Origin of the sequence: Speluncibacter jeojiensis (assembly GCF_029589495.1) — a bacterium.
GTDB classification, from domain to species: domain Bacteria; phylum Actinomycetota; class Actinomycetes; order Mycobacteriales; family Mycobacteriaceae; genus Speluncibacter; species Speluncibacter jeojiensis.
The window spans coordinates 339,220-395,274 of the sequence record NZ_JAAIVF010000003.1 but is presented as its reverse complement, the minus strand read 5'-3'; the positions used below and the strand labels follow the sequence as shown (position 1 = coordinate 395,274).

Annotated in this window: 59 protein-coding genes (2 of these 59 cut by a window edge); 40 read left to right on the top strand and 19 right to left on the bottom strand. The window is 71.0% G+C overall.

Features of this window, described 5'->3' with window-relative positions:
- From G4X40_RS12860 to trmD, 6 genes are all read left to right on the top strand, one after another.
- Positions 1–690, top strand: the 3' portion of a protein-coding gene (locus G4X40_RS12860) for an amidohydrolase family protein (protein ID WP_277832945.1). 432 nt of this gene lie to the left of the window's left edge; 690 of the gene's 1,122 nt are visible here — the last part of the coding sequence; the start codon falls outside the window, past its left edge; the stop codon is at positions 688–690.
- A 32-nt stretch (positions 691–722) separates the two neighbouring features.
- A complete protein-coding gene (locus G4X40_RS12855) occupies positions 723–1,241 on the top strand; it encodes a DoxX family protein (protein WP_277832944.1) in 519 nt (172 codons plus the stop codon).
- 197 nt (positions 1,242–1,438) lie between these two features.
- Positions 1,439–1,873, top strand: a complete 435-nt coding sequence (gene rpsP / locus G4X40_RS12850) for a 30S ribosomal protein S16 (RefSeq protein ID WP_277832943.1) — start codon at positions 1,439–1,441, stop codon at positions 1,871–1,873.
- Positions 1,873–2,115: an RNA-binding protein gene (locus G4X40_RS12845; RefSeq protein ID WP_277832942.1), complete on the top strand. Its 243-nt coding sequence runs from the start codon at positions 1,873–1,875 to the stop codon at positions 2,113–2,115. The genes rpsP and G4X40_RS12845 overlap by 1 nt, the downstream gene beginning before the upstream one ends.
- A 6-nt stretch (positions 2,116–2,121) precedes the next feature.
- Entirely contained in the window at positions 2,122–2,649 is a 528-nt protein-coding gene (gene rimM / locus G4X40_RS12840; RefSeq protein WP_277832940.1) for a ribosome maturation factor RimM, read from the top strand.
- A 2-nt stretch (positions 2,650–2,651) separates the two neighbouring features.
- A complete protein-coding gene (gene trmD, locus G4X40_RS12835) occupies positions 2,652–3,371 on the top strand; it encodes a tRNA (guanosine(37)-N1)-methyltransferase TrmD (protein WP_277832939.1) in 720 nt (239 codons plus the stop codon).
- Positions 3,372–3,380: 9 nt separating this feature from the next.
- Here the strand turns inward: trmD and G4X40_RS12830 are convergent, their stop codons facing one another.
- Positions 3,381–4,316, bottom strand: coding sequence for an aldo/keto reductase (locus G4X40_RS12830; RefSeq protein ID WP_277832938.1), 936 nt, complete (start codon positions 4,314–4,316; stop codon positions 3,381–3,383).
- A 74-nt stretch (positions 4,317–4,390) separates the two neighbouring features.
- Between G4X40_RS12830 and G4X40_RS12825 the strand changes: the two genes are divergently transcribed.
- The 10 genes from G4X40_RS12825 (at position 4,391) to dprA (ending at position 14,343) form a co-directional block, all read left to right on the top strand.
- Positions 4,391–4,990 carry a TetR family transcriptional regulator gene (locus tag G4X40_RS12825; RefSeq protein ID WP_277832937.1) on the top strand — a complete coding sequence of 200 codons (600 nt, stop codon included), beginning with the start codon at positions 4,391–4,393 and terminating at the stop codon, positions 4,988–4,990.
- A 91-nt stretch (positions 4,991–5,081) separates the two neighbouring features.
- Positions 5,082–7,562: a Tex family protein gene (locus tag G4X40_RS12820; protein ID WP_277832935.1), complete on the top strand. Its 2,481-nt coding sequence runs from the start codon at positions 5,082–5,084 to the stop codon at positions 7,560–7,562.
- 18 nt (positions 7,563–7,580) lie between these two features.
- The gene (locus tag G4X40_RS12815) at positions 7,581–8,432 is read left to right on the top strand and encodes a hypothetical protein (protein WP_277832933.1); all 852 of its coding nucleotides are present in this window, start codon (positions 7,581–7,583) and stop codon (positions 8,430–8,432) included.
- Between the two features lie 167 nt (positions 8,433–8,599).
- Positions 8,600–8,941: a 50S ribosomal protein L19 gene (gene rplS / locus G4X40_RS12810; protein WP_277832930.1), complete on the top strand. Its 342-nt coding sequence runs from the start codon at positions 8,600–8,602 to the stop codon at positions 8,939–8,941.
- A 199-nt stretch (positions 8,942–9,140) separates the two neighbouring features.
- Complete coding sequence (lepB, locus tag G4X40_RS12805) at positions 9,141–10,016, top strand: signal peptidase I (RefSeq protein ID WP_277832929.1); 876 nt, start codon at positions 9,141–9,143, stop codon at positions 10,014–10,016.
- Positions 10,017–10,037: 21 nt separating this feature from the next.
- Positions 10,038–10,742 carry a ribonuclease HII gene (locus tag G4X40_RS12800; protein ID WP_277832928.1) on the top strand — a complete coding sequence of 235 codons (705 nt, stop codon included), beginning with the start codon at positions 10,038–10,040 and terminating at the stop codon, positions 10,740–10,742.
- 69 nt (positions 10,743–10,811) lie between these two features.
- On the top strand, positions 10,812–11,135 hold the full coding sequence (locus tag G4X40_RS12795; RefSeq protein WP_277832926.1) for a DUF2469 domain-containing protein: 324 nt from the start codon (positions 10,812–10,814) through the stop codon (positions 11,133–11,135).
- 132 nt (positions 11,136–11,267) lie between these two features.
- Positions 11,268–11,690 (top strand): YraN family protein, encoded by a 423-nt coding sequence (locus G4X40_RS12790; RefSeq protein ID WP_277832925.1) that lies wholly within the window; start codon positions 11,268–11,270, stop codon positions 11,688–11,690.
- Entirely contained in the window at positions 11,690–13,198 is a 1,509-nt protein-coding gene (locus G4X40_RS12785; protein WP_277832924.1) for a YifB family Mg chelatase-like AAA ATPase, read from the top strand. Before G4X40_RS12790 ends, G4X40_RS12785 begins: the two co-directional genes overlap by 1 nt.
- A complete protein-coding gene (dprA, locus tag G4X40_RS12780; RefSeq protein ID WP_277832923.1) occupies positions 13,195–14,343 on the top strand; it encodes a DNA-processing protein DprA in 1,149 nt (382 codons plus the stop codon). Before G4X40_RS12785 ends, dprA begins: the two co-directional genes overlap by 4 nt.
- Positions 14,344–14,372: 29 nt before the next feature.
- Here the strand turns inward: dprA and G4X40_RS12775 are convergent, their stop codons facing one another.
- Complete coding sequence (locus G4X40_RS12775) at positions 14,373–15,524, bottom strand: multidrug effflux MFS transporter (RefSeq protein ID WP_277833100.1); 1,152 nt, start codon at positions 15,522–15,524, stop codon at positions 14,373–14,375.
- 159 nt (positions 15,525–15,683) lie between these two features.
- Between G4X40_RS12775 and G4X40_RS12770 the strand changes: the two genes are divergently transcribed.
- Complete coding sequence (locus G4X40_RS12770) at positions 15,684–16,616, top strand: tyrosine recombinase XerC (RefSeq protein WP_277832922.1); 933 nt, start codon at positions 15,684–15,686, stop codon at positions 16,614–16,616.
- A gap of 43 nt (positions 16,617–16,659) precedes the next feature.
- Here the strand turns inward: G4X40_RS12770 and G4X40_RS12765 are convergent, their stop codons facing one another.
- The 3 genes from G4X40_RS12765 to G4X40_RS12755 form a co-directional block, all read right to left on the bottom strand.
- Positions 16,660–17,112: a flavodoxin domain-containing protein gene (locus tag G4X40_RS12765; protein ID WP_277832920.1), complete on the bottom strand. Its 453-nt coding sequence runs from the start codon at positions 17,110–17,112 to the stop codon at positions 16,660–16,662.
- A 35-nt stretch (positions 17,113–17,147) separates the two neighbouring features.
- Positions 17,148–18,359 carry a diflavin oxidoreductase gene (locus G4X40_RS12760; RefSeq protein WP_277832919.1) on the bottom strand — a complete coding sequence of 404 codons (1,212 nt, stop codon included), beginning with the start codon at positions 18,357–18,359 and terminating at the stop codon, positions 17,148–17,150.
- A 172-nt stretch (positions 18,360–18,531) separates the two neighbouring features.
- Positions 18,532–19,101 (bottom strand): murein hydrolase activator EnvC family protein, encoded by a 570-nt coding sequence (locus tag G4X40_RS12755; protein WP_408642191.1) that lies wholly within the window; start codon positions 19,099–19,101, stop codon positions 18,532–18,534.
- A gap of 338 nt (positions 19,102–19,439) precedes the next feature.
- Between G4X40_RS12755 and rpsB the strand changes: the two genes are divergently transcribed.
- From rpsB to G4X40_RS12730, 5 genes are all read left to right on the top strand, one after another.
- Positions 19,440–20,300, top strand: a complete 861-nt coding sequence (gene rpsB, locus G4X40_RS12750) for a 30S ribosomal protein S2 (RefSeq protein ID WP_277832917.1) — start codon at positions 19,440–19,442, stop codon at positions 20,298–20,300.
- A 67-nt stretch (positions 20,301–20,367) separates the two neighbouring features.
- On the top strand, positions 20,368–21,204 hold the full coding sequence (tsf, locus tag G4X40_RS12745) for a translation elongation factor Ts (protein ID WP_277832915.1): 837 nt from the start codon (positions 20,368–20,370) through the stop codon (positions 21,202–21,204).
- Positions 21,205–21,353: 149 nt separating this feature from the next.
- Positions 21,354–22,082, top strand: coding sequence for a UMP kinase (gene pyrH, locus G4X40_RS12740; RefSeq protein WP_277832913.1), 729 nt, complete (start codon positions 21,354–21,356; stop codon positions 22,080–22,082).
- Positions 22,083–22,183: 101 nt separating this feature from the next.
- Complete coding sequence (frr, locus tag G4X40_RS12735; RefSeq protein WP_277832911.1) at positions 22,184–22,741, top strand: ribosome recycling factor; 558 nt, start codon at positions 22,184–22,186, stop codon at positions 22,739–22,741.
- A gap of 73 nt (positions 22,742–22,814) precedes the next feature.
- Complete coding sequence (locus tag G4X40_RS12730) at positions 22,815–23,684, top strand: phosphatidate cytidylyltransferase (protein WP_277832909.1); 870 nt, start codon at positions 22,815–22,817, stop codon at positions 23,682–23,684.
- A 19-nt stretch (positions 23,685–23,703) separates the two neighbouring features.
- Here G4X40_RS12730 and G4X40_RS12725 read toward each other — a convergent pair whose 3' ends face one another.
- Positions 23,704–24,063 carry a LapA family protein gene (locus tag G4X40_RS12725; protein WP_277832907.1) on the bottom strand — a complete coding sequence of 120 codons (360 nt, stop codon included), beginning with the start codon at positions 24,061–24,063 and terminating at the stop codon, positions 23,704–23,706.
- 123 nt (positions 24,064–24,186) lie between these two features.
- On the opposite strand from G4X40_RS12725, the gene rlmN reads away from it, so the two are divergent.
- The gene (gene rlmN / locus G4X40_RS12720) at positions 24,187–25,299 is read left to right on the top strand and encodes a 23S rRNA (adenine(2503)-C(2))-methyltransferase RlmN (RefSeq protein ID WP_277832905.1); all 1,113 of its coding nucleotides are present in this window, start codon (positions 24,187–24,189) and stop codon (positions 25,297–25,299) included.
- 78 nt (positions 25,300–25,377) lie between these two features.
- Here rlmN and G4X40_RS12715 read toward each other — a convergent pair whose 3' ends face one another.
- Complete coding sequence (locus tag G4X40_RS12715; RefSeq protein ID WP_277832904.1) at positions 25,378–25,656, bottom strand: DUF2631 domain-containing protein; 279 nt, start codon at positions 25,654–25,656, stop codon at positions 25,378–25,380.
- 107 nt (positions 25,657–25,763) lie between these two features.
- Here G4X40_RS12715 and dxr point away from each other — a divergent pair, with 107 nt between their 5' ends.
- From dxr to G4X40_RS12690, 5 genes are all read left to right on the top strand, one after another.
- Positions 25,764–26,927 (top strand): 1-deoxy-D-xylulose-5-phosphate reductoisomerase, encoded by a 1,164-nt coding sequence (dxr, locus tag G4X40_RS12710; RefSeq protein ID WP_277832903.1) that lies wholly within the window; start codon positions 25,764–25,766, stop codon positions 26,925–26,927.
- A gap of 7 nt (positions 26,928–26,934) precedes the next feature.
- Positions 26,935–28,155 (top strand): M50 family metallopeptidase, encoded by a 1,221-nt coding sequence (locus tag G4X40_RS12705; protein ID WP_277832902.1) that lies wholly within the window; start codon positions 26,935–26,937, stop codon positions 28,153–28,155.
- A gap of 28 nt (positions 28,156–28,183) precedes the next feature.
- A complete protein-coding gene (gene ispG, locus G4X40_RS12700; RefSeq protein ID WP_277832900.1) occupies positions 28,184–29,356 on the top strand; it encodes a flavodoxin-dependent (E)-4-hydroxy-3-methylbut-2-enyl-diphosphate synthase in 1,173 nt (390 codons plus the stop codon).
- A 100-nt stretch (positions 29,357–29,456) separates the two neighbouring features.
- Positions 29,457–30,293 (top strand): GNAT family N-acetyltransferase, encoded by an 837-nt coding sequence (locus tag G4X40_RS12695; protein ID WP_277833097.1) that lies wholly within the window; start codon positions 29,457–29,459, stop codon positions 30,291–30,293.
- 88 nt (positions 30,294–30,381) lie between these two features.
- Positions 30,382–32,208 (top strand): penicillin-binding transpeptidase domain-containing protein, encoded by a 1,827-nt coding sequence (locus tag G4X40_RS12690; protein ID WP_277832898.1) that lies wholly within the window; start codon positions 30,382–30,384, stop codon positions 32,206–32,208.
- A 7-nt stretch (positions 32,209–32,215) separates the two neighbouring features.
- On the opposite strand, the gene G4X40_RS12685 is transcribed toward G4X40_RS12690, so the two are convergent.
- The 6 genes from G4X40_RS12685 to G4X40_RS12660 are packed head-to-tail and all read right to left on the bottom strand — an operon-like array spanning position 32,216 to position 38,070.
- The gene (locus G4X40_RS12685; protein WP_277832897.1) at positions 32,216–33,025 is read right to left on the bottom strand and encodes an ABC transporter permease; all 810 of its coding nucleotides are present in this window, start codon (positions 33,023–33,025) and stop codon (positions 32,216–32,218) included.
- The gene (locus tag G4X40_RS12680; RefSeq protein WP_277832896.1) at positions 33,000–33,923 is read right to left on the bottom strand and encodes a 2-aminoethylphosphonate ABC transporter permease subunit; all 924 of its coding nucleotides are present in this window, start codon (positions 33,921–33,923) and stop codon (positions 33,000–33,002) included. The genes G4X40_RS12685 and G4X40_RS12680 overlap by 26 nt, the downstream gene beginning before the upstream one ends.
- Positions 33,920–35,083 carry an ABC transporter ATP-binding protein gene (locus G4X40_RS12675; protein WP_277833096.1) on the bottom strand — a complete coding sequence of 388 codons (1,164 nt, stop codon included), beginning with the start codon at positions 35,081–35,083 and terminating at the stop codon, positions 33,920–33,922. The genes G4X40_RS12680 and G4X40_RS12675 overlap by 4 nt, the downstream gene beginning before the upstream one ends.
- A 19-nt stretch (positions 35,084–35,102) precedes the next feature.
- Positions 35,103–36,167 (bottom strand): 2-aminoethylphosphonate ABC transporter substrate-binding protein, encoded by a 1,065-nt coding sequence (locus G4X40_RS12670; protein WP_277832894.1) that lies wholly within the window; start codon positions 36,165–36,167, stop codon positions 35,103–35,105.
- Between the two features lie 37 nt (positions 36,168–36,204).
- The gene (locus G4X40_RS12665; protein WP_277832892.1) at positions 36,205–36,882 is read right to left on the bottom strand and encodes a phosphonatase-like hydrolase; all 678 of its coding nucleotides are present in this window, start codon (positions 36,880–36,882) and stop codon (positions 36,205–36,207) included.
- Positions 36,883–36,897: 15 nt separating this feature from the next.
- Positions 36,898–38,070: a TIGR03364 family FAD-dependent oxidoreductase gene (locus tag G4X40_RS12660; protein WP_277832890.1), complete on the bottom strand. Its 1,173-nt coding sequence runs from the start codon at positions 38,068–38,070 to the stop codon at positions 36,898–36,900.
- A 116-nt stretch (positions 38,071–38,186) separates the two neighbouring features.
- Here G4X40_RS12660 and G4X40_RS12655 point away from each other — a divergent pair, with 116 nt between their 5' ends.
- From G4X40_RS12655 to G4X40_RS12640, 4 genes are all read left to right on the top strand, one after another.
- Entirely contained in the window at positions 38,187–38,891 is a 705-nt protein-coding gene (locus tag G4X40_RS12655) for a GntR family transcriptional regulator (RefSeq protein WP_277832888.1), read from the top strand.
- Between the two features lie 94 nt (positions 38,892–38,985).
- Positions 38,986–39,177, top strand: coding sequence for a ChaB family protein (locus tag G4X40_RS12650; RefSeq protein ID WP_277832886.1), 192 nt, complete (start codon positions 38,986–38,988; stop codon positions 39,175–39,177).
- Positions 39,178–39,227: 50 nt separating this feature from the next.
- The gene (map, locus tag G4X40_RS12645) at positions 39,228–40,085 is read left to right on the top strand and encodes a type I methionyl aminopeptidase (protein ID WP_277832884.1); all 858 of its coding nucleotides are present in this window, start codon (positions 39,228–39,230) and stop codon (positions 40,083–40,085) included.
- Between the two features lie 20 nt (positions 40,086–40,105).
- On the top strand, positions 40,106–41,638 hold the full coding sequence (locus tag G4X40_RS12640; protein ID WP_277833095.1) for a cobyric acid synthase: 1,533 nt from the start codon (positions 40,106–40,108) through the stop codon (positions 41,636–41,638).
- Positions 41,639–41,647: 9 nt separating this feature from the next.
- On the opposite strand, the gene G4X40_RS12635 is transcribed toward G4X40_RS12640, so the two are convergent.
- Genes G4X40_RS12635 through G4X40_RS12625 form a run of 3 tightly spaced genes read right to left on the bottom strand, consistent with a single transcriptional unit; the run spans position 41,648 to position 43,676 of the window.
- Entirely contained in the window at positions 41,648–42,403 is a 756-nt protein-coding gene (locus tag G4X40_RS12635) for an ABC transporter permease (protein ID WP_277832883.1), read from the bottom strand.
- Positions 42,400–43,317, bottom strand: coding sequence for an ABC transporter ATP-binding protein (locus G4X40_RS12630; RefSeq protein ID WP_277832881.1), 918 nt, complete (start codon positions 43,315–43,317; stop codon positions 42,400–42,402). The genes G4X40_RS12635 and G4X40_RS12630 overlap by 4 nt, the downstream gene beginning before the upstream one ends.
- Positions 43,314–43,676 (bottom strand): GntR family transcriptional regulator, encoded by a 363-nt coding sequence (locus G4X40_RS12625; protein WP_277833094.1) that lies wholly within the window; start codon positions 43,674–43,676, stop codon positions 43,314–43,316. The genes G4X40_RS12630 and G4X40_RS12625 overlap by 4 nt, the downstream gene beginning before the upstream one ends.
- 116 nt (positions 43,677–43,792) lie before the next feature.
- Between G4X40_RS12625 and G4X40_RS12620 the strand changes: the two genes are divergently transcribed.
- Complete coding sequence (locus G4X40_RS12620) at positions 43,793–44,347, top strand: alpha/beta fold hydrolase (protein ID WP_277832880.1); 555 nt, start codon at positions 43,793–43,795, stop codon at positions 44,345–44,347.
- A gap of 4 nt (positions 44,348–44,351) precedes the next feature.
- Here the strand turns inward: G4X40_RS12620 and G4X40_RS12615 are convergent, their stop codons facing one another.
- Positions 44,352–45,728, bottom strand: a complete 1,377-nt coding sequence (locus G4X40_RS12615) for a mycothione reductase (protein ID WP_277832879.1) — start codon at positions 45,726–45,728, stop codon at positions 44,352–44,354.
- On the bottom strand, positions 45,725–46,795 hold the full coding sequence (locus tag G4X40_RS12610; protein ID WP_277832878.1) for an alpha/beta hydrolase: 1,071 nt from the start codon (positions 46,793–46,795) through the stop codon (positions 45,725–45,727). The genes G4X40_RS12615 and G4X40_RS12610 overlap by 4 nt, the downstream gene beginning before the upstream one ends.
- Positions 46,796–46,963: 168 nt before the next feature.
- Between G4X40_RS12610 and mqo the strand changes: the two genes are divergently transcribed.
- From mqo to G4X40_RS12575, 7 genes are all read left to right on the top strand, one after another.
- Positions 46,964–48,478, top strand: a complete 1,515-nt coding sequence (gene mqo / locus G4X40_RS12605; RefSeq protein WP_408642190.1) for a malate dehydrogenase (quinone) — start codon at positions 46,964–46,966, stop codon at positions 48,476–48,478.
- A 15-nt stretch (positions 48,479–48,493) separates the two neighbouring features.
- Entirely contained in the window at positions 48,494–50,554 is a 2,061-nt protein-coding gene (locus G4X40_RS12600) for a magnesium chelatase subunit D family protein (protein ID WP_277832876.1), read from the top strand.
- 46 nt (positions 50,555–50,600) lie between these two features.
- Positions 50,601–51,221: a cob(I)yrinic acid a,c-diamide adenosyltransferase gene (gene cobO / locus G4X40_RS12595; protein WP_277832875.1), complete on the top strand. Its 621-nt coding sequence runs from the start codon at positions 50,601–50,603 to the stop codon at positions 51,219–51,221.
- Positions 51,215–52,630: a cobyrinate a,c-diamide synthase gene (locus tag G4X40_RS12590; RefSeq protein ID WP_277832874.1), complete on the top strand. Its 1,416-nt coding sequence runs from the start codon at positions 51,215–51,217 to the stop codon at positions 52,628–52,630. The genes cobO and G4X40_RS12590 overlap by 7 nt, the downstream gene beginning before the upstream one ends.
- Positions 52,631–52,655: 25 nt before the next feature.
- A complete protein-coding gene (locus G4X40_RS12585) occupies positions 52,656–53,036 on the top strand; it encodes a cobalamin biosynthesis protein (RefSeq protein WP_277832873.1) in 381 nt (126 codons plus the stop codon).
- Positions 53,037–53,114: 78 nt separating this feature from the next.
- Positions 53,115–54,362, top strand: coding sequence for a uroporphyrinogen-III C-methyltransferase (cobA, locus tag G4X40_RS12580; RefSeq protein ID WP_277832872.1), 1,248 nt, complete (start codon positions 53,115–53,117; stop codon positions 54,360–54,362).
- Positions 54,363–54,414: 52 nt separating this feature from the next.
- On the top strand, positions 54,415–55,929 hold the full coding sequence (locus G4X40_RS12575) for a DHA2 family efflux MFS transporter permease subunit (protein ID WP_277832870.1): 1,515 nt from the start codon (positions 54,415–54,417) through the stop codon (positions 55,927–55,929).
- Between the two features lie 55 nt (positions 55,930–55,984).
- On the opposite strand, the gene G4X40_RS12570 is transcribed toward G4X40_RS12575, so the two are convergent.
- Positions 55,985–56,055, bottom strand: partial view of a DUF222 domain-containing protein gene (locus G4X40_RS12570; protein ID WP_277832869.1) — the 3' end only. 334 nt of this gene lie beyond the right edge of the window; 71 of the gene's 405 nt are visible here — the last part of the coding sequence; the start codon falls outside the window, past its right edge; the stop codon is at positions 55,985–55,987.

Here is a 56,055-nt window from a genome sequence, read left to right as displayed (position 1 = left end):
GGTTGGGTCAAGCTCGTCGGCGATTGGATCGACCGGTCGGTCGGCGACCTGTGCCCGCTGTGGAGCGACGACGTACTCAAGGAGGCGATCGGCGCCGCCCACCGGGAGGGCGCCCGGGTCACCGCGCACGTGTTCGGCGAGGACGCGCTGCCCGGTCTGATCGAGGCGGGCATCGACTGCATCGAGCACGGCACCGGCCTGACCGCCGAGACCGTCGAGATGATGGTGGAACGGTCGGTCGCGCTGGTCCCGACCCTCGTCAACATCGCCACGTTCCCGGAGATCGCGGACTCGGCTCACCGATTCCCGGTCTACGCGGCGCACATGCGCGACCTGCACGCCCGGCGATACGAGACGATCCGCGCCGCGCACGCGGCCGGGGTGGCGATCTACGCGGGCACCGACGCCGGCGGGTCGATCCGGCACGGCCGCATCGCCGACGAGGTCGCGGAGCTGACCACGGCGGGCTTGACCCCCACCGAGGCGCTCGGGGCGGCGTGCTGGGAGGCCCGTCGGTGGCTCGGTCATCGCGGTCTCGAGCACGGCGCACCCGCCGATCTGCTGGTGTACGACCGGGATCCGCGCGGCGGTCCGGACGTGCTCGCCCACCCGGACGTGGTGGTGCTGCGCGGTCGTGTCATCGGGGGCGCGGGGACGGCCACGGCTGCGGTCGCCTACGCTGGCATTTAATCCAATATTCAATCAATAGCTGGGAGATTCTCATGGCCACCACCTCCGGTCGGACCACCGCTCGCGACTTCGCCGTCCTGGCCCTGCGCGCCGGCGTCGGTGGCACGCTCATCGCGCACGGCGCGCAGAAGATGTTCGGTGCGTTCGGCGGCCCGGGGCTCGAACGTGCGGGCGCCGGTTTCGAGACGATGGGATTCACCAACGGCAAGCAGCACGCACGCCTGGCCGCGGCCACCGAGATCGGCGGCGGCGCGCTGATGATCGCCGGCGGTGCCACTCCGGCCGCCGCGGCGGCCACGCTCGGCACCATGGCGGTCGCGACCGCCGTGCACGCGCCCAACGGGTTCTTCGCCTCCAACGGCGGCTTCGAGTTCCCCGCGCTGCTGGCGCTGACCGGCACCGCCATCGGCATCGCCGGACCGGGTAAGTTCTCGCTGGACGCGGCTACCGGTGATCGGCTCAACCGTCCGTGGATGCGCGGGGTCGCGCTCGGTGCCGCGGCCGCCGGCGCCGCCGGTTTCGTGTCGATGCTGCGCGGCAACCGCGCCTGACCCCCGGGGTTCGTCCCCGTCCGGCCACTGCCGCCCGGATCGTCGATTTCCGCCTGTGGCGACGGTTCTGGCAGAATGGTCCGCTGTCGTCGCATCCGGGTACGCCCGCGCGACGGTCACAGGCTCGAGGCAAAACCGGGCGCACGAGAAGCGTGCGTCGCTGAATTGCACGTGACACAAGGAGAAGAACGCAGCTCATGGCTGTCAAGATCAAGCTCACCCGGCTCGGCAAGATCCGCAACCCGCAGTACCGCATCGTGATCGCCGACTCGCGTACCCGCCGCAACGGCCGCGCCATCGAGACCATCGGCAAGTACCACCCGAAGGAAGAGCCCTCGCTGATCGAGGTCGATTCGGAGCGCGCCCAGTACTGGCTCGGCGTCGGCGCCCAGCCCACCGAGCCGGTCCTGAACCTGCTCAAGATCACCGGTGACTGGCAGAAGTTCAAGGGCCTGCCGGGCGCCGAGGGCACGCTGAAGGTCAAGGAGCCCAAGGCCAGCAAGCTCGACCTGTTCAACGCCGCTCTCGCGCAGGCCGAGAACGAGCCGGTCTCCGAGGCGATCACCCCCAAGAAGAAGAAGGCCGCCAAGGAAGAGGCCGCCGAGGCCCCCGCTGCCGAGGCCGGCGAGTAATGAGTGCCGTCGTCGCCGACGCCGTCGAGCACCTGGTCCGCGGTATCGTGGCCAACCCCGACGACGTCCGGGTCGATCTGATCACCAACCGTCGCGGCCGGACCGTCGAGGTGCACGTCAACCCCGATGATCTCGGCAAGGTGATCGGCCGGGGCGGACGCACCGCGACCGCGCTGCGCACCGTCGTCACCGGCATCGGTGGCCGTGGCATCCGGGTCGACGTCGTCGACACCGACCTGTAGTCCCGCATGGAACTGGTTGTCGGGCGGGTCGTGAAGTCGCACGGGATCCGCGGCGAGCTCGTCGTCGAGGTCCGTACGGACGAGCCGGAGCAGCGGTTCGCGGTCGGCACACAGCTGCGTGGCCACAAGCCCCGCGAGAGCAAGGCATCCAGTTACACGGTCGAAGCCGCCCGGGAGCACTCCGGGCGGCTTCTGCTGCGTCTGGAAGGGATCGCCGACCGCGACACCGCCGATGCGCTGCGCGGGACGCTGTTCGTCGTCGACAGCGCCGACCTGCCGCCGTCGGACGAGGAAGACGAGTTCTACGATCACGAGCTCGAGGGTCTGGTCGCGTGGACCGTCGGGGGTGAGCAGGTCGGCACGGTCGTCGAGGTGTTGCACTCCGCGGCAGGTGAGCTGCTCTCCATCCGGCCCGCCGGTCAGGACAGCGGCGAGATCCTGGTGCCGTTCGTCGCCGCGATCGTCACCGCGGTGTCGCTCGCGGACGGCACCGTCACGATCGACCCGCCCGAGGGCCTGCTGAATCCGGAGTAGCCGTGCGCCTGGACGTCATCACCATCTTTCCCGAGTACCTCGCGCCGCTGCGAACTGCCTTGCTGGGCAAGGCAATCGACAAGGGGCTCGTCTCGGTGGGCGTGCACGACCTGCGCGAGTGGACCCATGACGTGCACAAGGCCGTCGACGATTCCCCCTACGGCGGCGGACCCGGCATGGTCATGAAGCCGTCGATCTGGGGACCCGCGCTCGACGAGGTGTGCCCCGACGACGCGCTGCTGGTCGTGCCCACCCCGGCCGGACGGCCGTTCACCCAGGCCGACGCCCACCGCTGGTCCGGCGAGCGGCACCTCGTCTTCGCCTGCGGGCGCTACGAGGGGATCGACCAGCGGGTCTTCGACGACGCCGCCCGCCGAGTGCGGGTCGAGGAGGTCTCGATCGGCGACTACGTGCTGATCGGCGGCGAGGCCGCGGTGCTGGTCATGGCCGAGGCGGTGGTCCGGTTGCTGCCCGGCGTGCTCGGCAATCAGCAATCCCACCAAGAGGATTCGTTCTCCGACGGGCTCCTGGAGGGCCCCAGTTACACCCGGCCCGCCACCTGGCGGGACCTTGATGTCCCCGACGTGCTGCTCTCCGGCGACCACGGCAAGGTCGCCGCCTGGCGGCGCGAACAGGCGTTGGCGCGCACCGCCGAACGCCGGCCCGACCTGCTCGCACACGTGGAGTTGAGCGCGGGCGAGCGGGCGATGCTCGAGCACTGAACGCCTTCGTTAGCCGCGCCCGCCGATCCCGCCGTCGGGGGCGATGCGATCGATGGCGGCCAGGTCCGCGGCGGTCAGTGTCAGATCGGCTGCCGCGAGGTTCTGCTCGACCCGCAGCGGGTTGCGCGAACCCGGGATCGGGACGATGTCGCCGCCGCGGGCCAGCAGCCACGCCAGTGACAGCTGGGCCAGGGTCGCGCCCTTGCGTGTGGCGAGGTCGGTGAGTTCACCGACGATCGCCCGGTTGCCGCCGAAGTTCTCCGGCGCCCACCACGGGACGTGCCGGCGGAAGTCGTTCGCCTCGTAGCCGTCGCGGGAGACGACCGCACCACTGAGGAAGCCCCGTGCCAGCGGCGAGTAGGCGACGAAACCGATGCCCAGGTCCTCCAGGACGGGGAGGAGGGGTTCGACCTCGCGGGCGAAGATCGAGTACTCGCTCTGCAACACCGAGATCGGATGCACCGCATGGGCGGCGCGGATCGTGGCCTCGTCGGCCTCGGACAGCCCCAGAAACCTGACCTTGCCGGACTCGACGAACTCCTTCATGGTGCCGACCACGTCCTCGATGGGCACGTTCGGATCCGGGCGGTGCTGGTAGAGCACGTCGATCGTGTCGATGCCGAGATTGCGCAGGCTCGCGTCGACGACCTCGCGGATGTGTTCGGGGCGCGAGTCGGATCCGAACGAGCGGGTCAACCCGAACTTCGTCGCGATGACGACGTCGTCGCGCAGCGGTGCCAAAGCGCGGCCGAGCAACCGCTCGCCCTTGCCCCAGCCGTACATCTCGGCGGTGTCGAACAGCGTCACGCCGAGTTCGTGTGCCCGGCGGATCGCGTCGATCGATTCGGCGTCGTCGACCGGACCGTAGCCGACCGCCGTGCCCATCGATCCATAGCCGAGGGCGGAGACGGTCAAACCCTGCGAGCCGAGCGTGCGTGATTCCATGGTCGTCCCTTCGTGGCGTCGGATGTCGACCAATATGTCAGAGGCTGACAACCTTGTCCATGTATGCTGCCGCCGTGGGAAAACCCTCGATCCCGGCCTCGGGGCTGCGCGACATCACCCGGGAGGCCGTGCGGGCGCGCATCTCCGCGGTGGCGGTCGACCTGTTCGCCGAGCACGGTTTCGACTCGGTCACGGTCGAGCAGATCGCCGCCGCGGTGGGCATCTCCGCCCGCAGTTTCCATCGCTACTTCCCGGCCAAGGAGGACGCGGTCATCGGCGACGTCGCCCGATGGGGCGCGATCGTGCGGGACGCGCTCGTCGCACGGCCGGTCGACGAGCCTGCGCTGGTGTCGTTGCGCTGCGCGTTCGAATCCCTGCTGGCCCGATCGCGCGGCGACGAGGACGTGCAGCGCAGCAAGCGGACCATGCGGGTGCTCACCAGCACCGCGTCGCTGCGTGCGCGCAACCTCGAGAAGCATCTGGGTTGGGCGGACATGCTCGTCCCCGTGGTGCGGGAACGCCTCGACGGCGACGATGCGGCACTGCGGGCGCGGACGCTCGTGCAGGTGGCACTGGCCTGCTTCGACACCGCGCTGGCCGCCTGGGCCGAGTCCGAGGATGCGGACGCGGCCGAACTCCTGCGCCGCTCCTTCGAAGCCGTCGCCGCCGGGTGAGCGGGCCACTGTGTCGGAGCCTCGGGGCAGACTCCTCGTCGGGCACAATGACTGTCCGCGAACCGTCCCCGATCAAAGGTGAGTTCTCCCTGTGACGACCAGTGATGTGACCAGTCCCGTTTCCGCTGCGCCGATTCCCGTTGGGCCGTCGGTGAATGCGCGGATCGCCGGCGAGCTGGGTGTCCGCGAGAGCCAGGTGCGCTCGGCGGTCGAATTGCTCGACGGCGGGTCGACGGTGCCGTTCATCGCCCGCTACCGCAAGGAGGTCACAGGCGCGCTCGACGACGCGCAGTTGCGCACCCTCGAGGAGCGGCTGCGGTACCTGCGCGAGTTCGACGAGCGGCGTGCGGCGATCCTCGAGTCGATCGATTCGCAGGGCAAGCTCGACGCGGCCTTGCGGGCACAGATCATGGGCGCCGACTCGAAGGCCCGGCTCGAGGACATCTACCTGCCGTACAAGCCGAAGCGGCGCACCAAGGCGCAGATCGCCCGCGAGGCGGGGCTCGAGCCGCTGGCCGAGGGGCTGCTGGCCGATCCGACAGTCAGCCCGGAGGCGGCCGCGGCCGCGTTCGTGGACGCCGACAAGGGCGTGGCCGACGCCGCCGCCGCACTGGACGGGGCCCGGTCGATCCTGGTCGAGCGGTTCGCCGAGGACGCCGACCTGGTCGGCGAACTGCGCGAGACCATGTGGACGCGCGGCCGGCTGGTCACCACCGTGCGGGCGGGCAAGGAGAGCGCCGGCGCGAAGTTCGCCGACTACTTCGACTTCTCCGAGCCGTTCACCTCGCTGCCCTCGCATCGGATCCTCGCCGCGCTGCGCGGCGAGAAGGAGGAGGCGCTGACCCTCACGCTCGATCCCGAGCCCGCCGCGGCGGCCGATCTCGAGGACGTGCCGGATCCGTTCGCGATCAGCACGTACGAGACGCGCATCGCCGCCCGGTTCGGGGTCGCCGACCGTGGCCGGCCCGCCGACCGCTGGCTGCGCGACACGGTGCGGTGGGCCTGGCGCACCAAGCTGCTGATCAGCCTGGGAATCGACACGCGCATGCGGCTGCGCCAGGCCGCCGAGGAGGACGCCGTCGCGGTGTTCGCCAGCAACCTCAAGGACCTGCTGCTGGCGGCCCCGGCCGGTACCCGTACGACCATGGGCCTTGATCCCGGTTTCCGCACCGGGGTCAAGGTCGCGGTGGTCGACGCCACCGGGAAGGTCGTCGACACCACCGCGATCTATCCGCACCAGCCCCAGCAGCAGTGGGAGCAGTCACTGGCCACGCTCGGCGCGCTGGTACAGCGACACGGGGTCGAGCTGATCGCGATCGGCAACGGAACCGCCTCGCGTGAGACCGACGCGCTGGCCACCGAACTCATCACCCGTGCGGGCCAGGGCGGGGCGAAGGCGCCGACGAAGATCGTGGTGTCCGAGGCCGGTGCGTCGGTGTACTCGGCGTCCGCCTACGCCTCGCAGGAGCTGCCGGATCTGGACGTGTCGTTGCGCGGCGCGGCGTCGATCGCACGGCGCCTGCAGGACCCGCTGGCCGAACTGGTGAAGATCGACCCGAAGTCGATCGGCGTCGGCCAGTACCAGCACGACGTGTCCGAGACGAAGCTGGCGCGCTCGCTCGACGCGGTCGTCGAGGACGCTGTCAACGCCGTCGGCGTCGACGTGAACACCGCCTCGGTGCCGCTGCTGCGCCGGGTGTCCGGGGTCACCGGCTCGCTCGCCGAGTCGATCGTCGCGCACCGGGACACCAACGGCCCCTTCCGCACCCGCGCCGCGCTCAAGGATGTCGCGCGGCTCGGTCCGAAGGCCTTCGAACAGTGCGCCGGCTTCCTGCGCATCCCCGCCGGTGACGACCCGCTGGACGCCTCCGCGGTCCACCCGGAGGCCTATCCGCTGGTGCGGCGCATCCTGTCCGAGACGGGCACGGGGATCAAGGAACTGATCGGCAACACCGCGGTGCTGACCGCGGTGCGCCCCGAGCAGTACGCCGACGAGAAATTCGGTGTGCCGACCGTCACCGACATCCTCGCCGAGTTGGACAAGCCCGGCCGCGACCCGCGCCCGGAGTTCAAGACCGCCACCTTCGCGGCCGGTATCGAGAAGGTCGCGCACCTCAAGCCCGGCATGGTGCTCGAGGGGGTCGTGACGAACGTGGCCGCGTTCGGCGCCTTTGTCGACGTGGGCGTGCACCAGGACGGCCTGGTGCACGTGTCGGCGATGTCCCGGGACTTCGTCAAAGATCCGCACGATGTCGTCAAGTCCGGCGAGGTCGTGCGGGTGAAGGTGCTCGAGGTGGACGTCGAGCGCCAGCGGATCGGACTGAGCCTGCGGCTCGACGACGAGCCCGGCGCCGGGAAGCCGGCCGGCGCGCGTCAGGGCGGCGGCCGGTCCGGCGGGAGCGGAGGCCGCGGGAACGGTGGCGGAAACGAGGCCGGCGGCAATCGCGGGAACGGTGGCGGCCGCCAGGGTGGACAGCGGCGGGGGAACGAGCGCGGTGGCGGCCGCGGCGAGCAGCGACCGGCGAACGGGTCGATGGCCGACGCGCTGCGCAAGGCCGGCTTCGGTCGCTGAGCGAGCGGGACGACCGGCATGCGGCACTGGCTCGACGACGAGATCATCGCGCGCGGGCGTCTGCCGCTGCTGGCGTTCCTTCTCGGATTCCTCGCGGCGTTCCTGTTCATCCGGTTCAGCGTCCGGATGATCCGCGCGAAGGTCCGCTGGTGGCCCGGCAACGTGGCCCCCGGCGGACAGCACATCCACCACGTGGTCTTCGGGGTGGTGACGATGGTCATCGCGGGGGTGGCGCTGATCGCGACCTATCAGGACGGCACGACAACGACCGGGGCGGTGCTGGCGGCCTGCTTCGGGGTGGGCGCGGCGCTGGTGCTCGACGAGTTCGCGCTGATCTTCTACCTCAAGGACGTGTACTGGTCCGAGCAGGGCCGCGCGTCGGTGGACGCCGTGTTCGTGGCGGTCGCGGTGACAGGGCTGCTGCTACTCGGGGCGCGGCCGGACGCGATAGTGAACCCGGAGGATTTCCGGGACAACCCGAACCCGTGGGTCCGGGCGGTACTCGTGCTGTTGACGCTGCTGGGCCTCGCGGTCGCGGCGGTGGTGATCGCGAAGGGCAAGATCTGGACGGGACTGTTCGGGCTGTTCTTCTTCCCGATGCTGCTGGTCGGCGCGCTGCGGCTGAGCCGTCCGGGGGCGCCGTGGGCACGGTGGCGATACCGCGACAAGCCGAAGAAGATGATCCGCGCGCTCGACCGGGAGCGGCGGTACCGGCGCCCGCTGATCCGGACGAAGATCTACATCCAGGACCTGGTGGCCGGCAAGCCGAGCGTTGAGCACGCGGTCGCGGCCACCGAGGCCGAACTCGACAGGACCGTGCAGCCGGCGCCGCCCGCGCCGTCCGGCGGGCGCGGACGTGGGCGGTCATGACCTGCTGACCGGCGGATTTCCTCGATGACCTGCCGGTCTGGCACAATTGGCGGGTTGCCTGCACAGGCGCACCCATTAACTCGGAGTACGAACCAGTCGAGCATCGCGGTTGCGGTGCCGCTCGGGTCCTCTGCTCATGCGATGAAGACGCAAGGATGGAACAACCGATGAACACCTTGGACTTCCTGGACGCCAAGTCCCTCCGCGACGACATTCCGGAGTTCCGTCCCGGTGACACCCTGAACGTGCACGTCAAGGTCATCGAAGGCTCGAAGGAGCGCGTGCAGGTCTTCAAGGGCGTCGTGATCCGCCGTCAGGGCGGCGGCGTGCGCGAGACCTTCACCGTCCGCAAGGTCTCGTTCGGCGTCGGCGTCGAGCGCACCTTCCCGGTGCACAGCCCGAACCTGGCCAAGATCGAGGTCGCGACCCGCGGCGATGTGCGCCGCGCGAAGCTGTACTACCTGCGTGAGCTGCGTGGCAAGGCCGCCAAGATCAAGGAGAAGCGCTGAGCGCAGCCGGGTACTCCCGGCACTCCTCTAATCTGTCCTGGTGACCGATTCCACAACGCCTCCGCCCGGTGACATCCCACCGGGCGGAGGCGCTCTCGACAGAGGGCCAGATGACACCCGGCGCGCCGACGGGGCCGGGCCCGCGGAAGCGACACCCTCCGGCTCACAGCCGCCCGACACGAAGACGGGGAGCACCCGGATGACAGAAGGTCCAGCCGGAACGGCCGATGCCGACCCGACCCCGCCGCCGGTCCGGGTCCCGGACTCCGATCGGAACCCCACGCCGGACACGGCAGCGCAGGAGGGGGCCGAGTCGTCGAGGGCAGGGCAGGACAAGGCCGAGCAGGACACGGCTGGGTCGTCGGGCCGTGGGGGGCGTGCACGCAAGTCGCGTTCGCTGTGGAAAGAGATCCCGATCCTCATCGTGGTCGCGCTCGTGCTCTCGGTCGTGCTGCAGACGTTCATCGCGCGCGTCTACCTGATCCCGTCGCAGTCGATGGAGCCCACCCTGCACGGATGCCCGGGGTGCACCGGCGACCGCATCCTCGTCGACAAGTTGAGCTACCGCTTCACCGATCCCCGCCCCGGCGACGTGGTCGTCTTCAAGGGGCCGCCCTCCTGGGACAACGAGTTCGTGTCCAACCGCTCGAAGAATGTCGTCATCCGTGGTCTGCAGAACATCGGCTCCGTGATCGGGCTGGTGCCGCCGGATGAGAACGACCTGGTCAAGCGGATCATCGCGACCGGTGGCCAGACCGTGCAGTGCCTCCCCGGCGATGCCGGGATCAAGGTGAACGGCAAGGTTCTGAACGAGCCCTACCGCAAGAATCCGCCAACGCCGTTGCCCGGCGCCGACTCGCCCTGTCAGGGGCCGTACTTCGGGCCGGTGACGGTCCCCAAGGGCGATTACTGGGTGATGGGTGACAACCGGACCAACTCTGCCGACTCGCGTTATCACATGGGCGACGACCTGCAGGGCACCGTGCCGCGCAGCGACATCATCGGCAAGGCCCGGTTCATCGTGCTGCCGCCGTCGCGTTGGGGATCGATCTCCTCACCGAACCCGCAGTCCTAGACTCGCGGGTGGTGAGACGTGATGGGAAGCTGGCCGCCGCGTGCGGTGATCCGGCGTTCGGCGGGACTGCGGGCGATGGAGTCGGCGCTGTACCGGCGCGGGCTCGGTCCGGTCGCCGGGGTCGACGAGGCGGGTCGCGGCGCGTGTGCGGGTCCGCTGCTGGTGGCCGCCTGTGTGCTCGGACCGCGGGTGCATCCACGGCTGGCCGGTCTCGACGACTCCAAACGGCTGACCGAGCGCAAGCGTGACGAACTGTTCCCGCTGATCCAGCGGTACGCCGAGGCCTGGTCGGTCGTGGAGATCCCCGCCGCCGAGGTGGATCTGCGCGGGGTGCACGTGGCCAACATCGAGGGCATGCGGCGTGCGGTGGCCGGCCTCGATCTCAGCCCCGGATATGTGTTGACCGACGGGTTCCGGGTGCCGGGTCTGCCCAGTGCGTCGCTGCCGGTGATCGGCGGCGATGCGACCGCGGCCTGCATCGCGGCCGCCAGTGTGCTGGCCAAGGTCACCCGCGACCGGATCATGGTCGAGATGGACGGGCAGGTGCCCGGTTACGGGTTCGCCGTGCACAAGGGGTACGGCACCGCCGCCCACACGGCGGCGATGCACCGGCTCGGCCCGAGTGCCGAGCACCGGTGGTCGTATGCCAATGTGGCCCTCGCCGCGGCGGGCGACGTGGCCGGGCGCGGCCCGGTTGCTCCTGCGGTGGTGGAAAGTGCGCGATGATGGAGGAGTCGGCCGGTCACCCGGTAGCAGGCCCGCCACGTCGCATGTCAGAGGAGGAACACGAAGTCGATGAGTGCCGAGGATCTCGAGAAGTACGAAACCGAGATGGAGCTCTCGCTGTACCGGGAGTATCGGGACATCGTCGGCCAGTTCTCGTACGTGGTGGAGACCGAACGGCGGTTCTACCTGGCCAACGCCGTCGAGATGGTCCCGCGCAACGCAGACGGTGAGATCTACTTCGAGCTGCGGATGTCCGACGCGTGGGTGTGGGACATGTACCGCCCGGCCCGGTTCGTGAAGTACGTGCGTGTGGTCACCTTCAAGGATGTCAACATCGAGGAGCTGGACAAGCCGGAGCTACGGCTTCCCGACAGCGATCCGTTCGGCGGCTGACCTACCACAACGGTCCGACAACTCCCCGGTCGAGATGAGGTCGCGGGCGGCGGTTGTGCACAGGCGTCGTAGCCATCCCCAGACCGGCGCGAGGACGGTGCCGGACCACCCGGCGCACGCCACTGTGGGGGAATGACCAACACCTCGAGTGCTCATCCCCGACCCACCGGGTCACCGTCCGTCGGGAAACCGCCGGCAGGGTCACCACGTGCCGAACTCGGCGCGCACGGCGAGGACGTGGCCGCGGACTATCTGCAGGCCCAGGGCTATCGGATCCTCACCCGCAACTGGCGCTGCCGGCACGGCGAGATCGACATCATCGCGGCGACGCAGTCGACGGTGGTGTTCGTGGAGGTCAAGACGCGCGCGGGGACGCGGTTCGGCACACCGGGCGAGGCGGTGACACCCGCCAAGCTCGGCCGGGTGCGCAGGCTGGCGTCGAGTTGGCTCGCCGGTCAGGACCGCGGCTGGGATCAGGTCCGCTTCGACGTGGTAGCGGTGCTGGCTCCGCCCGGTGGCCCGGTCACGCTCGAACATCTCGAGGGGGTGTGGTGATGGCGCTCGGGCGGGCGTACTCGGTGGCGTTGACCGGCATCGACGGGCAGATCGTCGAGGTGGAGGCCGACATCGGCCAAGGCCTGCCGGGCGTGCACCTGGTCGGGTTGCCGGACACCGCGCTGCAGGAGTCGCGGGACCGCGTCCGGGCCGCGGTCGCCAATTCGGGCCAGTCCTGGCCGTCGGCGAAGGTCGTGCTGGCGTTGTCGCCGGCGACACTGCCGAAGGTCGGGTCGGTGTACGACTTGGCGTTGGCCGCGGCCGTACTCAACGGGCACGGGAAGGTGCCCGCCGACCGGTTGCGCAGCAGCGTGCTGCTCGGTGAGCTGGCGCTCGACGGCCGGGTCCGCGGGATCCGCGGCGTGCTGCCGGCGGTGATGGCGGCCCGTGCCTCCGGATGGCCGACGGCGGTGGTGCCGCAGGCGAACCTCGGCGAGGCGGGGCTCGTCGAGGGGATCGAGGTGCTCGGCGTGGCCGACCTGCGGGAGCTGCTCGGGTGGCTGCGCGGGGAGGTGCCGCTGCGGGCGGCGGAACCGGCCCCGGCCGCCGACGCCGGCGCGGCCCCGAACCTGAGCGAGGTCGTCGGGCAACCTGCGGCGCGTTGGGCGGTCGAAGTGGCGGCGGCCGGTGCCCATCACCTCATGCTCACCGGCCCGCCCGGCGTCGGCAAGACGATGCTGGCGCAACGACTCCCGGGCCTGCTGCCGGCGTTGGAGGAGCGGGCGGCGCTGGAGGTCACGGCCATCCACTCGCTGGCGGGCGCGTTGCCGCCGGGCCAGCCACTGATCACACTGCCGCCGTTCATCGCGCCGCACCACACGTCGTCGGTGAGCGCCCTGGTCGGCGGTGGCAGTGGCATGGCCCGGCCCGGAGCGGTCAGCAAGGCCCACCGCGGTGTGCTGTTCCTCGACGAATGCGCGGAACTGGGCACCAAGGTCCTCGAGGCATTGCGCACCCCGCTCGAGGACGGGGAGGTCCGGCTCGCCCGCCGCGACGGGGTGGCCCGATACCCGGCGCGGTTCCAACTGGTGCTGGCGGCGAACCCGTGCCCGTGCGCACCGGCCCGCGACGTGGACTGCATCTGCCCGCCCACGGTGCGGCGACGGTATCTCGGCAAGTTGTCGGGGCCGCTGTTGGACCGGGTGGACCTGCGGGTACGGATGCTGGCGATGCGCGCGGGCGTGCTCAACGCGGAGGTCTCGGAGGACACCGGGGCCGTGCGGGCACGGGTGGCGGTCGCGCGCGCTGCCGCCACCGAGCGTTGGCGGGAGTTCGGGTGGCAGACCAACGCGGAGGTTCCGGGACCCGCGCTGCGGCAACGTTTCCGCCCCTCTCGAGCGGTGTTGACCCCGCTCGAGGAAGCATTGCGGGCCGGTGATCTCACCGCGCGCGGGGCCGACCGGACCCTGCGCGTTGCGTGGACGGTCGCCGACTTGGCCGGTCACACGGTGCCGACCCGCACGGATGTGAAGGCGGCGTTGGGCTTTCGGGATCGGGTGGTGGCGTGAGCGATTCGGAGAAGCTCAGGGCATGGGCCTACCTGTCCCGGGTGACCGAGGGGCCGTGTGCCGCGCTGCTGTCGCTGGTCGACCAGATCGGACCGGTCGACGCCGCGCGGGCCGTCCGCCAACACTCCGACCTGCCCGAGGCGCTGCGAAGCCGCACCGAGGGGCGACGCCACATCGACCGGGTCGACGCGGACCTGGCCCTACTTGACCGGCTCGGTGGCCGTCTGCTGACCAGGGAAGATCCCGAATGGCCACACTGGCGGTTCGTGGAACTCGGCCGGGCTCGCGACACCGCCGCGCCGACGGCCCTGTGGGTGCTCGGCGATCCCGACCTGGCCGCGGTCACCGAGCGGGCGGCCGCGATCGTGGGAACGCGCGCAGCAAGCGGTTACGGCGAGCATGTCGCGACCGAGTTGTCCGGCGACCTGGCAGCCGAGGATTGGGCGGTGATCTCGGGTGCGGCGTACGGCATCGACGGTGCCGCACATCGGGCGGCGCTGGCGGCCGGTGGCGTGACGGTCGCCGTGCTGGCCTGCGGAATCGACCGGGTGTATCCGTCCGGCCACGCGGGTCTGCTCCGCCACATCGCCGAGTCGGGCTCGGTGGTCACGGAGTATCCGCCCGGCACCATCCCGGCGAAGTTCCGCTTTCTCGCGCGCAATCGCCTGGTCGCGGCGCTCTCCGATGCCACGGTGGTGGTCGAGGCGGGCTGGCGCAGCGGCGCCCGCAACACCGCGCGGTGGGCCCGCGCCCTCGGGCGGCCGGTCCTGGCCGTGCCGGGGCCGGTGACCGCGGCGACCTCCCGCGGCTGCCACCGGATGATCCGCGAGGGCGAGGCGCAGTTGGTGACCGGTGCGGCCGACGTGGTCGAGGCGGCGGGTCCGCTGGACGCGGCCGCTGGGATCGGTGCCGTCCGCGCCGCCGACCGCGCCCATCGCCGCCCCACCGATGGACTCGACGAGGGGGAACTCGCGGTCTACGAGGCGCTCCCGGTGCGCGGGTGCCGCGACGAGGACCAGTTGTCGGTGGAATCCGGGCTCGGCGTGGGCGCGGTCCGTGCCGCCCTCCCGGGACTCGAGATGCGGGGGCTCATCGAGTGGTCCGACCAGGGATGGGTCCGCGTGCGCGCCCGTCGCGCGCGATGAGCACCGGCGGCGGGCCGGGGCCCGGCGGGTCAGCGGGCGAGCAGGCGAAGCGACAGCGCCGACAGCACCGCCATCGTGAGAATGGTCACCGCCATCGGCACGGCGCTGGTCGGGCCCGCGAGCCCCACGATCGGCGAGACGACCGCACCGACAGTGAACTGGAGCGCGCCGAGCACCGCGGATCCGGTGCCGGCGGCGTCGGGCACCTCGCCCTGCGCGAGCGCAGTCGCGTTGCCGAAGACGAATCCGATGCTGGTCACGATCGAGAACAGGCTCACCAGCATCGCCCAGCGCAGGTCGTCGCCCAACGCGACCACGAGGGTCAGTGCTACCGAGGCGACGAGCAGCGCGGTGACACCACCGCCGAGCAACTGCCGCGGTGTCCACCGGCCGATCAGCCGGGCGTTGACGATGTTGCCGCCGACCAGGCCGACGGCGTTGGTCGCGAACACCACGGAGAACATCGCGGGGGAGAAGCCCAGCATGTCCTGGAAGACGAAGGAGGACTGCGCGATGTAGCCGAACAGCGCGCCGAATCCGCAGGCGAAGGCGAAGGTGTAGCCGAGGAAGCGGCGGTTGCGCAGCACGTAGCGCGCGTTACGGGCGAGCGCGCCGAATCCGGAGCCGTGCCGTCGCTCGGCGGGCAGGGTCTCGGGCACCAGGAGGATCACCCCGACCAGCATGATCACCGCCAGCGCGGTCAATACCCAGAAAACCCCGCGCCAGCCGATCGGGTCGACCATCGCGCCGCCGGCCAAGGGCGCGACCACCGGCGCGATACCACCGATGATCATCATGATCGAGAACAGGCGCGCGGCGGTGTCGCCGCTGGTCCGGTCCGCGATCACCGCCCGCGCGAGGACGATGCCGGCGGCCCCGCACACGCCCTGCAGAAAGCGGGTGGCGATGAGCACCTCGACCGATCCGGCGGTGGCGCACAGCGCACCGGACGCCGCGCACAGCGCCGTTCCCACGATCAGTGGACGTCGGCGCCCGATGCCGTCCGAGAGCGGACCGATCAGCAACTGCCCGACGGCCAGCCCGGCCATGAACGTGGTCAGGGTCAACTGGACGCTGCTCGCGTCGGCGGACAGGTCGGCCGACACCTGCGGCAGTCCGGGAAGGTACATGTCGGTCGCGAGCGGTGCGATGGCCGAGAGCAGGGCCAGCGTGCACAGCATGAGCGGCGGGATCGCCCGCTGGCGGCGGGCTTGATCGATCACAGGGCGACCTCGCGTGGAAGACGGACAGGGGTGGTTGACCGTTCAACGATAATCGGCGACGGCGCGCCGGGGCGCGCGGGTACTCTCCGTGCCGGGGCGCGGGGCATGCTGAAGACCATGACCGGAGTCGAGCCGCTGCCCGGGCGGCTGCAGCACCATCTCGACGAGTTCACGGAACACCTGGTGCTCGAGCGCGGCCGCGCGGCCCATACCGTGCGCGCCTACCGGGGCGATGTCGCGACGCTGCTGAACCACCTGGTCGCGTCCGACCCGGATGCCGAACTCGTCGATCTCGACCTGGGGGTGCTGCGGTCGTGGCTGTCCGAGCAGTCGGCAGCCGGTGCCGCCCGCACCAGCCTGTCGCGCCGGGCCTCGTCGGTGCGGACCTTCACCGCCTGGGCCGTGCGCACCGGGCGGCTCGAGGTGGACCCTGCCATCCGGCTCAGCGCGCCGCCGGCGCGCCGCACCCTGCCGGCCGTGCTCCGTCAGGACCATGCGGTCCAGGCGATGGATGCCGCGGAATCCGGTGCACGCGAACAGGATCCGGTCGCGATGCGGGACCGTCTGGTGGTCGAGCTCTTGTACTCGGCGGGCATCCGTGTCGGTGAGCTGTGCGGGCTCGACATCGACGACCTGGACCTCGACCGGCGCCTGCTCCGGGTGATCGGCAAGGGCGACAAGGAACGTTCCGTCCCGTTCGGCCGACCTGCCGAAGAGGCGCTCGACCTGTGGCTGAGGATCGGTCGGCCTGCGCTCGCCGCGCCGCGCTCCGGCCGCGCCCTGTTGCTGGGCAGCCGTGGCGGGAGGCTGGACCAGCGCATCGCCCGCAAGGTCGTGCACGAGGTGATGTCGGCGGTCCCGGACGCGCCGGACATCGGACCGCACGGCCTGCGGCATTCGGCGGCCACTCACCTGCTCGAGGGCGGTGCGGACCTGCGGGTGGTCCAGGAACTGCTCGGCCACGCGAGCCTGGCGACCACCCAGCTCTACACGCACGTCAGTGTGGCCCGCCTGCGTTCCGTGCACGACCAGGCCCATCCGCGCGCCTGACCGGCCGGAATCTCGGCGGCACGAGCGCGGGAGCGGCCGCCGTTCAGGCGACCAGACCGCCCGACAGGAGTGCGTCGGCCCACTCGGTGACCTTGTCCCCCGGGGCGACGGTGCTGTTCGCGTCGTGCGGGCCGAACGATCCGACCCGCTCGGCACCGAGCTCGACGAAGCGGCCCGCGACGAGTTCGGCGGCCTGGTTGAACGTGGTGTCGTAGATCGAATCGCCCAGCCCGAGAACGGTGAACCGCAGCCCGGACAGATCGGGGCGCTGCTCACCGAGCGCGTCGAAGAACGGCTCCGCGCTCGCGGGCAGCTCGCCGTCGCCGTATGTGGAGCAGACCAACACGTGGAAGGTCGACCGGTCGAGGTCGGTCACGTCGTAGTCACCCATGTCGAAGACGCTGGGCTGGCAGTGTCCGCCGAGGGCGTCGGCCAGGTCGTAGGCCACGGCCTCGCTGGTACCGGACTCGGTGCCGTACAGGATGACGACGCGCATGGTGGTACTCCCTTCGCGATGGTGTGCCAGGACGATCAGTAGACGTCCCGGTGGTAGCGCCCTTCACGGCGCAGTGCGGCCACGTACTCGACGGCCCGCTCCCGGTCGCTGACCGCGTGCTCGGCGACGATGTCGACCAGTGTCGCGTCGACGTCGCCGGCCATGCGCTGGGCATCGCCGCAGACATACAGGTGTGCACCCGCATCCAGCCACGCGAGGAGGTCTCGGCCGTGGTCGCGCATACGGTGCTGGACGTAGACCTTGCCGGCCTGATCTCGGGAGAAGGCGAGGTCCATCCTGGTGAGCAGCCCGGATGCGGCCGCCTCGGTGAACTCGTCCTCATAGAGGAAATCGGCGGCCCGATTCCGATCGCCGAAGAACAACCAGTTCGGTCCCGACGCGCCGCGCAACCGGCGCTCCTGGAGGAACGCGCGGAACGGGGCGACGCCGGTGCCCGGTCCGATCATGATCACCGGAAGGTCGTCCGCGGGCAGACGGAAGCGCTTGTTGGGCAACATGAACGCGCCGCACCGTCTGTCCGGGCCGATCCGATCGGACAGATACGACGAGCACACCCCGCGGTGGTCGCGGTCTCCGGTGCGATAGGCGACGCCGGCCACTGTCAGGTCCAGGGTCTCGGCCGCGGCCAGCGGGCTGGAGGCGATCGAGTAGGCCCGGTGCACCAGCGGGTGCAGCAGCGTGATCAACCGCTCGGCATCGGGGCGCAGCCCGGGGACCAGATCGAACACGTCCAGGACGTCACGACCCCACAGCCAGCGGTCCAGTGCCTGGCGATCACCCGCGGCCAGCAGTGCCTCGATCTGCTCGCCGCCCGGATGGGTCGCGGCCTCCCGGAGCAGGTGCAGCGACGGCAGGGCGAGCTCTAGGTCGTGGGTGAGCACGTCGGCCAGCGTGCGGTCGACGGGATCTGCCGAACGCGGCCCGCGGCCGCCCGGTTGCAACATCTCCTCGCCGTCCAGTCCGAGACGCGTGAGCAGCGACGCGACCAGTGCCGGGTCGTTGACCGGCACGACGGCCACGGAGTCGCCCACCTCGAACGTCAGGCCGCTGCCGGCCAGATCCAGCGTGTAGTGCCGGACGTCCTTGGTCGACGCCGGACCCGTCAACCGGCGTCCGCCGAGCAACGCGGCGGCGAAGGGACGCTTGCGGTTCCAGGCCGGGGGAGTGCGTCGGGGCGGGCGCCCGGCGGGCTCGGCAATTGCGGTGAGGGCGGATCGGTGTGTCATCACGGGCCCCTCTCGGCTCCGGGCAACTCGACCAACGACTGCTGGGTAGAGCTAATTAAAGAAAAAATATCATCTAAATTGACGGGGTGGAACTGGCGGTGACGGCGGCGGGTACGTGACCGTCGTCATGGTTCATTCTCGTCGCGCCGCAGCACTGGGCGCGCGACCGCGCTCATCCGGTCAAAGGCTTGAGGCGCACGTGGACCGCGCCCAGCAGCGACAGCGGGTCGAGGTAGTCGCCGCCGCGCCGCAGTCCCCAGTGCAGGCACGCGGGGCGCGGGCAGCCGGGATGCCCGGTGGCGAGGGTTCCGATGGGGCTTGCCCGCCGGACCGTGTCGCCGGCGTGCACGCTCGGCTCGACCGGCTCGTAGGTGGTGCGCAGCCCGCCGGGGTGGTCGATCGACACGACACCGCGGCCGGCCACCGACCCGGCGAACGTCACGGTGCCGGTCCCCGCTGCACGGACGATGCCGCCGGGCGGCGCCGCCAGGTCCACGCCGCGGTGGCCCCGGCCGTAGCGGAACATCGGCCGGTCGAATCGGCGGGTGATCTCCGGTCGCGGCGTCAGCGGCCAGACGTAGGCGCCGGCCCGCGTCGAGTCCACCGAGACCTTCGCGTTCGTCGAGGTTGCGGTGGCCGCCGGTGCCGCCGGTGCCGGGAGCGCCGTCGGTGCCGCGGCCGGCGGCATCAGCGCCCACGCGGCGACCAGCGCGGACGCCATGATCGCCTCCGCCACCGCCATGCGCCCACCCTGCCGGTTGCGGCCTGCCCGAACGGGCCGTCGGACCGGGTTGTGGACAGCCGCGACCGCTCTCCACAGGCCGGCGGAGGGCCTTGACGGCGGCAGGCGTCCGGTCGCTGCCTGGCGATTGGGAGCGTGCGGTCGCAGGACGTACACTTACCCCGCGGTCTGTGCTTGCCCGCTCTTGGAGCGTGCGCGGACCGACTTCGCGCGTCCGCGCAGTATCACCGGCCCCCGGCTGGTCCCGCATCCCGCGGGTCCGAGGGTCTGCGGACGCCAGGGCGGCGATCACCCGATCGCGCGCGTCAACCGGCAACGAAAGTAAGAGGTACACAGCCATGGCTGTTGTGACCATGAAGCAGATGCTCGACAGCGGTACCCACTTCGGGCACCAGACCCGCCGCTGGAACCCGAAGATGAAGCGGTTCATCCTCACCGACCGCAACGGCATCTACATCATCGACCTCCAGCAGACCCTCACGTACATCGACAAGGCGTACGAGTTCGTCAAGGAGACCGTCGCGCACGGCGGCACCATCCTGTTCGTCGGCACCAAGAAGCAGGCCCAGGAGTCCATTGCGGACGAGGCCACCCGCGTCGGCATGCCCTTCGTGAACCAGCGCTGGCTCGGCGGCATGCTCACCAACTTCTCGACCGTCCACAAGCGCCTGCTGCGCCTCAAGGAGCTCGAGTCGATGGAGCAGACCGGTGGCTTCGAGGGCCGCACCAAGAAGGAAATCCTCATGCTCACGCGTGAGATGACCAAGCTGGACCGCACCCTCGGCGGCATCCGTGACATGGCCAAGGTGCCGTCGGCCATCTGGGTCGTCGACACCAACAAGGAGCACCTGGCGGTCTCCGAGGCCCGGAAGCTGAACATCCCGGTCATCGCGATCCTCGACACCAACTGCGACCCCGACCTCGTCGACTACCCGATCCCGGGCAACGACGACGCGATCCGCTCGGCCGCGCTGCTGACCAAGGTCGTCGCCTCCGCGGTCGCCGAGGGCGTGCAGGCCCGCGCCGGCCAGAGCGCCGACAAGGACGCCAAGCCCGAGGCCGGCGCCGGCGAGCCGCTCGCCGAGTGGGAGCAGGAGTTGCTCGCGCAGGCCGCGCCCGCGACCGACGAGGCCGCTGCCCCTGAGGCCGCTGCCGCCGAGGCCGAGGCCGAGGCTCCGAAGGACGCCACGCAGGAGTGATCCGCCGCGGGCGCACCGCGCCCGCCGGTTCACGACCATTCGACTTTCGACAAGGAGGATCGCCAGCATGGCGAACTACACCGCCGCCGACGTCAAGCGGCTCCGTGAGCTCACCGGCTCCGGGATGATGGACTGCAAGAAGGCGCTCGAGGAGACCGCCGGCGACTTCGACAAGGCCGTCGAGGTGCTGCGCATCAAGGGTGCCAAGGATGTGGGCAAGCGCGCCGAGCGCGCCACCGCCGAGGGCCTGGTCGTCGCCAAGGACGGCGTCATGATCGAGCTCAACTCCGAGACCGACTTCGTGGCTAAGAATGCCGAGTTCCAGGGCCTGGCCGACGCGATCATCACAGTGGCGGCCGCGGCCAAGCCGGCCGACCTGGATGCGCTCAAGGCGCTCGCGCTCGACGGTGCCACCGTCGACGCGGCCGTGCAGGCGCTCTCCGCCAAGATCGGCGAGAAGCTCGAGCTGCGCCGGGTTGTCTCCTACGAGGGCTCCGTCGCGACCTACCTGCACAAGCGTGCCTCGGACCTGCCGCCGGCCGTCGGCGTGCTGGTCGAGTACCAGACGGCTGAGGGCGGCGACGACGCGGCCGCGGCCGAGGCCGCGCGCGGCGCCGCCATGCAGATCGCCGCGATGAAGGCGAAGTACGTCACCCGCGACGAGGTCCCCGCCGACGTCGTCGAGAACGAGCGACGCATCGCCGAGCAGACCGCGAAGGAAGAGGGTAAGCCGGAGGCTGCGCTCCCGAAGATCGTCGAGGGCCGCGTCAACGGCTTCTTCAAGGATGTCGTGCTGACCGAGCAGTCCTCGGTGACCGACTCCAAGAAGACCGTCAAGGCCATCCTGGACGAGGCCGGCGCCACGGTCACCCGCTTCGCTCGCTTCGAGGTGGGCCAGCACTAGCGTCCCGGGCGTGGCGTCGCGGGGCGAACCTGCGCGGCAACCGCGCCTGATTGAGGCAAGATATGCGGGGCCATCTGAGGACTCTCGGTCCGAGGATGGCCCCGCAGTCGCATCATGCGGCCGACAACCGTTCTCGTGCAAGGAGAGAGATGACCGATCAGACCGACACCCGAGGCGGCTTCAACCGTGTCCTGCTCAAGCTGGGCGGCGAGATGTTCGGTGGCGGTCAGGTGGGCCTGGACCCGGACGTGGTGCACACGGTGGCCGCGCAGATCGCCGAGGTCGTGCGCGGCGGCGTTCAGGTGGCGGTCGTCATCGGCGGCGGCAACTTCTTCCGCGGCGCCGAACTTCAGCAGCGCGGACTCGACCGGGCCCGGTCCGACTACATGGGCATGCTCGGCACCGTCATGAATTCCCTTGCGCTGCAAGACTTCTTGGAGAAGCTCGGGATCGACACCCGCGTGCAGACCGGTATCACGATGGGGCAGGTCGCCGAGCCGTACATCCCGCGCCGCGCCGTGCGGCACCTGGAGAAGGGGCGCGTGGTGATCTTCGGCGCAGGCATGGGCATGCCCTACTTCTCCACCGACACCACCGCCGCCCAGCGGGCGCTGGAGATCGGCGCCGAGGTGGTGCTCATGGCCAAGGCCGTCGACGGCGTGTACGACGCGGACCCGCGGACCAACCCGGATGCGACCCGGTTCACCCAGATCACCCACCGAGAGGTGATCGAAAAGGGGCTCAAGGTGGCCGACGCCACCGCCTTCAGCCTCTGCATGGACAACGACATGCCGATGCTGGTGTTCAACCTTCTGGTGGAGGGCAACATCGCACGGGCCGTCTCAGGTGAGAAGATCGGAACACTGGTGCGTTCCTGACCGGTGCGTGACCCGCGGCCGTCCTGGCCGGCAACAGACCACGTCGGCAGTCGACCACGTCGGCACCCGACCAGGCGATTGACAACCATCGGAGGAATGTCGTGATCGACGAAGCTCTCTTCGACGCCGAAGAGAAAATGGAGAAGACCGTCGCGTCGGCCAAGGATGACCTCGGGGGAATCCGCACGGGCCGTGCCAACCCCGGCATGTTCAATCGGATCGCCGTCGAGTACTACGGCGCCATGACGCCGATCACGCAGCTGGCCAGCATCAACGTGCCCGAGGCGCGCCTGGTCGTCATCAAGCCTTATGAGACCGCGCAGCTGAACGCGATCCTGACCGCGATCCGCAACTCGGACCTCGGCGTGAACCCGACCGACGACGGCACGCTCATCCGGATCTCGGTGCCGCAGCTGACCGAGGAGCGTCGCCGCGAACTGGTCAAGCAGGCCAAGGGCAAGGGCGAGGACGCGAAGGTCGCGATCCGTAACGTGCGCCGCAAGGCCATGGAAGAGCTCAACCGCATCCAGAAGGACGGCGAGGCGGGCGAGGACGAGGTGGTCCGCGCCGAGAAGGACCTCGACAAGACCACGGCCAAGTACGTGGCCCACATCGAGGAACTGGTCAAGCACAAAGAGGGCGAACTGCTCGAGGTCTGAGCCGGCGGTGCCGGGCTGTCCGGTCGCGATCGAGGTAACCGAAATCAATCAGGTCGAAGTGTCAGGAGGCGCTGTGTCGTCAGGCGACGGAGCGACACAGAAGGGGGCAGGGGCGCCGGCATCCAGTTCCAAAGCCGGGCGTAACCTGCCGGCCGCCATCGGCGTCGGTGTGGGACTCGGTGCGCTCGTCATCTGCGTGCTGTTGTTCGCACCGACCGCCTGGGTCGCCGTCGTCGCGGTCGCCATCGCGGTGGCCACCTGGGAGGTCACCAAGCGGCTTCGTCAGGGCGGGATCAGTGTCCCGTTCGTGCCTCTGCTGATCGGCGGCCAGGCGATCGTCTGGCTGACCTGGCCCTACGGCGTGCGCGGCGCGTTCACCGCGTTCGGCGTGACCGTGGTGGTCTGCATGATCTGGCGGCTGCTTTCGCAGGGGCTGGACCGCAGGCCGGAGAACTACACCCGCGACATCGCCATCACCGTACTCGTCGCCGCCTGGCTACCGTTGTTCGCGTCGTTCGGCACGCTGCTGGTGTTCGCCGAACACGGTGGTGGCCGGGTGCTGTGCCTGATGATCGGCGTGGTCTGTTCGGACGTCGGGGGGTACGCGGCGGGCGTGCTGTTCGGCAAGCACCCGATGGTGCCTGCGATCAGCCCGAAGAAGTCCTGGGAGGGCTTCGTCGGGTCGCTGGTGGTCGGCACGATCGGCGGCATCCTCACGGTCACGTTCATCCTCGACGCGGCCCCGTGGATCGGCGCCGTGCTCGGCATCGTGCTGGTGCTCTCGTCGACCCTCGGTGACCTGGTCGAGTCGCAGATCAAGCGGGACCTCGGGATCAAGGACATGGGCACGCTGCTGCCCGGCCACGGCGGCATCATGGACCGGCTCGACTCGGCGCTGCCCTCGGCGGTCGCGACCTGGCTGGTGCTCGGCGCCCTGCTCTGACGGCCGGCTGCCGAGGCCGTCATACGGCGTGGTCGCCCTTCTTCACGGCCCGCCGGATCTGCAGGATCCGTGCGCCGCCGATCAATGCGGTCAGCAGCGCCCCGAAGATCGCGGCGAACAGCAGCGCCACACCCAGCGGCAGCTGGAAATGCCACGCGAAGATCTGCAGCGTCACATCGGTGAGGTTCTGCAGGATGAACACGAGCAGCACGATCAGGATGACGGCGCCGAGGATCAGCCCCGACCAGGCGCGGGCGGTGCGGGTGTCGCGGACGCGTTCGAGCCCGCGCGGGCGGGGCCCCGGTTCGGGTGCCGGCGTGGTGTCCGGGGCCGGCTGAGCGGTTCCGGCTGACTGGGGGTCCGGTTCGTCGACGGGCATGTTCCGATCTTGACGCACCGCAGCTCGGTGCGGGGGCCGAAAGAGCCGTTTCGGCCCGGTCGGTGCAGACGGGGTCTCGGGCAGAATCCGTCATCCGATGCGATCTGGAACAATCGAGTAATCATGTCTACCTCCCTCCCGCTCGTGTTCGATGCCCCGCGCCGCGGCATGCCGCCGCGTCACCTCGCCGACCTGGACGCCGCCGGCCGCAAGGAGGCCGTGCAGGAACTGGGACTGCCCGCCTTCCGGGCGGACCAGCTGGCCCGGCAGTACTACGGCCGGCTGGTCGCCGACCCGCAGCAGATGACCGACCTGCCGGCCGCGCTGCGCGAGCAGGTCGGGCAGGCGCTGTTCCCGCCGCTGCTGACCCCGGTCCGGGACATCGCCTGCGACGACGGCACCACCCGCAAGACGCTGTGGCGGGCCGGTGACGGCACCCTGCTCGAGTCGGTGCTGATGCGCTACACGGACCGGGCGACGCTGTGCATCTCCAGCCAGGCAGGGTGCGGCATGGCGTGCCCGTTCTGCGCGACCGGCCAGGGCGGACTGCAGCGCAACCTCTCGACCGGGGAGATCGTCGACCAGGTGCGGGCCGCGGCCGCGGCCATGCGGGACGGCGAACTGCCCGGCGGTCCGGGGCGGCTCTCGAACGTGGTGTTCATGGGCATGGGCGAGCCGTTGGCCAACTACAAGCGGGTGGTCGCGGCGGTGCGGCGGATCACCGATCCGGCACCGAACGGGCTGGGACTGTCGCGCCGCTCGGTGACGGTGTCCACGGTCGGGCTCGCGCCCGCGATCAGGCGGCTCGCCGACGAGGATCTCGGCGTCACCCTCGCCGTCTCGCTGCACACCCCGGACGACGAGCTGCGCGACACGCTGGTGCCGGTGAACAACCGGTGGCCGGTCTCCGAGGTGCTCGACGCCGCGCGGTACTACGCCGACAGGTCGGGCCGGCGGGTGTCGATCGAGTACGCGCTGATCCGCGACGTCAACGACCAGCCGTGGCGTGCGGACATGCTCGGGAAGAAGCTGCACAAGGCACTAGGCCCGCTGGTGCACGTCAACGTGATCCCGCTCAACCCGACCCCGGGCAGCGAATGGGACGCGGCACCCAAGCCGGTCGAGCGCGAATTCGTCCGCCGCGTCGAGGCCGCCGGCGTGGCCTGCACCGTGCGTGACACCCGTGGCCGGGAGATCGCCGCGGCGTGCGGCCAGCTCGCCGCCGAGGAGGCGTGAGGGTCGCACCACTCATCCAGACAGCGCAGCGGCGCCGGACCACGAGGTCCGGCGCCGCTGCGCTGCGTCAGTGTGCGGTCAGCGATTCCACTTGCTGCGCTTGCGGACCGAGTCCCACACGAGGATCACGACGAGCAGGATCGCGAAACCGATCAGGTACAGGTCCTCGACGTGGCCGTGCTGGTTGCCGATGATCATGAGCAGCAGGAACGCTGCGAAGAACCAGCCGAAGAATTTGAACGTCTTGGTGGCGTGTCCGTGCCAGCCCCAGCCGACCGAGGGCTCGTCGACGGGGTCGACCTTGGAGGCCTTGACGGCATCCTCGAGGGTGGGGTGCTCCAGTTGCTTGCTGGCCACGGTCGATCCTCCTGATGGTGCGAAGTGTTGCACATATGTTGGCACACTCCGGCCCTCAATACGACAACGGGTCGTACACGGTGTGGTGATCGAGCAGGGCCCGGGCGATGGGCAACAATGGTGGCGTGAGTCCTACACGCGTCCTGCTGCTCGGCAGCACCGGCTCGATCGGCACCCAGGCCCTCGAGGTCATCGCCGCCAATCCCGACCGTTTCGAGGTGGTGGGTCTGGCGGCCGGCGGCGCCGATCCGGCCTTGCTGGAGCGGCAGGTGCGCGCGACCGGCGCGAAGCACGTGGCCGTCGCCGACCCCGCCGCCGTGCTCGACGCGCCCGCGACGGTGCTCACCGGTCCCGACGCGGCGACCGAACTGGTCGAGACGGTCGACGCGGACGTCGTGCTCAACGCACTGGTCGGTTCGCTGGGACTGCGGCCCACGCTCGCGGCGCTGGCGTCCGGCGCCCGGCTGGCGCTGGCCAACAAGGAGTCGCTGGTCGCCGGTGGCCCGCTGGTGACCGCCGCCGCCGCGCCGGGCCAGATCGTGCCGGTCGACTCCGAGCACTCCGCGCTCGCGCAGTGCCTGCGCGGTGGCACCGCGGGCGAGGTCGCGAAGCTGGTGCTCACCGCCTCGGGCGGGCCTTTCCGTGGCTGGCGTGCCGAGGACCTCGAGTCGGTGACCCCGGAGCAGGCCGGGGCACACCCGACCTGGTCGATGGGGCCGATGAACACGCTCAACTCCGCGACCATGGTCAACAAGGGACTCGAACTGATCGAGACGCACCTGCTGTTCGGGGTGCCGTACGACCGCATCGAGGTCACCGTGCACCCGCAGTCGATCGTGCACTCGATGGTCACCTTCACCGACGGCTCGACGCTGGCCCAGGCCAGCCCGCCCGACATGAAGCTGCCCATCGCGCTGGCGCTGGGCTGGCCCGACCGCATCGCCGGTGCGGCCACGGCGTGCGACTTCTCCGCGGCGTCGACCTGGCAGTTCGAGCCGCTCGACGCGTCGGTGTTCCCGGCAGTCGACCTGGCCCGGCACGCCGGCACCACCGGCGGCACGATGACGGCCGTCTACAACGCGGCGAACGAGGAGGCGGCGAAGGCATTCCTCGACGGCCGGATCGCCTTCCCGTCGATCGTGCGCACGGTCGAGCGGGTGCTCTCCGACGGCGGTCAGTGGTCGGCGGCGCCCGGTACCGTGGACGACGTGCTCGCCGCCGAGGGCTGGGCGCGTTCGCGCTCCCGCGAGCTGGTCGATCGAGAGGTCTGAACTCCGCATGGTCTTCGTCTTCGGCGTCGTGCTCTTCGCGCTCGCCATCGGCATCTCGGTCGCACTGCACGAATGTGGGCACATGTGGATGGCGAAGGCCTTCGGCATGAAGGTCCGCCGCTACTACATCGGCTTTGGTCCGAAGATCTTCTCATTCCGTCGCGGTGAGACCGAGTACGGACTCAAGGCGATCCCCGCGGGCGGGTTCTGCGACATCGCCGGCATGACCGCGCTCGACGAGATCGAGCCCGACGAGATCAGCCGGGCGATGTACAAGCAGGCCGCGTGGAAACGGATCATGGTCATGCTGGCCGGTGTCGGCATGAACATCGTGCTCGGCATCGCGCTGATCTACACGATGGCGATGGTCTGGGGCCTGCCCGACCTGAACGCGACCCCCAAGGTCACCGTCGACCAGACCACCTGCATCCCGGCCACCCAGACCGCCGACGGCAAGCTGGCACCGTGCACGGGGACGGGCCCGGCCGGGGTCGCCGGCGTGCGGCACGGCGACGTGATCACCTCCGTCGACGGCACCGCCGTCAGCGACGGCAGTGCGCTGGCCAAGCAGGTCAAGCAGGCGCACGACAGCGTGACGCTCGGCATCGACCGCTCGGGTGAGCACCTGACCGTCACGGTGCCGATCGAGCAGGTCCAGCGCTACACCGCCCCCCAGAACGGCAAGCCGGCCGAGCCGGTGAACGTCGGCATGATCGGCATCTCGATGTCAACGGTGATGCCGGCGTGGGGGCAGTACAACGCGCTCAGCGCCGTGCCGGCGGCGTTCGGGTTCACCGGCGACCTGGCGGTCAAGAGCTGGGACGGCCTGATGAGCTTCCCGCAGAAGATCCCGCCGCTGTTCGACTCGATCACCGGCGGTCAGCGTAGCGACGACACCCCGATCAGCGTGGTCGGGGCCAGTCGGATCGGCGGCGAGTTCGCCGAGCAGGACGCCTGGTCCGGGTTCGTGCTGCTGCTGGCCCAGCTGAACTTCTTCCTGGCGCTGGTGAACCTGCTGCCGCTGCTCCCGTTCGACGGCGGCCACATCGCGGTCACCGTCTACGAGAAGGCCCGTAACGCCATCCGGCGCTCGCGCGGGCTGTCGATCGGCGCACCGGTCGACTACACGAAACTGATGCCGGTCACGTTGACGGTCGTGGTCCTGCTCGGCGGAATTATGCTGTTGACGGTGACCGCGGACATCGTGAACCCGATTCGGCTCAACTGATTCGAGATCGACAGAAAGAAGGATGGCAGTGACGACTCCAGTCGGATTGGGCATGCCCGCCGGACCGGTACCCGTCCTCGCGCCGCGGCGTCAGACCCGGCAGTTGCACGTGGGATCGGTGGGTGTCGGCAGCGACTTCCCGGTGTCGGTCCAGTCCATGTGCACGACGAAGACCCACGATGTGAACGCGACGCTGCAGCAGATCGCGGAACTGACCGCGTCGGGCTGCGACATGGTCCGGGTGGCGTGCCCGCGTCAGGAGGACGCCGACGCGCTGGCCACCATCGCCAAGAAGAGCCAGATCCCGGTCATCGCCGACATCCACTTCCAGCCTCGCTACATCTTCGCCGCGATCGATGCGGGCTGCGCGGCGGTGCGGGTCAACCCCGGCAACATCAAGGAGTTCGACGGCCGGGTCAAGGAGGTCGCGCAGGCCGCCGGGGCCGCAGGCATCCCGATCCGGATCGGCGTCAACGCGGGCTCGCTCGACCCGCGTCTGCTCGAGAAGTACGGCAAGGCGACCCCGGAGGCATTGGTCGAGTCCGCGCTGTGGGAGGCGGGCCTGTTCGAGGAGCACGGCTTCGGCGACATCAAGATTTCGGTCAAGCACAACGACCCGGTGATCATGGTGGAGGCCTACCGTCAGCTGGCGGCGCAGTGCGACTACCCGCTGCACCTCGGGGTGACCGAGGCCGGTCCCGCGTTCCAGGGCACCATCAAGTCGGCGGTCGCGTTCGGCGCGCTGCTCTCGCAGGGCATCGGCGACACCATCCGCGTCTCGCTCTCGGCGCCACCGGCCGAGGAGGTCAAGGTCGGCGCCCAGATCCTGCAGTCGCTGAACCTGCGCCCGCGCAAGCTCGAGATCGTCTCCTGCCCATCGTGCGGGCGCGCGCAGGTCGACGTCTACACGCTCGCGAACGAGGTCACCGCCGGGCTCGAGGGCCTCGAGGTCCCGTTGCGGGTCGCGGTGATGGGGTGCGTCGTCAACGGTCCGGGCGAGGCGCGCGAGGCCGACCTCGGCGTCGCCTCCGGCAACGGCAAGGGCCAGATCTTCGTCAAGGGCAAGGTCATCAAGACGGTTCCCGAGGCGCAGATCGTGGAGACCCTCATCGAGGAGGCCATGCGCATCGCAGAGGAGATGGGCGCCGACGCCGAGGGCGGCGATGCGACCGGTGGCGCACCGGTGATCACCGTCGGCTGAGCCGGGCGTCCGCAGGCCGGGCGGAAGCCGGGCACGATCGACCCGATCGTGGCAATCTGGAAGCCGGTGGTTCGACTCGATCTAGCGCGGCAGGATGACAGTGCTCAAGCTTCTGGGGGCCAGGCCCCTCGGCTTTCGGGATACGGCGGCGGTGCTGCGCGCCCTCGACGAGGACCCGATCGGCTCGTGCATGGTCGCGGCCCGCGTGCAGCGCCGCGGGGTCAACCGGGCCGCGCTGCGTGGGGAACTGTGGAGCCGCGGCCGTCCCGCACAGTCGCTGTGCTATTCCGGTGCGAATCTGGTGCCGCTGCTCGGCGACCACGAGGACCTGCGCGCGTTCGCCGACCGCGCCTGCCGGGGCCCGCGGCTGTGTTCGTCGCTCGTCGGGCGGTCCGATCTGGTGCTGCCGCTGTGGGACCTGCTCGAGGCGGAGTGGGGCCCGGCACGGGAGGTCCGCGCAGAGCAACCGCTGCTGGCGCTGTTCGGCAACTCGTTGGTGCCGCCGGATCCGCTGGTGCGGCGCGTTCAGCTCGACCAGGTCGAACCGTATCTCGAGGCCGCGATCGCGATGTTCATCGAGGAGGTCGGGGTCGACCCGCGGGCGCACGACGGTGGCCGCGGATACCGCAGCCGGGTCGTCGACCTCATCGCCGAGGGCCGTGCCTGGGCGCGGTTCGAGGACGGGCAGGTGGTGTTCAAGGCCGAGGTCGGGTCGCTGTCCGATCAGGTCGGGCAGATCCAGGGCGTGTGGGTGCGTCCGGAACTGCGTGACGGCGGCTTCGGGTCACGGGGCACCGCGACTGTGGCACAGGCGATCCAGGACTCCGGGCGCACCGCGAGCCTGTACGTCAACAGTTTCAACCGCGCCGCACGCCGTGCCTACGAGAAGATCGGTTTCACGCAGGTGGCGAGATTCGCCACCGTGCTGGTGGACTGACGGCGCCCCGGTGCGCTGACCCAGGGTGCGCTGGGATCGCCCGCCGCACGCGCGGATCCGATTGGTGCGCCGCCCTATGATGACCGCGATGAGATCGCGTGTCCCCACCCCCCGTTCGCTGCCGGCGCTGCTCGCCGTGCTGACGATGTTCGCCGCCGCCTGCGGGCTCGCCGGCTGTTCCGCCGCCCCCGACACCGCAGGCTCTGCGGCGCAGCGGTTTCTGGACCGTTTCGAGGCGCGGGACACCGACGCGGCCGCCGAGCTGACCGACCAGCCGGACACGGCGAAGACCGCACTGGACGCGGCCTGGTCGGGCCTGCAGGCGCAGTCGCTCAAGGCGACGGTCGGGGCGGTCCGCGCGAACGGCGACACCGCGACCGTCGGCTACACCTACGAGTGGCACCTGCCGAAGGACCGCATCTGGACCTACAGCGGCGATCTGCAGATGGGCCGCAAGGGCGGCCGATGGGGCCTGCGGTGGACGTCCACGGACCTGCACCCGAATCTCGGTGCGACACAGACGATGGCGCTGCGTGTCTCCGATCCGCCGCGCGCCCCCGTGCTGGGCCGCGACGGGGTGCCGGTGCTGGTGCCCGGTACGGCCGTGCAGGTGCTGCTCGACGCGCGCAACGCGGGCAACCTGCCGTCGACGGCGACGACACTGGCCGGGGCGCTCTCGCGCTTCGACCCGACGCTGACGCCGCAGGCGCTCGCCGAGTCCGCCTCCGCGCACCAGGGCGCGTATGCGGTGATCACCCTGACCCCGGACGACTACCAGCAGGTCAAGCCGATCATCTACGACCTTCCGGGCGTGCGGTTCTCGGAACAGGCCACCATGGTCCCCGCGTCGCCGGCGTTCGCGAACGACACGGTCGAGGAGATCGAGAAGGTCGTGGTCGACGATGTCGACGGCAAGGCCGGCTGGCGGGTCGTCACGGTCAACCCCAACGGCGTCGACGTGGACGTGCTCACCGACACCGCCGCCCAGCCGGCGCCGGCCATCTCGGTGAGCCTCGACGGTCAGGTCCAGGAGGCGGCGCAACAGGCCGTCGACGCGGTCGGCGGGCATGAGGCGGTGCTGGTGGCGATCCAGCCGTCCACCGGACAGATCCTCGCGGTGGCCCAGAACGGGTTGGCCGACAAGCAGGGGCCGATCGCGCTGCAGGGGTTGTTCCCGCCCGGGTCGACCTTCAAGATCATCACCGCCGGGGCGGCGATCGACGCGGGTCTCGCGGGCCCGAACACCGCGCTCGGCTGTCCGGGGACCGTCACGATCGGCACCCGCACGATCCCGAACTACGACGAGTTCTCGCTCGGCACCGTGCCGATGAGCACCGCGTTCGCGCGCTCGTGTAACACGACCTTCGCGAAGCTGGCCAGTCAGATGAAGCCGGACGCGCTGACCCGGGCGGCCGCGCGGTACGGCATCGGCGTGAACTACACCGTGCACGGCATCACCACCGACACCGGGAAGATCCCGCCCGCAGCGGATCTGGTGCAGCGCACCGAGGACGGCTTCGGTCAGGGCAAGGATCTGGTCAGCCCGTTCGGGATGGCGCTCGCCGCGGCCACCGTCGCGCACGGTTCCACCCCGGTGCCGCAGCTGATCAACGGCGTTCCGACGACCGTCACCGGCGGCCCCGGCGCGCCGATCAGCCCGGCCATGGTCGACGGTCTGCGCCCGATGATGCGCGAGGTGGTCACCAGTGGCACCGGCGCGGCGATCGCCGGGGAGGGCGAGGTGTACGGCAAGACCGGTGAGGCCGAGATCGACGGCGGTTCGCACGCCTGGTTCGCCGGCTACCGCGGCGACCTCGCATTCGCGACGCTGATCGTCGCGGGCGGCAGTTCCGACAACGCGGTCGGGGTCACCAAGGCCATGTTCGACGCGCTGCCCGACGGCTACCTGGGCTGACCGGCACTCAGTGCGGCGCGGCCGCGCCGCGGGCGCGGCGGGTCAGGCGCCCGACCGCGAACAGCACCAGCAGCGTGGCCGTCAGCAGCAGCGTGGTGTCGGCGGCGGCCAGCAAGACCTGTCCCCGGTCGGTGAGCCCGAAGATGCTCACCGGCAACGTCTTCCAGGTGGCCGGATAGACCATGATCGTCGCGCCCAGCTCGCCCATCGACAGAGCGATCGCCAGGCCGGCGGCGGCGCCGAGGGTCGGGGTCAACATCGGCAGGGTGATCCGCAGCAGCACCCGCACCGGTCCGGCGCCGAGCGACTCGGCCGCTTGCCGGTAGGCCGGGTCGAGGCGGTCCAGGGCGGCCGAGACGGCGCTGAACGAGAAGGCCAGCACCAGCACCGTGTGGGCCAGGATCACGATCCACTTGGTTCCGCCCAGGAGCAGCGGGCGCTCGTTGAACGCGATCAGCAGTCCCAGGCCGATCGCCACCGAGGGGACCGCGACGGGCAGGTGGAACACCGCGCCGGTGAGTGAACGCAACCACCGAGGTGACCGGCGCGCGGCGAGCGCCGCCCAGGTCCCGACCACCAGCGCGATCGCGCCGGCGAGCACCGCCGTCTGCAGGCTCACGGTCAGGCTCGCGAGGTTGTCGTCCGACAGCGCCGCCGACAGGTTCCGGGTGCCCAGGTCCGAGGGCAGCGGGCCGGTCCAGGAACCGGCGAGCGCGGCGGCGACGACAGCGGCGATGGGTGCGACGAACACCACTGAAACGACCAGGAGGAAGACGGTCAGCAGTGCGGATCTAGAGCGCCGGGTCCACAGCAGCACGGCGGTCTCCTCTCGTTCGGGTGGCGGCGAGCCGGGTGGAGGCGAGCCGGCTCGCGCAGTAGAGCAGCAGCGACAGCGCGACCTGAACGGTGGCGATCACGGCCGCGCCCGGCAGGTCGAAGGTGACGATGCCGTGGGTGTAGATGAGCACCGGCAGGGTCACGACGTCCTTCGCGCCGGTGAATAGCACGATGCCGAACTCGTTGAGCGTCAACAACAACACCAGCGACGCGCCCGCGGCCATCGCCGGCCACGCCTCCGGGAGCACGACCGCGCGCAGCACGCGCAGCGGTGAGGCGCCGAGACTCGCGGCGACGTCGAGTTGCTCGCGGGGGATCTGGCCGAACGCGGCCAGCACGGGTCGCACCACGAACGGGGTGAAGAAGGTGATCTCGGCCGCGATCACCCCCAGCGGGGTGTTCACGAAGCGCAGCGGTCCGTCCGTCGCCCCGGTGAGATGGGTGATCAGCGCGTTGACCGCCCCCGCCGAGCCGTAGAGGAACGTGAAAGCCAGCGTGATCAGGAACGACGGCAGCGACAGGACCGTGTCGATCAGCCGGCCGATCAGCTGCGCCCCCGGGAACGGGACGAAGGCGAGCATGAGCGCGAGAAACGTGCCCAGCACCAGCGCCCCGGCGGTCGACGCGACCGCGATCTCGACGGTGCGCCACAGGGCCGTGCGGAATGCGGCCGTGCCCAGCACCCGCGACCACGTCGCCCAGCTGCGTTCGCCGTCGTCGGCGACAGTGGATTCGGTCAGCACCCGGACCAGCGGAAACACGGCGAACCCGGCGACCAACACCAGCGGCGGCAGCACCCACAGCCCGCGGGGGCGGTGCGCGCGAGGGCTGGAGACAGGGGCGTCGGTGCGGGTGGCGGAGTCGAGGACGGCGGTCACGACACCGCCCCCGGGCCCGGCACCAGCACGGCGCCGCGTTCGGGGAACCGGATCCCGACCTCGGTGCCGACCGGCCGCTCGTCGTGGCCGGCGACGTCGACGTCGACCGGTGTCTGCGGCAGGCCGGGCAGTGTGATCGTCACCCGGGTCGACGCCCCCCGCCACACACTGGCGACGATGCGCGCCGGCAGCGCGCCACGCTCGCCGGGGGAGGTGAGTGTGACCGCGTGCGGGCGCAGGCACAGCAGTACGGCGGCCTGCGACTCCCAGTCCGTGCGGCCGAGCACCGGCTGCGGGGCGTACGCGGTGACCGGCACCCCGCCGACCGTCACCAGCGCCGAGGTACCGATCACACGGGTCACCGTGCACGGCAACAGGTTCGCACCGCCCAGGAACTCGGCGGTGAAGCTGCTCGGCGGGCGCTTCCACAGGTTCTCGGTCGTGTCGACGTCTACCAGCCGCGCGTCCCGCATCACCGCGATCCGGTCGGCGAGCGCGAGCGCCTCGGACTGGTCGTGGGTGACGTACAGCATCGCGGTGTCCGGCAGCGCCGCCCGCAGCTGCTGCAGTTCGGTGATCATCGACCGGCGCAGTTGCGCGTCCAGGGCTGCCAGCGGCTCGTCGAGCAGCAGCACCTTTGGCCGGATCGCCAGCGCCCGGGCGATCGCCACCCGTTGCTGCTGACCGCCGGACAGTTCGCCCGGCAGCCGCGTGCCGTAGGCGGACATGCCGACCATCGCCAGCGCGTCCGAGACCCGGCCGGCGATCTGCGCCCGCGGCACGCGGTGCGCCCGCAGCCCGAACGCGACGTTCTCGGCGACCCGCATGTGCGGGAACAGCGCATAGGACTGCACGACCACACCGATGCCCCGCTTGGCAGGGGGCAGGTCGGTGACGTCGCGGCCGTCGAGGCGCACCGCGCCCGCGCTCGGCCGGACGAACCCGGCCAGGGCCTTGAGCGCGGTGGACTTGCCGGAACCGCTGGGGCCGAGCAGTGCGACGGTCTCGCCGCGGGCGACGCGCAGGTTGAAGTCGACCAGCGCCGCACCGGCACCGCGACCGCGGCCGTAGGTGACGCCGACCCTGTCGAAGACGATGGCAGGCTCGGTCGCGGACGCCGTGGCCGACTGCCCGCGCGCGCCTCGGACGGCGGTGCGCAGGGACGACAGTCTCGACACGTCAGCCACCGATCGCCTGCTGGTAGGCCGCGACGTCGCCGTCGAGCGAGCCGAGCACGTCGTTCCAGTTCGGCGTCCACACGTCGACCCCGGCGAGCACCGTGGCCGGGCTGTTGGGGTCGGTTGGGTCGGCGCCCGATGTGGGGTCCGCCGTCTCGCGCACGTCCGGCCGCACCGTGACGCCGAGCGCCTGGCCGGTTATCTGCTCCTGCGCCTTCTTCGAGAGCAGGTAGGCCATCAGCTGCCGGGCCTTGTCGGCGTGCGGAGCGCCGGTGGCCAGGCCCATCACGTACGGCAGCGCGACGGTGGTGCGCTTGCCGGCGGCGTCGGCGGGGAAGAAGATCCGGAACTTCGAGCCGTCGTCCTTGATGGACGCGAGGTTCATCTGGACGTCGCCGTTGGCGACGAGCAGTTCGCCGTTGCTGACCTTGGGCTGCAGCTTGCCGGTCGACGAGGACGGCCCGACGTTGTTGGCCTGCAGCCTGCCGAGGTAGTCGAGGCCGCCCTGGGTGCCCATCAGGTGTTGGGCGAGCAGCAGCACCGCGGTGCCGTCGCCGGCCTGACCGGGCGTGGAGTACTGCAGCTTGCCCTTGAACCGCGGCGCGAGCAGGTCGTCCCATGTCTTCGGCATCGGGTCCGCGCCGGGGTTCGCGATGAACGAGAGGTAGTTGTCGACCACCGAGACGTACTTGCCCGCCGGGTCCTTCGACGCGGCCGGCACCGCGGCGGTGTCGACGCCGCTGGGCTGCAGAAGTCCCTCGGCGTCGGCCTTCTGGATGAACGGCGGCAGCGTGACGACGACGTCGGCCTGCGGGTTGGACTGCTCCTTCTGCACCCGCGACACGACCTCGCCGGACCCGGCCTCGACGAGGTTCACGGCGATGCCGGTCTCCTTGGTGAACTCGGCGAACTGCGGCTTGTACCAGCTCGACAGTCCGTCGGCGCTGTAGACGGTCACGGAGCCGGCGGCGTTGCCGGCCGCGCTGCCGGTGCCCCCGCACGCGGTCAGGGAGATCGCGGCCGCGGCGGCGAGGGCCAGGGCGGTGACGGTGGAGCGCACACGCATGGGTCGGATTCCTTCTGTTCGGTGGTCGTCGGGTGTCTCAGGGGTGCAGCAGCAGGTCGGCGAACTCGCCGACCGACGGCACGATGTGCGTCGGGTCGGCGGCGCGCAACCGGCGTTCGTCGTGGGCGCCGGTGAGCGCGCCGGCGACGATGCTCGCGCCGGCGCGGCGGCCGCTGGTGACGTCGCCGGCGGTGTCACCGAGGACGGCGATGTCCGACACGTCGTCGATGCCCAGGCGCAGCAGCGCGGTCAGGACCAGGTCCGGGTAGGGGCGGCCGCGCCCGGCGTCGGCGGGGCACAACGTCAGGTCGGTCAGCGTGTGCCAGCCCAGCGCGGAGAGCAGCTTGTCCTGGGTGGTGCGGCTGAAGCCAGTCGTCAGCGCGACCTTCACGCCGGCCTCGCGCAGTGCGGTGATCGCCTCGGCCGCACCGGGAATCGCGGTCGCGCCGCCCTCGTCCACGAGCCGGTCGTACTCGGCCTCGAATGCACGGTTGGCGGCCTGGGCGCGGTCCTCGTCGCCGAACAGTGCGCGGAAGACGACGATCTTGGACTGGCCCATTGTGTCGAGGACGTACTTGCGGGCCGCGTCGGCCTCGGGTCCCGACTCGGGCAGGCCGGCGGCGGCGCCGGCGGCGGCGAACGCGCGCAGCACGAGTCCGTCGTCGGCGACGGTGGTGCCGGCCATGTCGAGGACGGCGAGTGTGATGGGTGGCATGGATTTCTCCTGTGGTTAGAGGCCGAGTTGGTCGGCGGTCTGTTCGGCGAGCGCGGGGCCGAGCGTCATGCCGCGACCGCCCGGGCCGGCGACGACCCAGATGCCCTCCGCCGGCTGGGCGCGGTGCACCAGCAGGGCTGCGTCCAGGCACTGGCTGTAGACGCCTGCCCAGCGCTTGACGACCGGCGGCAGGTCGCGGCCGAGGAACCCCTGGGCAACCTCGGTCAGGTGCCGGTAGGGGGCCTCGTCGACGTCGAAGTCGAACGGCTCGTCGTACTCGTGGGTGTCGCCGATGGTCAGACCGCCGTGCAGGCGCTGCACGCACAGCAGCTGCATGCGGTGCTCTGCCGCGGTGGGCTCCTGCGGCTGGGCGGCGCGCAGCGCGTCGAGTGCCGTGCCGGCGAACGCGGGGTAGTAGCGCAGGCTGTCGCCGTCGGCGATCGCGGTGCTCAAGACCTCGCCCAACGGCGCGGTCTGCATCATCTGCAGTCGCACCCGGCGCAGCGGCAGCTCGCCGGCCAGGTCTCGGGCCAGTCCGCCCAGGGCGGCGCCGGGGCAGACGATCACCAGGTCGGCGCCGAGCGTGCGGTCGTGGTCGTCGCGCAGGCGCACCCCGAGACCGGTGGTGGCGACCTCGCGGATCTCGGCGCAGGCGTGGAAGGTGTACCGGCCCGAGGCCTCGAGATGGCGGCGGATGGCGGGCAGTGCGACCCGGGATTCGACGGCGCCGTCGCGGGTGCAGTGCAGGCCCGCCAGGAATTTGCCGCGCAGTGCGGGGTTCACGGCGCGGACGGCGTCCGGGTCGAGCAGGGCGAAGCCGCGGGCGTCGGCGTCGGGGCGCGCGACCATGTCCTCGGCGACCGCGACCTCTTCGGGACTGCGCAGCAGCGTCATCGAGCCGGCCGCGCGGAAGCCGATCCCGGGCACGCGCCGGGACAGGTCGGCCCACAGTTGCCGGGACCGCAGCGCGGCGTCGAGTTCGTGGTCGGCGCGCCCGGACACCCAGACGAGGCCGAAGTTGCGTACGGTGGCGCCGCGCGCCTCGGGTTCGCGTTCGAACTGGACGACGGTGTGCCCGCGGCGGATCGCCTCGTCGGCGTGGGCGGTGCCGAGGATCCCGCCGCCGATGATCGCGATCCGGAGCGGGGCGGTGCGGTGAGGGCCGGTCGCTCGTGCTGCGCTGTGCATGGGACACAGCCTGGCGTTTGGTCTAGACCAGCTGGTGTTGCGGAGGCGAATGCCAGATGAACAATTGGTATAGACCAATATGGGTTAGGCTGGGCTGGTCGAGGGGAGGTGACCAGATGCCGAATTCGCCACTGCCCAAGTACTACCGGGTGCGTACCGGGCTCGAGGAACTCATCGCGGCCCGGTCCGAGGGCGAGGCCATTCCGGCCGAGCGGGAGCTGGCGGCGCGCTTCGCGGTCTCCCGGGAGACGGTCCGGCAGGCCGTGCACGATCTGCTGGTCGCCGGGCTGATCCAGCGGCGCGGTCGCGGCACCGTCGTGTCGAGCCCCAAACTGACCCAACCACTCTCGCTCGGTTCCTACACCGAGGGGGCGATCAGTCAGGGCCGGGTGCCGGGGCGTGAGCTTGTCACGTTCGAGGAGAAACCCGCGACGCCGGACCTCGCCGCGGCGCTTCGGATCGACGACGCGGCGCCGGTGATCCACCTCGAACGGGTGCTGCTGGCCGACGGGCAGAAGATCGGCCTCGAGAGCACCCACCTGCCGGCGGCCCGGTTCGCCGCGCTGGCGCGCACCTTCGATCCCGCCGTCTCGCTGTACGCGGCGATCCGCGCCACCGGTGTGGTGTTCGCGGCGGCGACCGAGCGGATCGAGACGGTGCTCGCGTCGCCACGCGAGGCTGCGCTGCTCGACTCGACGACCGCGACGCCGATGATCCTGCTGGGCCGCACCTCCTACGACCCGGCCGGGGTGCCGATCGAACGGGTGCGCTCGCTCTACCGCGGCGACCGGGTCGCGTTCGTGACGACCCTGCGCGAATGAGTCGCGACATGCCGCCCCGATCGGTTCCGTGATCGCGTTGTCCGACGCACAATGAGGACACGCGTTCATCACCGACGACGAAAGGGTGGCGGAAGTGAATCGGTTCGAGCTCCCGCAGACGTTGCGTCGATCCTCGAAGGAGGTGCAGACGGCATTCGCGACCGCACACGACAGCGCGGTCAGGCGCTTCGGTGAGGGCGACGAGGCCCAGCGCGCCGCCTACGGGGTCCTCAAGGAGAGTTACGAGCTGGCCACCGACCATTGGGTGCCGAAGCAACCCGAGTAGCGGGCCGACGCGCGGTCGGGCGCCGGTGCACGGGCGTTAGGCTCTTGGGCATGTCCGTTCGCACCGCGCTCGTCCCCGGAACCCTCTCACCGACCCGCTCGGTGCCCAAGAGCATCGCCAGGCCCGAGTACGCCTGGAAGCCCACCGCGAACGAGGGCAACGAGCCCTGGGTGCAGACGCCCGAGACCATCGAGAAGATGCGGGTCGCCTCGAAGATCGCGGCGCAGGCGCTGGCCGAGGCGGGCAAGGCCGTCGCGCCCGGCGTGACCACCGACGAACTCGACCGCATCGCACACGAGTACATGTGCGATCACGGCGCCTACCCGTCGACGCTCGGCTACCGCGGTTTCGCGAAGTCGTGCTGCACCTCGCTCAACGAGGTGATCTGCCACGGCATCCCGGACTCGACGGTGATCGAGGACGGCGACATCGTCAACATCGACGTGACCGCCTACCTCGACGGCGTGCACGGCGACACCAACGCCACCTTCCTCGCCGGAGACGTGTCCGAGGAGAACCGGCTGCTGGTCGAGCGCACCCACGAGGCGACCATGCGCGCGATCAAAGCCGTCAAGCCCGGCCGCGAGCTGAACGTGATCGGCCGCGTGATCGAGTCCTATGCCAACCGTTTCGGCTACGGCGTGGTGCGCGACTTCACCGGCCACGGCATCGGCGAGACCTTCCACAACGGCCTGGTCATCCTGCACTACGACCAGCCGAACGTGGAGACCGTGATCGAGCCGGGCATGGTGTTCACGATCGAGCCGATGATCAACCTGGGCACCGTCGACTATGAGATCTGGTCGGACGGCTGGACTGTGGTGACCAAGGACCGCAAGTGGACCGCGCAGTTCGAGCACACCCTCGTGGTCACCGAGTCCGGCGCCGAGATCCTCACCCTGCCGTGACGGCCCGGCCCGGCGCCGGTGTGCGGGGCGCCCTGCTGGTCGCCGGGACGACGTCCGACGCCGGCAAGAGCGTGCTGGTGGCCGGGCTGTGCCGGTCGCTGGTCCGCCGTGGGGTGTCGGTGGCGCCGTTCAAGGCGCAGAACATGTCCAACAACTCGGTCGTCACCCTCGACGGCGGCGAGATCGGCCGGGCCCAGGCGATGCAGGCCCACGCGTGCGGGCTCGAGCCGAGCGTGCGCTTCAATCCCGTGCTGCTCAAGCCCGGCAGCGACCGCCGCTCACAGCTCGTCGTGCGCGGCCGGGCGACCGTCGACGTGGGTGCCCGCGACTATGTGACGCACCGCCGCCGGCTGCGCGAGGTCGTCGCCGAAGACCTGGCCGCCCTGCGCGCCGAGTTCGACGTGGTGATCTGCGAGGGCGCCGGATCGCCGGCCGAGATAAACCTGCGCGCAACAGATCTGGCGAACATGGGGCTGGCGCGCATGAGCGACGTGCCGGTGCTGGTCGTCGGCGACATCGACCGCGGCGGCGTACTCGCGCACCTGTTCGGCACGGTCGCGGTGCTCGAACCCGAGGACCAGGCGCTGATCGCGGGGTTCGTCGTCAACAAGTTCCGCGGCGACCCCGCGCTGCTGGCGCCCGGACTCGACCGGCTGCGGGCGCTGACCGGACGACCGACGCTCGGGGTGATCCCGTTCGCGGAGAACCTGTGGCTCGACGCCGAGGACTCGCTCTCGGCGGTCGTCGACGCGCCCGTCGGACGTCCCGCGCCGCCGGTGGGGGACCGGTGGCTGCGGGTGGCCGCGATCCGGTTGCCGCGCGTGTCCAACGCCACCGACGTCGAGGCGCTCGCCTGCGAGCCGGGCGTCTCGGTGCGTTGGGTGAGCGATCCGGAGCGGCTGCTCGACGCGGACCTGGTGGTGCTGCCGGGTAGCAAGGCGACGGTGTCGGACCTGCAGTGGCTGCGGCGCACCGGGATTGCGCAGGCACTCGTCGGGCGGGCGGATGAGGGCCGCCCGATCCTCGGTATCTGCGGCGGCTACCAGATGCTCGGTGCCACGATCGACGACGGCGTCGAATCCTGCGCCGGTATCGTCGCCGGCCTGGGGCTGCTGGACCTGGACATCTCCTTCGAGGCCGACAAGGTGCTGGACCGCTCGTCGGGCGTCGGCGACGCGATCGGCGCCGGTATCCCGGTGTCCGGGTACGAGATCCACCACGGACGGGTACGCCGCAGCGGCGATGCGCCGCTGCTGCGCCACCACGACGGGCGCGCCGAGGGCAGCGTGCGGGGCGCGGTCTGGGGCACGCACTGGCACGGGCTGCTCGAGAGCGACGAGTTCCGCCGACTGCTGCTCACCGAGGTCGCGCGCATCGCCGGGCGGGACGGATTCGCCGTCGCGCCGGACACCTCGGTGGCGGCGGTGCGGCTCGCGCAACTCGACCTGCTCGCCGACCTGGTCGACGAGCACCTGGACACCGTGGCGGTCGACGCGCTGATCACCGGCGGCCCGACGCCGGGCCTGCCGGTGATCAACAGCGCACTGGGGTGATGCTGCCGGTCAGGGGATTGCGCGGCGCAGCACCCCGTAGGCACCCGCACCGGCCACCGCCGCGGCGGCCAGCGGGTACACGATCAGCGGCACCGCGACCGGCGGCCCGGTGAACAGGTCGGCGAACCCCGGCCACCACCCCTGCCAGGTGATGACGATCGCGACGACGCCGAGCACCAGCACCGCGCCCACCGACAGGCCCAGCATGCCCAGGCCCTTCCACCGCGTGTACACCGCACCGATCAGCATCGCCGCGAGTGCGAGCAGCATGCAGAACGCGATCGGCGCGCCGAGCTGCACCCCCGGGTTGTTGGACAGGTATCGCACCAGTCCGAAGAAGCGCATCTGCACCCCCCACCCGTTCGTGGCCGACTCGATCAGCGAGAGCAGATAGATGGCGAGTCCGGCGAGCACCGACTGGACAAGTGCGAGTGCCACTGTGCCGGTGAAGAACTCGCGGCGGGTTAGGCTCACGCCGAGGGCGAACGAGAACGCCTGGGTGGCGGCCATGTAGGCGGCGAAGTAGGTTCCGAGGAACGCGGCCAGCCCGCCGGTGCCGTTGAGCGCCTGCCCGGTGTCGACCAGGGCGAAGATGATCAGGTTGATGAGGAACGCCGACAGCCCCACCAGCACCGGCATGGCCACGAACATCACCGACACCAGGTGCATGCGGGCGGCGGCGAGGACGCGGCCGGCGGGCCGGGGCGGCGCCCCGAGGTCGACCGCGGCGAAGGCAGGGGTGGTGACGGTCAGGGGGGTGGTCACAGGGCACTCTCCTCGAGGTCGGGGCGGGCGGCGCCGGTGGTGTGGATCACGAGCTGCTGCAGCGAGATCGGTTCGATCTCCAGTCCCGCCGCGTGGGCGCGTGAGCGGTTCTCGTCGGACAACGGGGCATCGAGGGTGATGCGGGCGAACCCACCCAGGCGCTCGCGGTGCAGCACCGGCCGGAAGTCGGCGAAGTCCTCGGCCGCGGCGGCCGGACCGGTCACGACGAAGGCGCGCCCACGAAGGGTCTCGGCCTCCTCGTCGAGCACCAACTTGCCGTCGTCGATGACCAGCACGCGGTCGAGCAGGTCGCCGATCTCGTCGATCAGGTGGGTCGACAGGATCACCGTGCGCGGGTGTTCGGCGACGTCGGTGAGCAGTTGGTCGTAGAACATCTGGCGGGCGACGGCGTCGAGTCCGAGGTAGGGCTCGTCGAAGATGGTCAGCGGCGCGCGTGAGGCGAGTCCGAGGGTGATGCCCAGTGCGGACTGCATGCCGCGCGAGAGCTTCTTGACCTTGCGCCGCATCGGCAGCTTGTAGGTCGCCAGCAGCGAGTCGGCGAGGTCGGCGTCCCAGTTCGCGAACACCGCGGCAGCAGTGGCGATCACATGGCACACCCGGTGTTCGTCCGGGTAGCGCTGACCCTCGCGCACGAAGCAGGTCCGCGCAGCGGCCGCGGCATGCTCGTACGGATCGTGGCCGAAGACGCGCACCTGCCCGGAGCTCGGCCGGTCGTGCCCGGCGAGCATTTGCATCAGGGTCGTCTTGCCGGCGCCGTTGCGGCCGAGCAGGCCGTGGATCCGGCCGGGCTCGAGGTCGAAGGTCACCGAGTCCAGCGCGGTGGTCTTGCCGAAGATCCGGGTGACGCCGCGGACCTGCACCACGGAAGTCGTCGTCGGGTCAGGGGTGGTCATCGTGCTTCCTCCCAGTCGTCGAGCATCGTCTTGATCTCCCCGGTGTCGATGCCGAGCTTGCGGGCCTCGGCGAGCATCGGGTCCAGGTACTGCTTGGCGAAGGTGGCGCGACGGCGGAAACGCAGCGCGTCCCGTGCGCCTTCGGTGACGAACATGCCGATGCCTCGCCTCTTGTAGAGGACTCCGTCGGTGACCAACTGGGCCAAGCCCTTTCCCGCGGTGGCGGGATTGATCCGGTGGAACGCGGCCAGTTCGTTGGTCGACGGGACCTGCGTGTTCTCGGCCAGGGAACCGTCGATGATCGAGTTCTCGATCATCTCGGCGATCTGCTGGAACAGCGGCCGCCCGGCGTCCATCAGAAGCTCATCGGTTCATTAGTCATGTAATGAACCATAGAGCCGGGCGGGTGGGCACGCAAGAGCGGCGGGTCACAAGTGCGTCGGCGCCGGGCCGCACTCGCGTACGGTGTTCAGTCATGGAGTTGCGGAAGGTCACGGTCGGGGTCGTGCACGTGAGCGGTCCCGCGGACGGCGGGGCCGTGGTGGTGTTGCCCGGATCGGCGCGGTCGGTCGACGACTACGCGGAAGTCTGTGAGCGACTGCACAATTCGGGTCTGCAGACCTTCGTGCTGGAGTCGATCGGCGGGGTCGGGCACGAGGCGCTGATCGCGGCGCTCGACGAGCTGTCGCTGCGGTGGGTGCACCTGGTCGGTGACGATGACGGCGCGGACCTGGCATGGCAGGTGGCAGCGCGGCACTTCGGGCGGGTCAGCAGCCTGGTCGTCGCCGGGCACGCGCACCCCGCGGTCGCCGGAGCGGACGGCACGGTGCTGGACGCGACCTGCCCCGCGGTCGAGGTGGCGACCACGGTGGTGCTCGGCCGCGGCGACAACCGCGCACAGGCCTACGCGACAGGGCGGCACGCCTACTCGGAGTACCGGGTCGTCGAACTCGACGAGGTGGACACGGTGCCGTCGCAGGCCGCCGCCGAACTGGCGACCGAGATCGTGTTGCGCAGCAACCCCTGGTGACCGGCTAGAGATCCAGCCCCAGCAGCGCGTTCTCCACGACCTCGGGCAGCGCGGGATGGATCCAGTACTGCCCGCGGGCCATGTCCGCGACCCCCTGATCGAAACTCATCGCCTGGATCAGCGGCTGGATCAGCGTCGACGCCTGCGCGCCGATCAGGTGCGCGCCGACCAGGCGGCCGGTGTCGCGGTCGGCGATGAGCTTGCACAGCCCCTCGTGGTCCTCCATCGCCCAGCCGTAGGCGACGTCCGCGTACGACTGCACCTTGACGGCGACGTCGATCCCGCGGGCCCGTGCCTGCTCCTCGGTCAGCCCGACGGTCGCGATCTGCGGGTCGGTGAACACCGCCGACGGCACGAACCGGTGATCGGAGCTGCGCAGCGCCGCGTCGTCCGCGGCCGCCAGCAGGTTGTGTGCCACCACGCGGGCCTCGTGATTCGCGACGTGCTTGAGCTGGTGCTCGGAGCTGACGTCACCGAGCGCGAACACGCCCTCCGCGGTGGAGCGCTGGAACTCGTCGACCACGACGCGCCCGTCCGGATGCAGTGCGATGCCCGCCGTCTGCGGCGCCATCAGGTCGCCGTTGGGGCGGCGGCCGACCGCGACCAGCAGCGCGTCGCCGGCGACCACGGTGCCGTCGGCCAGCTCCACCTCGACCTGCGCTTCGGACGCTCCCGGCCGCACCGCGCGCACCGGATTCGCCAGGTGCACATCCCATTTCGCGCGGGCCAGCTCGGTGAAGTGCGCGGAGATCTCGGTGTCGAGGTGACGCAGCAGCGCGCCGCTGCGGGCGATCACCGACACCTCGCTGCCGAGCGCGGAGAACACGTGCGCGAACTCGGCGGCGATGAACCCGCTGCCGAGCACGATCAGGCGCCGCGGCAGTTCCGGCAGCCGCATCACGTCCTCGTTGGTGTAGTAGCGCACGCCGCTCGCGGTGACCTCGTCGGGGATCATCGGCCGCGAGCCGGCGGCCACCACGATCTGGTCCGCGGTGATGGTCTCGCCGGTCCCGGTGTCGAGGGTGCGCGGGCCGGTGAACCGGGCCCGGCCGGTGTAAACGGTCACGTTGGGGCAGTCGTGCATGCGGTAGCGCCGGCCGCCGTCGGCGATCGGGTCGATGCGGCCGAAGACCCGGTCGACGATGTCGGGCCAGCGGACCCCGGTGAACGAGGCGTCGACTCCGTAGCGGGAGGCGTGCTCGACCGCGCGGGCCACGTCGGCCGCGTAGACGAACATCTTCGTCGGGATGCAACCCACGTTCAGGCAGGTGCCGCCGAACGTGCCCTCCTCGAGCAGCGCCACCTTCTTGTCGGCGTACCGGTCGTCGAGAATGGTGTTGCCCGAACCGCTTCCGACGATCGCGATGTCGTAGTGGGTCATGCCCCGGCCCTCCCGCTCTGCGCGGGCGCACCGGCCTGCGGCGCGGCCTGCGGCGCGGCCTGCGGCGCGGCCTCGTAGATACCTGTGAGCCAGCGGTCGAGCTCGACGAACGCGCGTGCGCGCACCGGCTCGGTGGACAGGAACACGTCGTGGCGGGCGCCGGGCACCGGCACGATGGCCGTGCGGTCGCCGAGGCAGCCGGACCAGCGCGCGATCTGCCTGACGTCGAGCACCGCGTCGGCGACGTCCACCCGATCGGAGTAGTGGCTGGTGAAGTGGCTCAGGTCCGAGCGGAGCACCAGTGCCGGTACGCCGATGTCCAGGCCGCGGTGCAGGCGCGCATGGCCGGCGCGGACCGCGCGCAGCCATCCCGCCGTCACCGGGAACCCGGTCAGCGGCTTCCAGTCCAGGTGATAGTCCCATTCGCCGTGCGCCGACCGGTGCAGGCTCGAGCCGTAGGCGTTGCTCACGCCGGTCGGCAGCACCTGGTGCGGGCGGATACGGCCCAGCACGTCGACGACCGCGGTGCCCACGCTGCGCAGATACGCCGGACCCTGCAGGTCGAACCATGGACTGTTGAGCACGAGCCCCTTGATCCCGGTGCGCTCGGTACCGCCCGGCTGCCGGTTGAGGCGGTCCAGCCACAGCGGCAGGATCAGCCCGCCGGTCGAATGCGCGACCAGCAGCACGTCGGCGGGGGTGCCGGCGGTGGCGGCCAGCTCGGTGCGCACCAGCGTGACCGCGCGGCCGAGCTCCTCGTCGTACTCGGCGAGGTCGCCGACGAAGTGCGGTGTCTGGCCGGGGCGCAGCGACCGCCCGCACTTGCGCAGGTCCAGCGCGAAGAAGGCGTATCCGCGCTGCGCGAAGTGCTCGGCGACGTGCGTCTGGAAGAAGTAGTCGGTGAACCCGTGCACGTAGAGGACCGCGCCGCGGGTGACCTCGCCGTCGCGGGGCCGGTAGCGGATCAGCGTCGCGGCGACCTCGCCCTCGCCGTCCGGGTCGGCGCCGAGCGCGATGGTGAGTTTCTCGTAGCCGTCGCCCAGCTCATCGGGCATCCAGTTCGTCACAGATCACACCCTAGAACGGGTCGCGGCGGCCCGCTGGCAGGGCAGTATCGAATCCGGTGAACAAGCCGTCACGGACTGCCGAGTAACCTGGGCGACGCCAGTGGTGTGATCAGGAGCCGAGTGGCTGGTTCGAACGTCGGCGTGATCAAGCGAGGAAGTTGAACTCCAGTGTCGAGTGACAGGCAGGGTGTAGTGCCGCAGAAGACCGATGTCGTGCTCGTGGGTGCGGGCATCATGAGCGCAACGTTGGGCGTGCTGCTGCGCCGGCTGCAGCCGGAGTGGTCGATCACCGTCCTCGAGCGGCTCGATGCCGCCGCGGCCGAGAGCAGCGATCCGTGGAACAACGCGGGCACCGGACACTCGGCGCTGTGCGAGCTCAACTACACCCCGCAGAAGGCCGACGGCACGGTCGACATCACCAAGGCCGTCAACGTCAACGAGCAGTTCCAGGTCTCGCGCCAGTTCTGGTCCTACGCGGTCGAGAACGGCATCCTCCCCGCGCCGCGGGAGTTCATCAACCCGATCCCTCACATCAGCTTCGTGCACGGCGGCGATGACGTGAAGTACCTGCGCGCGCGTTACGACGCGCTCGCCAAGCACCCGCTGTTCGCCGGCATGGAGTACTCGGAGGACGAGGGCGAGTTCGGCCGCCGGCTGCCGCTGATGGCCGCCGGCCGCGACTACTCCGACCCCGTCGCGATCAACTGGTTCGAAGGCGGCACCGACGTCGACTTCGGCGCGCTCACCCGGCAGCTGCTCGCGCACCTCGGAAAGTCCGGCGCCACCATCGGTTTCGGTCAGCAGGTCACCAACCTGACCAAGCAGTCGAACGGCGACTGGCGGGTCGCCGTCAAGAACGTGCGCACCCACGAGCGCAAGACGATCGACGCGAAGTTCGTGTTCGTCGGCGCCGGCGGCGGTGCGCTGGCGCTGCTGCAGCGGTCCGGCATCGCCGAGGCCAAGGGCTTCGGCGGCTTCCCGGTCAGCGGTGAGTTCCTGCGCTGCACCAACGAGTCGCTGATCGGCCTGCACCAGGCCAAGGTGTACGGCAAGGCCGCCGTCGGCGCACCGCCGATGTCGGTGCCGCACTTGGACACCCGCGTCATCGCGGGCAAGCCGGGTCTGCTGTTCGGGCCGTACGCGGGCTGGTCGCCGAAGTTCCTGAAGAACGGCAAGATCACCGACCTGCCGCTGTCGGTCAAGCCGAACAACCTGCTCTCGATGCTCGGCGTCGGCGTCACCGAGATGGGCCTGACCAAGTACCTGATCGGCGAGCTGATGCAGTCCCCGGAGGACCGCATCGGCACGCTGTCGCAGTTCGTGCCCGAGGCCGACATCAAGGACTGGGAGCTGATCACCGCCGGTCAGCGCGTCCAGGTCATCCGCCGCAAGAAGGGCAAGGGCGGTGTGCTGGAGTTCGGCACGGCCGTCGTCAACGCCGAGGACGGCTCGATCGCCGGTCTGCTCGGTGCGTCCCCCGGCGCCTCGACCGCCGTCCCGGCGATGCTCGACGTGCTGCAGAAGTGCTTCCCGGCGGACTTCCAGCGCTGGCAGCCTGCGCTCAAGGAGATGGTCCCGTCGCTGGGCACCAAGCTTTCCGGCAACCCGGCGCTGTTCGACGAGGTGTGGCAGTGGAGCTCGAAGACTCTCGAGCTCAACCGCGAGCCCGTCCGCTCGGCCTGATCGCGGTCGCGGCACATGTCGGAGCCCCGTGACGGCACGGACATCGGTTTCCCGCTCAGCGCGATCGTCGGTCAGGACCAGCTGCGGCTGGCGCTGATCCTGTGCGCCGTGCACCCCGGTATCGGCGGTGTACTGGTGCGCGGCGAAAAGGGCACCGCCAAGTCCACCGCGGTGCGGGCGCTCGCGCAGCTGCTGCCGCCGGTGCTCGACGACCCGGCGGACGGTGCGGTCGCCCGCGCGCCGCGTCCGGCGCGGCTGGTCGAGCTGCCGGTCGGCGCCACCGAGGACCGAGTGGTCGGCTCACTCGACCTGGAGAAGGTGCTGCGCGACGGTGAGCGCGCCTTCCAGCCGGGTCTGCTGGCGGCCGCGCACCAGGGTGTGCTGTACGTCGACGAGGTCAACCTGCTGCACGACCACCTGGTCGACGTCCTGCTCGACGCCGCCGCGATGGGGCGGGTGCACATCGAACGCGACGGTGTCTCGTACAGCCACCCGGCGAAGTTCGTCCTGGTCGGGACCATGAACCCCGAGGAGGGTGAGCTGCGTCCGCAGCTGCTCGACCGGTTCGGGCTGGCGGTCGATGTGATGGCCTCGCGCGAGGTCGACACCCGCGTCGAGGTGATCCGCCGTCGGCTGGCCTACGAGGCCGACCCGGTCGCGTTCGCCCGCGACTACGCCGACGCCGACGCCGAGCTGGCGCGGCGGATCGTGCGGGCGCGCGCCCACTGTGCCGCGGTGGACCTGCCGGGTCGGGAACTGCGCCGCATCGCCGCGCTGTGCGCCGCGTTCGACGTCGACGGCATGCGCGCCGACCTGGTGGTGGCGCGCGCCGCCACCGCGCATGCGGCGTGGCGCGGCGTGCGGGAGGTCACCGAGCAGGACGTGCGCGTCGCCGCGGAGATGGCGTTGCCGCACCGTCGGCGCCGCGACCCGTTCGACGAGCCCGGACTCGACGCAGACGATCTCGACCAGGCGATGGAGGAGGCGGCCCGCGAGGCCGACCGGGAGCCGGAACCCGACCCGGATCCCGAGCCCGGCCCCGGCGGGGGCGGCGCGGACGAGTCCGGTGAGCAGTCGGCGGGCGACGGTCCGGCGGATCAGACCGGCGACGGTCCGGACGCGGACGAGCCGGCCGCCGCACCGCAGACCGCGCCGACGGGTGCGCAGGCCCCCGAGCAACAGGCTCCCGAACGGTCGACGTCCGAACCGTCGGCCCCCGACGCACCGACTCCCGGCGAGGGGACCGGGGCGGGGAAGGGCCCCGGCCGCACCATCGAGTTGCCGGGCCGACCGTTCCGCACCCGGCTGCTGCAGATCCCCGGCATCGGCGAGGGGGCCCCGGGGCGCCGCTCCCGGGCCCGGTCGACGCGCGGGCGCTCGGTCCGCCCGACCCTCGAGCCGGGCCACGGCCTGCACCTGGTCGGCACCCTGTTCGCCGCCGCCGAACACCAGGTGGCGCGTGGTCGCCACGGTGGTCGGATGATGTTGGCGCCGAAGGATCTTCGCGGCGCGGTCCGCGAGGGCCGCGAGGGCAACCTGGTGGTGTTCCTCGTCGACGCGTCCGGATCGATGGCCGCGCGCGACCGGCTGACCGCGGTGGCCGGCGCGGTGGTGTCGCTGCTGCGTGACGCCTACCAGCGCCGCGACAAGGTCGCCGTCATCTCGATGCGCGGGGCGGACGCCGAGGTGCTGTTGCCGCCCACGTCGTCGGTGGAGATCGCGGTGCGGCGACTCGCGACCATGCGCACCGGCGGCAGAACGCCACTGGCGCAAGGGTTCCTGAAGGCGCGCGAGATGGTGCTGCGCGAGCGGGTGCGCGATCCGCGACGGCGCGCACTGGTGGTCACCCTCACCGACGGTCGCGCGACCGGCGGTCCGGATCCGGTGGTGCGTGCGCGGACCGCGGCGACGCTGCTGGCGGAGTCGGGGGCGGCTTCGGTCGTCATCGACTGCGAGGTCTCGATGATCCGTCTGGGCCTGGCGGCCGAGATGGCCCGGGCGCTGCGCGGCGAATGCCTGCAACTGGCCGAGTTGTCGGCGCAGCAGGTGGCCGACGTCGTGCGCGCCGCCGCGTAGGTTTGACCGGCCAGCACACTCGGCCGACCGCAGAAGCGAGGAATCCATGCCCAAGGGCGCGCCATTGCCGGAGAACATCCCCGACGACGGGCTGACCACCAAGCAGCGTCGTAACGCGCCACTGCTCGCGGTGCACACCGGTCCCGGCAAGGGGAAGTCGACGGCCGCGTTCGGCATGGCCATGCGGGCCTGGAACCAGGGCTTCGACATCGGGGTGTTCCAGTTCGTCAAGAGCGCGAAGTGGCGGGTCGGCGAGGAGGCCGCCATGCGTGCGCTCGGCACCCTGCACGCAGAGACCGGCGCGGGCGGGCCCGTCGAGTGGCACAAGATGGGCGAGGGCTGGTCCTGGACGCGCAAGCACGGCTCCGATGAGGACCATGCGGCCGCGGCGCTGGAGGGCTGGCGCGAGATCGCCCGCCGCCTGGAGCAGGAGCGGCACAAGTTCTATGTGCTCGACGAGTTCACCTACCCGCTCAAGTGGGGATGGATCGACACCGACGAGGTGGTCGAGGTCCTGCGCAGCCGTCCGGGTGCCCAGCACGTGGTGATCACCGGCCGTGACGCCCCGCAGGCGTTGATCGACGCCGCCGACCTGGTCACCGAGATGACCAAGATCAAGCATCCGATGGATGCCGGACGCAAGGGCCAGCGGGGCATCGAGTGGTAGCCGGCGCACTGGTCGTCGCGGCGCCCGCCTCGGGCAGCGGCAAGACCACCGTCGCGACCGGGCTGATCGGTGCGCTGCGGGCGGCCGGGCACCGGGTGGCGCCGTTCAAGGTCGGACCCGACTACATCGACCCTGGCTACCACGGCCTCGCGGCCGGGCGGGTCGGGCGCAACCTCGACCCGGTGCTCGTCGGGCGGGATCGGATCGGGCCGTTGTATGCGCACGGCAGCGCCGGATGCGACATCGCCGTCGTCGAGGGCGTGATGGGGCTGTTCGACGGGCGCATCGGCGACGAGACCGACGGGGCCGCCGAGGGGTCGACCGCCCAGGTGGCGGCTCTGCTCGGCGCGCCGGTGGTGCTGGTGGTGGACGCGCGCGGACACAGCCAGTCGCTGGCCGCGGTGCTGCACGGATTCGCCACCTACGAGTCGTCCGTGCGGCTCGGCGGGGTCATCCTCAACCGGGTCGGCAGCGCCCGCCATGAGCAGGTGCTCCGCCAGGCCTGCGACCGGGTCGGGCTGCCGGTGCTCGGCGTGGTCCCGCGTGCCGCGCAACTGCACGTGCCGTCCCGGCACCTGGGGCTGGTCACCGCCACCGAACACGGCGGTGCCGCGCGCGAGGCGGTCGCCGCGATGACCGAGCTGGCGGCCCGGCACCTGGACCTGCCGGCGCTGGTCGCGTTGGCCGGTGCAAGGGCTGACGGGCCCGCGTGGGATCCCGCGGCCGAAGCGGGTGCGGCCGCGGTGCCCGCCGGTGAGGGCCGGCCGGTCGTCGCCGTCGCCGGGGGACCGGCGTTCACGTTCGGCTACGCCGAGCACACCGAGCTGCTCGCGGCCGCCGGGGCCGAGGTGGTCGTGTTCGACCCGATCCACGGCGCACTGCCAGCCGACGCGGCGGGCCTGGTGATCCCGGGCGGCTTCCCGGAGGAGTACGCGCCGCAGCTGGCGGACAACCGCGCGCTGCTCGCGGACGTGCGGACGGCGGCGGAGCGCGGCCTGCCCGTCCACGCCGAGTGCGCCGGGCTGCTGTACCTGGCCCGCAGCCTCGACGGCCACCCGATGAGCGGCGTGGTCGACGTGGAGGCACGCTTCGGCGAGCGGCTGACCCTCGGCTATCGGGAGGCGGTCGCGCTGGCCGACTCGCCGTTGTTCGCAGCGGGTACGAGGGTGACGGGCCACGAGTTCCACCGCACGGTCCTGACCGCGTCCGGAACGGACGCGTCCCCCGCCTGGGGGTGGCGCGGCGCCGAGGGCCCGGTGGGTGAGGGATTCGTGCGCGGGCAGGTGCACGCGTCGTACCTTCACACCCATCCGGCCGGGAACCCGTCGGCGGTGGCCCGGTTCGTCGCGGCTGCCGGTCGGTACAGGGACGACCGCCGCCGCGACGGTGCGATCGTCGCGGTGTCGTGAATCACGGTGTCGTGAAGGTGGTTTTGTGAGCGGGCCGGTCGTCGGCATCGGGATGCGTCCCGGAGCGCTGCCGGGCGATCTCGCGGAACTGGTGGCGCGGCTCGAGCGCGCGGTGGGGACCCCGCTGCGGCGCTTCGCCACGCTCGACCGCCGGGTCGCCGACGTGACCGCGGCGTTGCGGTCCTGCCGGCCGGAGGCGGTGGTCGAGGGTGTCGCCGCGGAGGTGCTGGCGGCGGTCGAGGTGCCGCACCCGAGTGCGGTGGTCGGCGCGGCGGTCGGGACCGGATCGGTCGCCGAGGCCGCCGCGCTGGCGGTCGCGGCGGGCACCGGCAGGGCGAAGCTGTTGGTGCCCAAGTTGACCGGCAGCGGTGTGACCGGCGCGGTGGCCGTCGCCGAGGAGGAGTGAGCGGCGCCGGCGCGCGCTTACCGTAGGGTTTTTCGCGGTACCCGCAGGCGTCCGGTACCGCACGAGTGAGGGAGATCGATGGCGAGCGAGGAACCGGCATACCTGGTCGGCCTGGACCTGAACGGGCGCCTGGTGGTGATGGTCGGCGGCGGCACCGTGGCGCAGCGCCGGTTGCCGCTGCTGGTGGCCTCCGGTGCACGGGTGCGGGTGATCGCGCGCGCCGCGACACCGGCGGTGGAGGGCCTGGCGACCGCCGGCCAGATCGAGCTTCAGCTCCGCGACTACGCGGACGGTGACCTCGACGGCGCCTGGTATGCGGTCGCCGCGACCGACGATCCGGCGGTGAACGCCGCGATCGTCGCGGAGGCGGAGCGTCGCCGGGTCTTCTGCGTGCGGGTCGACAGCGCCCGTGAGGGCACCGCGGTCACCCCGGCCACGGCGCGTTACGAGGGCGTGACGGTCGGCGTGCTCGCGGGCGGGGAACACCGGCGTTCGGCCGCACTGCGCACCGCGATCCGGGAGGCCTTGCAGTCCGGTCAGATCGACGACCACGGCGAGGCGCACGAGGCGGGCGTCGCACTCGTCGGCGGCGGTCCGGGCGATCCGGATCTGATCACCGTGCGGGGCCGGCGGCTGCTCGCCCGCGCGGACCTGGTGGTCGCCGACCGTCTGGCGCCGCCGGAGCTGCTGGCCGAGCTCGGACCGGAGGTGGAGGTCGTCGACGCGTCGAAGATCCCCTACGGCCGGGCCATGGCGCAGGAGCACATCAACCAGACATTGATCGACGGCGCACGTGCCGGGAAGTTCGTGGTGCGGCTCAAGGGCGGCGACCCGTACCTGTTCGGCCGCGGCTACGAGGAGCTGATGGCCTGCGCGGAGGCCGGCATCGCGGTGACGGTGGTGCCGGGTATCACCAGTGCCTTCTCGGTGCCCGCGGCGGCCGGCGTGCCGGTGACGCACCGCGGCGTGGCGCACGAGGTCGTGGTCGTGTCGGGGCACGTGGCGCCGGGACACCCGAAGTCGCTCGTGGACTGGGACGCACTGGCGAAGCTCAAGGGCACCATCGTGCTGCTGATGGGCGTCGAGCGGCTGCCGCAGTTCGCCGACGCGCTGCTCGCCGGCGGTCGGCCCGCCGAGACGCCGGTGACCGTGATCCAGGAGGGCACCACTCGCACCCAGCGCGTGCTGCGCGCCACGCTGTCGACCGTCGCGGCGCGGGCCGCCGCCGAACAGATCCGTCCGCCGGCGATCGTGGTGTTCGGTCCGGTGGCCGGTCTGATCGATCAGGTGTCCGAGGACGGTCCGTCCGTTCGCGGTACCGTCTGACACAAGTAGTTGTCTGCCGAATGCGGCTCGAACGTGAGGGAACGTCCTGTCGATGAATGCCGCACGCCCGTCGAACCCCCCGGCCGCGACGACGCCGGTGAGCTATCCGGTGACCACGCGGGCGTTCGGGCTGGCCATCGTCGTGCTGGGCGCTCTGCAGCTGATGGTGGTGCTCGACGGCACCGTCGCGAATCTGGCGCTGGCGCGCCTGCAGGACGACCTGGGCCTGAGCAGCGCCGGCGGCAAATGGGTGATCACGTCGTATGCGCTCGCTTACGGCGGTCTGATGTTGCTCGGCGGCCGGATCGGTGACGCGTTCGGCCGCAAGCGGATGTTCATCACCGGCGTCGCCGTGTTCACACTGTCGTCGATGCTGTGCGGGCTGGCGCTGAACGAGCCGATGCTGCTGGTCGCCCGCACCCTGCAGGGCGTCGGCGCGGCGATCGCGTCGCCGACCGCACTGGCGCTGGTCGCGACGACGTTCGCGCCGGGGAAGGTGCGCAACCAGGCGATCGCCATCTTCGCGGCAATGACCGGCATCGGGTCGGTGGCCGGGCTGATCATCGGCGGCGCGTTGACCGAGGTGTCGTGGCGGTGGATCTTCCTGATCAACGTGCCGATCGGCGTGTTGATCGTCTCGCTCGCGTTCAAGGCGTTGGCCGAGTCGGAGGATGCGCGGCGGCTCTCGTTGGACGTCCCGGGCGCGATCCTGGCGACCCTCGGCTGCACCAGCCTGGTCTACGGGCTGATGGAGGGCACCGAGCTGGGATGGGCGGACGGCACGGTCATCGGCGCGCTGGTGCTGGGCATCATGCTGTTGGCGGTGTTCCTGCGGGTGGAGGTGCGGGCGGAGCATCCGCTGCTGCCGTTCGATCTGTTCACCGACCGGGATCGGGTGGCGACCTTCGTGTCGATCTTCTTCGCCGGTGCGGTGACGATGTGCATGGCGGTGTTCGTGGCGCTGTTCGTGCAGGACATCCTCGGCTATACGCCGCTGCGCGCCGGACTGTCGTTCGTGCCGTTCGCCTTCGGCCTGGGTGTCGCGGCGCAGGTCGCGTCGAAGCTGGCGCTGCGCGTTCAGGCGCGGTGGCTGATCGCCGCCGGCTCCGTGCTCATGGTGGCCGGGTTCCTGTTCGGATCGACGTTGGACGGGTCGGCGGGTTACTGGGCGGATCTGTTCGGGCCGATCGTCGTGATCGGCTTCGGTGTGGGGTTGGCCGTGGTGCCGCTGCCGCTGTGTGCGATCACCGGGGTCGGCAGCGACGAGATCGGGCCGCTCGCGGCGATCGCGACTGTCGCGCAGACCCTCGGCGGCCCGATCGGCCTCGCGGTGATCGGTGCGATGGCGTCGTCGCGGACCCTGTCGCTGGGCGGGACCACCGGCGGCAACGCGAGTTCGATGAATCCCGCGCAGCTCGCGGCGCTCGGGCACGGGTACACGTTCGCACTCGTCGGTTGCGCGGTGGCCGCGGCGATCTCGGGCCTCGTGGCGCTGTTCATCCGCTTCACGCCTCAGCAGATCGCGGACGCGCAGGCCGCCCAGGAGGCGGCGAACGCCGGGCTGTGATCAGAACGGCGGCGGCTCGTCGTCGGGTGGCTTTCCGGCGCTCGGGTCGGCAGGATCATCCGCCAGGCCCGCGATCGATCTCTACGCCCAGGCGTCCCGGTGGCAGCCGGCGCGCTGCGGCGAGGA

Bases quoted from the DNA above. Each gene is read 5' to 3' on its own strand.
- G4X40_RS12600 (WP_277832876.1), top strand. From the start codon at position 48,494: ATGTCGGAGCCCCGTGACGGCACGGACATCGGTTTCCCGCTCAGCGCG.
- G4X40_RS12815 (WP_277832933.1), top strand. From the start codon at position 7,581: ATGCGGCACTGGCTCGACGACGAGATCATCGCGCGCGGGCGTCTGCCG.
- rpsB (WP_277832917.1), top strand. From the start codon at position 19,440: ATGGCTGTTGTGACCATGAAGCAGATGCTCGACAGCGGTACCCACTTC.
- G4X40_RS12705 (WP_277832902.1), top strand. From the start codon at position 26,935: ATGGTCTTCGTCTTCGGCGTCGTGCTCTTCGCGCTCGCCATCGGCATC.
- G4X40_RS12765 (WP_277832920.1), bottom strand. From the start codon at position 17,112: ATGCGCGTCGTCATCCTGTACGGCACCGAGTCCGGTACCAGCGAGGCC.
- G4X40_RS12795 (WP_277832926.1), top strand. From the start codon at position 10,812: ATGAGTGCCGAGGATCTCGAGAAGTACGAAACCGAGATGGAGCTCTCG.
- map (WP_277832884.1), top strand. From the start codon at position 39,228: ATGTCCGTTCGCACCGCGCTCGTCCCCGGAACCCTCTCACCGACCCGC.
- G4X40_RS12845 (WP_277832942.1), top strand. From the start codon at position 1,873: ATGAGTGCCGTCGTCGCCGACGCCGTCGAGCACCTGGTCCGCGGTATC.
- rlmN (WP_277832905.1), top strand. From the start codon at position 24,187: ATGTCTACCTCCCTCCCGCTCGTGTTCGATGCCCCGCGCCGCGGCATG.
- cobA (WP_277832872.1), top strand. From the start codon at position 53,115: ATGGCGAGCGAGGAACCGGCATACCTGGTCGGCCTGGACCTGAACGGG.
- pyrH (WP_277832913.1), top strand. From the start codon at position 21,354: ATGACCGATCAGACCGACACCCGAGGCGGCTTCAACCGTGTCCTGCTC.
- G4X40_RS12655 (WP_277832888.1), top strand. From the start codon at position 38,187: ATGCCGAATTCGCCACTGCCCAAGTACTACCGGGTGCGTACCGGGCTC.
- G4X40_RS12630 (WP_277832881.1), bottom strand. From the start codon at position 43,317: ATGACCACCCCTGACCCGACGACGACTTCCGTGGTGCAGGTCCGCGGC.
- G4X40_RS12660 (WP_277832890.1), bottom strand. From the start codon at position 38,070: ATGCACAGCGCAGCACGAGCGACCGGCCCTCACCGCACCGCCCCGCTC.
- G4X40_RS12830 (WP_277832938.1), bottom strand. From the start codon at position 4,316: ATGGAATCACGCACGCTCGGCTCGCAGGGTTTGACCGTCTCCGCCCTC.
- G4X40_RS12775 (WP_277833100.1), bottom strand. From the start codon at position 15,524: ATGCTGTGCACGCTGGCCCTGCTCTCGGCCATCGCACCGCTCGCGACC.
- rimM (WP_277832940.1), top strand. From the start codon at position 2,122: ATGGAACTGGTTGTCGGGCGGGTCGTGAAGTCGCACGGGATCCGCGGC.
- G4X40_RS12755 (WP_408642191.1), bottom strand. From the start codon at position 19,101: ATGGCGGTGGCGGAGGCGATCATGGCGTCCGCGCTGGTCGCCGCGTGG.
- rplS (WP_277832930.1), top strand. From the start codon at position 8,600: ATGAACACCTTGGACTTCCTGGACGCCAAGTCCCTCCGCGACGACATT.
- G4X40_RS12665 (WP_277832892.1), bottom strand. From the start codon at position 36,882: ATGCCACCCATCACACTCGCCGTCCTCGACATGGCCGGCACCACCGTC.
- G4X40_RS12725 (WP_277832907.1), bottom strand. From the start codon at position 24,063: ATGCCCGTCGACGAACCGGACCCCCAGTCAGCCGGAACCGCTCAGCCG.
- G4X40_RS12855 (WP_277832944.1), top strand. From the start codon at position 723: ATGGCCACCACCTCCGGTCGGACCACCGCTCGCGACTTCGCCGTCCTG.
- lepB (WP_277832929.1), top strand. From the start codon at position 9,141: ATGACAGAAGGTCCAGCCGGAACGGCCGATGCCGACCCGACCCCGCCG.
- G4X40_RS12760 (WP_277832919.1), bottom strand. From the start codon at position 18,359: ATGACACACCGATCCGCCCTCACCGCAATTGCCGAGCCCGCCGGGCGC.
- G4X40_RS12690 (WP_277832898.1), top strand. From the start codon at position 30,382: ATGAGATCGCGTGTCCCCACCCCCCGTTCGCTGCCGGCGCTGCTCGCC.
- cobO (WP_277832875.1), top strand. From the start codon at position 50,601: ATGCCCAAGGGCGCGCCATTGCCGGAGAACATCCCCGACGACGGGCTG.
- G4X40_RS12620 (WP_277832880.1), top strand. From the start codon at position 43,793: ATGGAGTTGCGGAAGGTCACGGTCGGGGTCGTGCACGTGAGCGGTCCC.
- G4X40_RS12770 (WP_277832922.1), top strand. From the start codon at position 15,684: ATGACCGGAGTCGAGCCGCTGCCCGGGCGGCTGCAGCACCATCTCGAC.
- G4X40_RS12670 (WP_277832894.1), bottom strand. From the start codon at position 36,167: ATGCGTGTGCGCTCCACCGTCACCGCCCTGGCCCTCGCCGCCGCGGCC.
- dxr (WP_277832903.1), top strand. From the start codon at position 25,764: ATGGGCAACAATGGTGGCGTGAGTCCTACACGCGTCCTGCTGCTCGGC.
- G4X40_RS12800 (WP_277832928.1), top strand. From the start codon at position 10,038: ATGGGAAGCTGGCCGCCGCGTGCGGTGATCCGGCGTTCGGCGGGACTG.
- tsf (WP_277832915.1), top strand. From the start codon at position 20,368: ATGGCGAACTACACCGCCGCCGACGTCAAGCGGCTCCGTGAGCTCACC.
- G4X40_RS12575 (WP_277832870.1), top strand. From the start codon at position 54,415: ATGAATGCCGCACGCCCGTCGAACCCCCCGGCCGCGACGACGCCGGTG.
- G4X40_RS12615 (WP_277832879.1), bottom strand. From the start codon at position 45,728: ATGACCCACTACGACATCGCGATCGTCGGAAGCGGTTCGGGCAACACC.
- G4X40_RS12785 (WP_277832924.1), top strand. From the start codon at position 11,690: ATGGCGCTCGGGCGGGCGTACTCGGTGGCGTTGACCGGCATCGACGGG.
- rpsP (WP_277832943.1), top strand. From the start codon at position 1,439: ATGGCTGTCAAGATCAAGCTCACCCGGCTCGGCAAGATCCGCAACCCG.
- G4X40_RS12790 (WP_277832925.1), top strand. From the start codon at position 11,268: ATGACCAACACCTCGAGTGCTCATCCCCGACCCACCGGGTCACCGTCC.